Source organism: Lentzea waywayandensis, from assembly GCF_900115955.1.
GTDB classification, from domain to species: domain Bacteria; phylum Actinomycetota; class Actinomycetes; order Mycobacteriales; family Pseudonocardiaceae; genus Lentzea; species Lentzea waywayandensis.
Genome location: NZ_FOYL01000003.1, coordinates 56,259 through 113,233 on the forward strand (window position 1 = coordinate 56,259; position 56,975 = coordinate 113,233).

Sequence of the window (56,975 nt, forward strand, 5' to 3'; positions counted from 1 at the left end):
GCTGCTCACACTTCGGTCACACCCTCGAAAATCCACTGTGGACGAGCAGGTGAAGGAGCCCATGAACGTCGAGTACCGCGTCCTCGGGCCGTTGGAGGTGCTGCGCGACGGCGTGCGCGTGGCGGTTCCCGCTGGGCGTGGGCGGGTGCTGCTCGCGACGTTGTTGCTGCGGCCCAACCGGTTCGTGTCCGTTGACGAGTTGGTGGAACGGTTGTGGGACGGTGAGCCGCCCACGCTCGACCGCGCGCACAAGACGTTGCAGATGGTCGTGCGGCGGCTGCGGATGGCGTTGGGGGACGCCAACTGCGTGCGCACGGCCACCGGTGGCTACCTGGCCGAGGTCGACCCGGACCGGCTCGACCTGACGCGGTTCCGGCGGCTCGCCGCCGAGGGTGAGTTCGCGGCCGCGCTCGCGTACTGGCGTGGTGAGGTGGCGTCCAACGTCGCCTCACCGCACCTGCACCGCGAGGACGTGCCGCCGCTCGTCGAGGAACGGCTCGTGGTGCACGGCCGGCGCGTCGAGGCCGATCTGGCGCGCGGGCGCGGGGCCGGGCTGGTGGACGAGCTGCGGGAGCTGACCGGCGAGCACCCGCTGCGCGAGGGGTTCTGGGCGCAGCTGGTCCAGGCGTTGCACCAGGCGGGACGGCCTGGGGAGGCGCTCGCCGCGTACGAGCAGATCCGCGACCACCTCGACGACGAACTGGGGGTCGAGCCCGGCCAGCCGTTGCGCGACCTGCACGCGCGGCTGCTCGACCCGGCCTCGCGGGCCGGCGTGCCGCGGCAGCTGCCCGTCGGGGCCGCGCACTTCGCCGGTCGCGACGCCGAACTGGCCAGGCTGACCGAGGTCACCACGGACGGGGCGGCGGTGGTGATCACCGCGATCGACGGCACCGCGGGGATCGGCAAGACGGCGCTGGCCGTGCGGTGGGCCCGTTCGGTCGCGGACCGCTTCCCGGACGGGCAGCTGTACGTCGATCTGCGCGGCTTCGAGCCGTTCGCCGATCCCGCCGACCCGGCCGAGGTGCTGGCGGCCTTCCTCGGCGCGTTCGGGGTGTCCGGCGGCAGGGTTCCGGTGGACCTGCCCGAACGAGCGGCGCTCTACCGCAGCGTCGTCGCCGACCGCCGCGTGCTGGTGTTGCTCGACAACGCCCGCGACGTCGAACAGGTCCGTCCGCTGCTGCCCGCCGGCCGCGGCTGCCTGGTCGTGATCACGAGCCGCAACCGGTTCACCGGACTGGTCGTCCGCGAGGGCGCGGTCCCGGTGACGCTCGACCTGCTCGGCGAGGACGACGCCGTCGCACTGCTCACCGCCCGCCTCGGTGCCGGACGCGTGGCCGCCGAACCGGACGCCGTCGCGGACCTGGTCGCGTTCTGCGGCGGCCTGCCGCTCGCGCTCGCCGTCGCCGCCTCCAGAGCAGCCGACGATCCCGGCCTCACCCTGCGCTCGCTCGTCCGCGAACTCGCTGACTCGGACGGCCTGATGACCCACGTCGAGGCGGTCTTCGCCACGTCCTGCAGCCGTCTGGACGACGACACGGCCAGGCTCTTCCGGTTGCTCGGCCTGACGACGGGCCCGGACATCTCCCTGGATGCGGCCACCGCGCTCGACGGCCGCCGCCGCGCCGAGGTGCGCCGGTCGCTGCAAACGCTGGCGCGCATGCATCTGCTCACCGAACGCGCACCGGGCCGGTACACGTCCCACGACCTGCTGCGTGCGTACGCGCGCTCGCTCCAGGAGACGGACCCCGCGGCCGTCCGCCGGCTGCTGGAGTTCTACCTGCACTCGGTGGACAGCGCCGATCGGTTGTTGCGCCGCAGCCGGTCCGACATCGCGTTGTGCCCGCTGTCCGACGGTGTGCAGCCGGTGCTGTTCGAGGACTCGTCGGTGGCCGCCGCCTGGTGCGAGACCGAGCACGAGAACCTCCTCGCCGCCGTCAAGCTCGCCGGAGAGCACGGCCTGCATCAGCACGCCTGGCAGCTCGCGTCCGTCATGTTCGGCTACCTCTACCTGCGGCAGCGGCCTGCCGAGCGGATCGAGCTGTGCCGCGTCGCGCTCGCGGCCGCCCGCGCGAGCGGCGACAGGTACGCCGAGGGCGTCACCCTGCACTCGCTCGGCAACGCGCTCTCCGCACTGGGCGCCTTCGGCGACGCCGCCGGCCAGTACGCCGAGGCACTGCGGGTGCGCGAGGAGATCGGCCACCTGCACGGCATCGCGGTCACTCTCGACCAGTGGGCCATCAACCACGCGATGGGCGGCGACCTGACGGCGGCGAAGGTCCTGCACGAACGCGCGATCGAGAGGCGCAAGGAGCAGGGCTCACCGTCCGGCCTGGCCATCGCGCTGAACAACTACTCGATGACGTTGGTGAGCCTCAAGGAGTTCGACGCCGCGCTCACCGCGAACGACGAGGCCTACGCGGTCGTCACCGAGGCGGGCATGACCGACCTCGCGGCCTCCACTTTGGACACTCGCGGCCTGCTGCACCTGGAACGCGGCCACCTCGCCGAGGCCGTCGCGACGTTCCAGCGGGTGCTCGCACTGCCCGGCGACCAGTTGCCGGACGCCATCAAGACCGTGACGCTGGAGAACCTCGCCGACGCGCACGCCCGTGCCGGACGGTCGGAAGACGCCGTGGCCGCGTTGAAGGAGGCGTTGCTGCTGCGCGAGGACATGGGCAACGAGAAGGCGACGGAGAAGCTGCGGGCCCGGATCGCTGAACTCTCGTAGATGCCCGTCAACTGTCACACTCGTGCCGAGAGGAGTGCGTCTGGGGGGTGAACGTGAACGTCGAGTTCCGGGTGCTCGGTCCGCTCGAAGTGCTGGCCGACGGCGAACCGGTCCCCGTCCCGGCCGGTCGCGGCCGGGTGCTGCTGGCGACGTTGTTGTTGCGTCCCAACCGGTTCGTGTCGGTCGACGAGCTGGTCGACCGACTGTGGGACGGCGAGCCACCGACCGCTGACCGTGCACACAAGACGTTGCAGACGACGGTGCTGCGGCTGCGGCAGGCCCTCGGCGCGGCCAACCGGGTGCGCACCACCGCCGGCGGCTACCTCGTCGAGGTGACGCCGGAGGAGCTCGACCTGCTGCGGTTCCGCGAGTTCGTTCGCGCCGGCGACTTCGCGTCGGCGACGGAACTGTGGCGTGGGCCGGCGCTCGCGAACGTCGCATCGGACGTGGTGCACCGCGAGGACGTGCCGCGACTCGACGAGGAACACCTCGGCGCGCTGGAAGGCCGGATCGACGCTGACCTGGACCGAGGTCAGGCCGGCCAGTTGGTCGCCGAACTGAGCGCGTTGATCCGGCAACACCCGTTGCGGGAACGGTTCTGGGCGCAGCGGATGACGGCACTGGCCCGCTCCGGACGGCAGGCGGAGGCGCTGGAGAGCTACCGCGAGCTCACCGCGCTGCTGGCCGCCGAACTGGGCCTGGACCCGTCGCCGGAGCTGAGCCGGCTGCACGTCGCGCTGCTCAACGGCGAGGCGGAGGCGCCCGAGCGCAAGGTGATCTGCCAGCTGCCACCGGACACCGCGGGCTTCGTCGGCAGGGCCGAGATGTTCCGGCAGGTCGAGGAGAAGCTCGCCGCGCCCGGTCTGCCGGTGGTCGTCCTGACCGGTGCTCCCGGCGTCGGCAAGAGCGCGTTCACGATCAAGGCCGCGCACCGCCTGCGACAGCGGTTCCCCGACGGTCAGCTCTTCGTCCGGCTCAACGGTGCCGGTGGGACTCCCCGTGAGGCGGCCGAGGTGCTCGCCGAGCTGCTCGTCGCCCTGGGCGTGCCCGCCTCCGCGATACCGGACGGCGTGCAGGCGCGCAGTGCGACGTTCCGCGCCCAGCTCGCCGACCGCTCGATTCTGGTGGTGCTGGACGACGCGGCCGGAGCCGAGCAGGTCAGGCCGCTGCTGCCGGGAACGGCGGGATGCGCCGTGCTGATCAGCAGCAGGCAGCAGCTCGTCCAGGTCGAGGGCGCGCAGAGCCTCCGGTTGTCCCCTCTCGGCGCCGAGGACGGAATCGCATTGCTGTCGAGCGTTCTCGGCGCGGAACGGGCCGGCACCGACCGGACCGCGCTCAGTGCGATCGCCGGTGCGTGCGGTGGGCTTCCGCTCGCGCTGAGGGTCGCCGGGGCACGCCTCGCCGCCCGTGAGTCGCTGCCGCTGCGGTCGCTGGCCCGGCGGTTGTCCGACGAACGTCATCGCCTGGACGAGCTCACCATGGGCGACCTGGAGGTGCGCGCGACGTTCGGACCCAGCTACGAGGCGCTGCCGGCCGATGCCGCGACGGCGTTCCGCAGGCTCGGGCTGCTCGGCGCGACGGACGTGGCCTCGTGGACGGTGGGCGTGCTGGCCGGCGGTGACGGCGAGCGGCTCGTCGAACGGCTGGTGGAGGCGAACCTGCTGGACGAGGTCGGCCTGGACCTGACCGGCGAGCCCCGGTACCGCCTGCACGACCTGCTCGCGGTGTACGCGGCCGAACTGGTGCGCGCGGAGGACGACCAGGTGGTCGCGGCGGCCATGCGCGACTACGTCGGTCTTCTGCTGACCCTCGTGGACCTGGGCGTCGTGGACTGGACCGGAGGAGACGAGCTGCCGTTGCAGCCGTTCGCCGCGTCCACCGTGCTCGACCGCGCCGAGATGGAGCGGCTCGCCGGCGACGAGCGGTTCCTGCTGGCGGAGAAGGTCAACATCGACCTCGCGATCATGTTCTGCCTGCGGGAGAACTGGGTCCAGGACGCCGCCGGCCTCGCCGACCGCGCGTTCCACTTCCTCGACGTCTACTACTCCCACGACCGTGTCGTGCAGGTGCGCGAGCTTCTGCGGGAGGCGGCGTTCGCCGATGGTGACGAACTGGTCGCGTGGCGCTCGCACCTGGACCTGCTGTACCAACGGGCGACGCGTGGTGTCACCGAGGACCTTCTCGCCGAGTACTCGCGCTGTGCGGACGCGTTCGAGGCATTGGGGGCTCACGCGGAACTCGCCGCCGTGCTGGGCGCGTTGACCTACTTCACGATGGTGCACACAGGCCGGCCGCAGGTGGAACTCGCCGAACGCGCGGTGGTCGCGGCACGAGCGAGCGGTGTGTCGCGCATTTACGTCGGCAACCTGCGTGAGCTGGGCACCGTGCTCTCGTCCGAGGGTCGCTACCCGGAGTCCGTGCGGGCCCTGGGCGAGGCGCTGGCGATCAGCCGGGACGAAGGCGGGTCGAGCGACACCGCGCTGGTGCTCAGCCGGATCACGGCGAGCGCGCTCGCCCACGGTGATCTCGAGCGGGCGAGCGCGGCGGCCCACGAGGCGCTGGATCTGGCGACCGAGCTGGGCGACGTCCGCGGCGTCGCCTACTGCACGGTCCAGCGGTCCCAGGTCGACCTCGCCCTCGGTGACGCAGGGCTGGCGCTGACCGGTGCGGAGAAAGCGCTGTCGATCTTCGAACAACTCGGCGAACGACGCGGGGTTGTGCGCGCGCTGGCCTCGGTCGCCGAGGCGAACCTCGCGCTCGGACTGACGGACAAGGTGATCGAGGTAGCGGTCGCCGCTCTGGAGAACTACGCCGACGCGGGCGACGCCGGTGCCGAGGAACGACTGCGGGCCGCGCTGGCGCGGGCGCGGCGGAAGGCGTGACCGGTGCTGTTCGGCGGGCAGCGAGAGGCCCACTGGGCCGGCCGCCGAGCCGCGGACCCCGACCGGAGTGACGCGACCTTTGCCATCCGTGTCGTCCCGGTCAGTCGCATCGGGTAAGCATGTGCCCAGAAGAGGGGAAGGTGCATGAGCCTGCACGTCGCGGTCGACTTCGGCACGTCGAGCACCTGCGTCGCGATCTCCGTGCACGGCAGGGAGCCGCAGGTCGTCGTGTTCGACGGCCAGCCGCTGGTGCCGTCCGCCGTGTTCGCCGCCGCCGACGGGACGTTGTTCGTCGGTCAGGAGGCCGAGCGCCAGGCCGCGGTCGACCCCGCCCGCTACGAGCCGCACCCGAAGCGCCGCGTCGACGAGGGGGAGTTGCTGCTCGGCAGCACCGTGCTGCCCGTTGTGGACGTTGTGCGCGCGGTGCTGTCACGAGCTGTCGGGGAAGCGCGGCGCGTCGGTGGTGGAGCGCCTGTCGACCTTCTCGTCCTCACTCATCCCGCGGACTGGGGCACGGTCCGCACCCGCGTCCTGCTCCAGGCGGCGCGCGGACTCGGCCGCGAGTTGGTGCTGGTGCCCGAACCCGTCGCCGCCGCCGTCTTCCACTCCGCGAGCCACTCCATTCCGGACGGCGCCGCGCTCGCCGTGCTCGACCTGGGCGGTGGCACGGTCGACGCCAGCGTCGTGGCGCGCGCGGGCAAGAGCTTCCGGGTGCTGTCCGCCAAGGGCGACCCGAGCTTCGGCGGCGCAGACATCGACCAGGTGTTGCTGGAACACGTCGGCGGGCTGGTCGCGGCCAAGGATCCCGAGGCGTGGCGCCAGCTCGTCGAGGGCCGCGAGATGGCCGACCGGCGCAAGCGGCGGGTGCTGCGGCAGGACGTGCGGGGTGCCAAGGAGACGTTGTCCCGGCACGCCTACACCGACGTGCCGATGCCGCCGCCGTTCCCCGACGCGCACGTGACGCGGTCGGACCTGGAACAGCTGATCACCGCGCCGCTGAGCCGGGCGGCCGCGCTGGCCGCCGCCACCGTCCGCGACGCCGGTCTGCGGCCCCAGCAGCTCGCCGGGGTGTTCCTGGTCGGTGGATCGAGCCGGATCCCGCTCGTGGCGCGCATGGTGCACGACCAGATCCGCGTGGTGCCGACGAGCATCGACCAGCCGGAGACGGTGGTGGCCCGCGGCGCGCTGCGGGCGGTCAGTCTCGATCCGGAACGGACCGGCGGTGTCGCCCAGCAGGCTCAGGCGAAGGGTCCGTCGGGTGAGGTGACTCACAACCTCCGGGTCGGCGACGACGCCACCCGCAAGATCACCCGCCGGATCACGCCTCCGCCTCCCGGGCAGTACCCCGTCTCGTTCCCCGCCGCCTCGTCACCGCCGCCGAGGAAGAGCAAGGCACCGCTGTTCATCGCGATAGGTGTCGTGGTCGTGCTGGCGGCGGCCGGTGTCGGTGGCTACTTCTGGCTGAACCGGGACAAGACGCCGCAGCAGCCGAATCCGCCCGGCGATCAGATCGCGGTCTACGACTACAGCTTCAGCCGTCCGGACGGGTGGGAGCAGACCGGCGGCGCGGCCGGTGATCGCCAGGTGCTTTTGCAACCGATTGAGCGCAAGAATTCCAATAGCAAACAACCGGATGCGCGTATTGCTGTGCAGGAGCAAACACTCACGTATAACAGCGACCAGGACCGAGTTCGCGCGTTGAGTGAGTTGAAGGGCCTGTATCAGCAACGCAAGGACAATGGTGATGAGGTCGCCGACTTCGTCGACAACACCACATTTGCGGGGAAGTCTGTTGTTCACTATCGCGAAGTGGTCGAAGCGACCGGGGTCGAGTGGTACATCCAGTTCGCCGGCGACGTCCAGGTGAGCGTGGGCTGCCAGGCGACGGAGGCCACCAAGGCCCAGGTCCGCACCGCCTGCGAGAAGATCGTCAGCTCGCTCGTCATCAAGTAGCAGCCGCAACGTCAGGGAGTCGCCGATGTCCGCCACCGAGGTCCTCGCCCGGTTCCGCGCCGAGGTCGGAGCCGCGGTCACCCGTGCCGGTCGCGCGTCGGGAGAGATCGGTGAACGCAACGCCAAGCTGCGGGAACGCACGCGCGACCTCGCCGCGCAGGCGCGTGAGCGCAAGATCGAGCCCGGCGCTCAGGCCACCTCGGCCGACGTTCGTGAGGCCGCCGCGGGGTTCCGCGTGGATCGAGGTCTGGCCGTCGAGCAGGTGCCGGACGCCGCCGAAGCCACCGCGCCCGTTCCAGTTGAGACGGAACGGGTGACTCTCGGTTCTGCCGCCGTCGCCGGTCCGAGTGGTCAGCTTCCCCGTGCGAGTGACGATGACGAGGACTTTTCGCAGTCGCGAATCCTCTACTGACTCCCGGTTTCACCCGGAGCCGTTTACTAGCGCAACTACTTCGAAAGAAGTCGCGACAGGACGGAACCGACGTGGCAGGGTCCTCGTCGGAAGAGGCGTACGAACCAAGAAGTACGACCTGAAGTTCCTTGAAGGGGGATCTCCCAATGGCATTGGAAGTTACCGCAGCAGAGCTCGACGCCCTGGCCAAGCGCATCATCGATGTCGATGGTGAGACGCAGGGCACGCTCCGTCAGGTGCAGAACGCCGTCGACACCGTCTCCTCCAGCTGGAAGGGCGACGCTTCGACCGCCTTCGCGAACCTGATGACCCGGTTCCACGAGGACGCCCGCAAGCTGTCCGAGGCGCTGAACACCATCGCCGAGTCGATCGCGAGCTCCGCGGACGTCTACGCCCGCCAGGAAGAGGACAACAAGTCCTCCATCAGCGGCATCACCGGCCGCCTGAGCGGCTGATTCGCCGGACCGCTCGACTCGCAGTGCCGCAAGACCTTCAGACTTATCTAGAGCTCAAGGGGAGATGAAATGCTTCAGGTTACGTTCGCCGAAATCGCGCAGGCGTCCAGCACGATCAACAGCTCGGCGACCCAGATCGAGGGCCAGCTCGGCGACCTCAAGTCCGAGGTGCAGAAGACCCTGGCCGGCTACACCGGTGACGCCCGCGAGGCCTACGAGGCCGCGCAGCGCAAGTGGGACGAGGCCGCTGCCGACCTGCAGGCCGTGCTCGCCGCCATCGGTACCGCCGTCGGCCAGGCCGGCGAAGCCTACGAGGCCGCTGAGAAGCAGAACCTCGGCCGCTGGTAAGCCAGCACTGCCTGAGCAACACCTTCGCGAGCCCCGGAACCACGTGGTCCGGGGCTCGCGTATGTCCATGAAAGGGTGGCTTAGGAGGGGCCGTTTTGGTCCTCGAGCCACCCATCCGGTATCTTCTGACGTTGTTGTGCGGTAGCTGGCACCCCTATGTGCCGCGCCTGTCTCGGAACCACCGCTTGGTTCGTCCAAGATCGGTCTGGGGCAACCGCCGCAGTGACCCCAGACGCAAGTGACGACGAGGTAGATCCGTGCGCACGTACAGCCCGAAGCCCGGTGAGGTGACCCGCACCTGGCACGTGATCGACGCCCAGGACGTGGTGCTCGGCCGGCTCGCCACCCAGGCCGCGACGCTGCTGCGCGGCAAGCACAAGCCGACTTACGCACCTCACGTTGACACCGGTGACTTCGTTGTCATCATCAACGCTGACAAGGTCGCTCTGACCGGCGCGAAGCGTGACCAGGCGTTCCAGTACCGCCACTCCGGCTTCCCCGGTGGTCTGCGCAAGCAGTCCTTCGGCGAGGTCCTGGACACCCGTCCGGACCGCCTGGTGGAGAAGGCGATCAAGGGCATGCTGCCCAAGAACCGCCTGGGCCGCCAGATCGCGAACAAGCTGAAGGTCTACAGCGGGCCGAACCACCCGCACGTGGCGCAGCAGCCGCAGACCTTCGAGATCAAGAAGATCGCCCAGTGAGCGACGAGTACACCGAGGAAGTTCCTGTGACCACCCCTGAGAACGAGACCCCTGAGGTCGAGACCCCCGAGGTCGAGGCCGAGGTTGTCGAGGCCGAGGTCGTCGACGCTCCTGAGGCCGTTGAGGCTCCTGAGGCCGAGGCTGTCGAGGCCGTCGAGGCTGACGCCGACGAGGCCGAGGTCGAGGAGACCTCCGCGCCGGTGGTCGCGCCCTCGCTGAACGGCGCCGCGCACCTCGCGCAGACCGTCGGCCGCCGCAAGGAGGCCGTCGTTCGCGTCCGCCTCGTGCCCGGCACCGGCAAGTTCACGCTGAACGGCAAGTCTCTCGAGACCTACTTCCCGAACAAGGTGCACCAGCAGCTCATCAAGGAGCCGCTCGTCACCACGGAGAAGCCCGAGACCTTCGACGTGATCGGCAACCTGCACGGCGGCGGCATCACCGGCCAGGCCGGTGCGCTGCGTCTCGCCATCGCGCGTGCGCTGATCGCCATCGACGCCGAGGACCGCCCGGTCCTGAAGAAGGCCGGCTTCCTCACTCGTGACCCGCGGGTCAAGGAGCGCAAGAAGTACGGTCTGAAGAAGGCCCGCAAGGCGCCTCAGTACTCCAAGCGCTGACGGGTCAGTCGCTGGGCGTGCTGTGTCTGCTTCGGCAGACCACTGCTCGATCCCGGTGACTGCGGGGACACCCCGCACCCCGAGTGCGTTACAGCTGTACCTGCGGGAGCAGCAGTTCACTACGAACTGCTGCTCCCGCAGTGTTTTTCAAGGTCTTCCGGGTTTTCCGGGTCAGTCCCCGCCGCCTTGCAGTGTCCAATTCGGAGGTTCCATGGCTCGCCTGTTCGGCACCGACGGTGTTCGTGGTCTCGCCAACGCCGATCTCACCCCTGAACTCGCGATGTCCGTCGCTTCCGCGGCGGCGCGGGTGCTCGCCGAGCACGACCGCTCCCACCGCCCCATCGCCGTCGTCGGCCGCGATCCCAGGGCGAGCAGCGAGATGCTCGACGCCGCCGTCACCGCGGGCCTCACCTCGGCCGGTGCGGACGTCCTGCGCGTCGGCGCTCTGCCCACGCCCGCCGTCGCGTACCTGGTCGCCGCGCTCGGCGCCGACATCGGCGTGATGATCTCCGCGTCGCACAACGCGATGCCGGACAACGGGATCAAGCTCTTCGCCGCCGGTGGCCACAAGCTGCCCGACGCGGTCGAGGACGAGATCGAGCAGCACATGGGCGCCGGTTTCGACCGCCCCACCGGTGCCGCCATCGGGCGAGTGCGTGATGTTCCCGACGCCGAGACCCAGTACGTCGAGCACCTGCTCAAGGTCACACCGCACCGCCTGGACGGCCTCAAGGTCGTGGTGGACTGCGCGAACGGTGCCGCGTCGGTGGCCGCACCGGACGCCTACCGCCGCGCCGGGGCCGAGGTGATCGCGATCAACGCGAACCCGGACGGCCTCAACATCAACGCCGGCTGTGGTTCCACCCACATCGACGTCGTGGCCGCCGCGGTCCGCGAGCACGGTGCCGACCTCGGCATCGCGCACGACGGTGACGCCGACCGCTGCCTCGCCGTGGACGCCCAGGGCGAGCCGATCGACGGCGACCAGATCCTCGCGGTCCTCGCGATCGCCATGCGCGACGCCGGTGAGCTGTTCGAGGACACGCTCGTCGCCACCGTGATGAGCAACCTCGGCCTGCACATCGCCATGCGCGAGTCCAAGATCCGGCTGCGCACCACCGCCGTCGGCGACCGCTACGTGCTCCAGGACCTCAAGGCCGGCGGCTTCTCGCTCGGCGGCGAGCAGTCGGGCCACGTCGTGCTGCCCGCGCACGCCACCACCGGAGACGGCCTGCTCACCGCGCTGCGCCTGATGGCCCGCATGGCCGAGACCGGCAAGTCGCTCGCCGACCTCGCCTCGGTGATGCGCCGCCTGCCGCAGGTCCTGATCAACGTCAAGGTCGCCGACAAGGCGGCCGTCGCCAAGGCCTCCACGGTCAGCGAGGCCGTCGCCGAGGTCGAGGCCGAGCTCGGCGACACCGGCCGCGTGCTGCTGCGCCCGTCCGGCACCGAGCAGCTCGTGCGGGTGATGGTCGAGGCCACGAGCCACGAACAGGCCGAGTCGGCCGCGCAGCGACTGGCGGGTGTGGTTTCCTCGGTGCACTGAGGACAGATGGGGGCTGGGGATGACCGCGTTGATGCTGCTCGTACTCCTGGTGCTTCTGGGAGGTGTGGCAGCGGTCATCGCCGTCGTCGTCGTGACGACGAAGCGCAAACCCGCCCACCAGCCCCCGTTTCCGCCCGGTCACGGCCATCCCCAGCAGCCGTACCCACCGCAGGGATTTCCGCAGCAGGCCCCTCCCCAGCAAGGATTCCCCCAGCAGCAGCCGTACCCGTCCCACGGGTACCCGCAGCAGCCCCCGCCCGGCACACAGCCGCCCGCGCCCGGCGGCTGGTGACCAGGCGCCACCCGTTCAGTGGTGATCATCGGCGTCTTGCGCCGAATGGCTGTTTACTAAGGCAACCGACATCCTGGAGCTCCGGTCACCGCGTGATCCGAGCTGGCACTGTATGGCGGAACCCGATGAGGCCGAATTGCGTCAGATCGGGGACTAGGGGAGGCGAGCAGATGTCCGGGTTCGGCGTTCAGTCCGGCGATTTGACCAAGGCTGCGGGGACGTACGAGGCAGAGGGATCAGCCCTGATCCAGATGAAGGCCGCGGCCGTGCCGGGTGTGGGAGCCGGGCAGGTCGGCCGCAAGTTCCAGGGCGTCGCCGCCGAGTACAAGGCCTGCTTCGACCTCTTCGGCCAGGACTTGGAGAAGTTCGGCAAGGAGGCGACCGGCATCGCCACCCGCCTGAAGGACGTCGCCAAGACGTACGAGTCGAACGAGGCGCAGACCTCGAGCCAGTTCAAGGGGTAACGAGTCGTGGCGGATCAGACCGAGATCAAGAAGCTCCTCGACGACCCGAACGTCACGCCGGAGACCAAGAAGCAGCTCGTCCCCGCGCTCGCCGGTGCCGGCGCCTCGGACGAGGACGTCGAGCGGTATGCGAAGGCCAACGGAGTCGATGTTCCGAGCGATCCCGGCGTCGGCAGCTACCTGCTCGGCGCGGCGTTCGCCGTTCCTACCGCCGGCCTGAGCATGGGGGTGGTCGCCGGCAAGGAGATCGACCGCGCCCAGTGGGAGAAGAAGGGCGGCGACGCCGACAAGCTCGTCAACCAGGCCAAGGTGGAGCGCGAGCTCGGCGCCACCCAGAAGGTCCTGAACGAGCAGGGTGACGTTCCGAACAGCAACACGCTGCTCGACGCCGGCGCCCCCGGCCTGCGGTTCTTCGAGAAGTTCATCCCGATCTACCCCAAGGCCGCGCAGGCGTGCGGTCACGGTGGTGCCGCGCCGAACCTCGAAGGCGACATCTACCGCAAGTACGACGAGGTCCGCGACATCGACTTCGCGAAGTTCCGCGAAGACGCCCACAAGCTCACCGAGAACGTCAAGAAGGCGGACGCGCACGACAACGCGCTGGGTGCCGCCTGGAACGGGCTCGGTTCCTGGGAGGGCGCCGCCGCGAAGGCCGCGGGCGAGTACCGGACCAAGTTCGCCGGCGCCTCGAAGACGTTCGTGCAGCAGGCGGGCACGGCTCCCGGGGCGATCACCGCCGGCGTGACGAACATGCAGAAGCACGTCAAGGACTTCGCGCAGCAGATCCACGACCAGTACTCGGAGAAGTGCGGTGGTCTGACGGTCGAGGAGGCCGAGACCGCGATCCGTCAGGCGAACGGCGACATCTACGAGAACGACGCTGGCATCCTCGACGGACTCAGCGGCCTGCCCGGTTGGGTCGTAGGCGGTGTCGTGGGTGCTCTCACCGGCGGCATCCTGTCAGGCGTTCTCGCGGGCCTCGGCTGGGATTCCTGGGTCACGGGCCGGCGGGAATCCATCATCAACGAGGCCAAGCAGAAGCTGAAGGCGCTCTGCGAGGAGTTCGACGGCAAGAAGAAGGCGTTCGACGGCTACTGCCAGGCCGTGCAGGCCGGTGTCGACGCCGACTACAAGGCCATGTTCACGGGCTTGAAGAACGCGTTCAAGGACACGTTCGGCCCGATCGGCGACCCCCCGGCGTTCTCCGATCAGGGCGGCGGCCGCCAGAACGTCAACAACGGCGGCGGCGGTGGCGGTGGCAGCCCGAGCGGTGGCGGCGGTCCCAGCGGCGGCGGTGGCGGCGGTGGCACGCCGGAGATCCCGAAGCCGGAGAACCCGCTCGACAAGGACGGCGACGGCAAGCCCGACGTCCCCGGTGACACCGACGGCGACGGCAAGCCCGACGACCTCGACGGCGACGGCAAGCCCGACCAGCCCAAGCCCGAGGAAGAGCTCGAGACCGTCACGGTCACGGCCGGCGACAACACGATCAAGGTCACGGAGCCCGACTCGAACGGGCACGTGAAGATGACGATCGACACGCCGAAGGGCGAGCCGAAGACCTACGACCTGGACTTCAGCAAGAACCCCGAGGCAGCCAAGGCCCTGATGGGGCAGAACGGCACGCAGGCCATCACCAACATGGCCAACCAGCTCACCGGCTCGAACCCGACCGCGGCCGGCCAGACGCCGGGTGCGCAGACGCCGGCCGCCGGTGGCACGCCGGCACCCGGTGGCGGCGCGGCCCCGACGACGGGCCCGCTCGGTTCGGAGTCGAACCCGATCCCCGTCGAGGTCGGCGAGGACGGCAAGATCCACATCGAGCAGGACGGCGTCAACTTCACCGCCGAGGTCGACACCAAGACCGGCGAGATCAACCTGACCGCGGACAACGGCGACGGCACGCCCGACAAGATCGGCGTGGGCTTCGGCGAGGACGAGAACCCGGCCGCGCAGACGCCGGGCTCCGAGTCCGGTTCCGGCGGGGGCGGTTCCGACGGCGCCAGGCTCGAGGACGGCCTGCGCACGCCGGAGTCGGACTTCCCGCGGCCCGTCGAGGACGTCGTCACGACGCTGCCCGCCGAGGCCGACTTCCAACCGATGCCGGCACCCGCGGGTGAGCAGGTCTGGAGCCCGCCGGGGGAGACCGCGCCCAACGTGGCCGAGCGCTTCCAGGACTCGATGGCTCGCAGCTACATCGAGGACAACGGCATCATGCCGAGCGTCGGCGAGCCCAGGATCTCCGCGGAGAGCCCGCAGTTCGCCCAGGCCTCGGACGGCACGACGACGTCCGGTGTCTCGTTCACCGGTGGCGCGGGGGGCGGCGAGTCCGTGCTCGGCGGCTCGAACGCCGACAGCGCGTGGAGCAGCCCGAACTCGAGCGACAGCAGCGGAGGCTCGTTCAACACGAACCCCTCCGAGGCGGGTCAGGCGGGTTCCGCGAACCTGCCGTCCATGCAGGACGCCCACGGCCAGGCACCCAGCGGTGCGGCCTCCGGCGGAATGATGGGCGGCGGAATGATGGGTGGCGGCATGGCAGGCGCCGGAGCCGGCGGCCAGCAGGGCGGCGACTCCGAGCGCGGAGCCAGCCAGTGGCGCACCACGGGCACGTTGTTCGACGACGACAACAGCAACCCGTTGAGCGCCATGCAGACCACGCTGGGTGAAGACCGAGGAGAGGCCGCCAACCCATGGCGATGATCGGGGAAGTGGACCCGCGCGTTCAGGCGTTGTTCGACGAGAACATCGCCAAGACCCGCCGTGCCACCGCGGAGGTCTCGGCGGAGCTCAAGGCGAGCCAGGACAAGGTGGCCGCCGACATCGCGGCTCGCGAGGAAAAGCACAAGCAGGACGTCGCGGCCGCTCAGAAGAGCGCCGAGAACCTCGTCGAGCAGGGCGAACGGCAGCAGTCGCGCAAGCCGCAGTGGGACCGTCCCGAACGCGGCGCCGGTGAACTGGCGTTCGGCCCGGAGGACGACGACGGCTACGCGCCGCCGCAGCAGCAGGCACCGGTGGCCGCTCCGCCACCACCGCCGGTCGCGCCGCCGCCACCTGTGCATCGGCGTCGTCCGGCGCCCGTGGAGGACGATGACGACCTGAGCGGCCAGACCTGGCTCAGCTGACCTGATCTCCGGCCCCGCGTGCGATCCCGCACCGGGGCCGGAGTCGTCAGCGGCGAACCAGGGCTTCCCGCTGGAAGACGAGGTTCGCGTTCTTCAGGTCGCTGTCGAGCAGGTCGTCGTACGTCCGGTCGCCGGTCAGCACGCGGAGCAGGAACGCCGTCACGAACGCGCGTCCGAGCTTCTGCGATCCCCGCTCGGCGCTGCCGTCGAGCATGAGCTCGCTCCAGTGCCTGCCCTCGGTGAACCCGAGGTGCGAGGCCTTGGGCAGCAGCCGCAGTTGCACGGGGCCGCCCCAGGCCTGGGCGATCGCCTCGGCGTGGCCGACGGGCGGTGCGATGCGGTCCTCGCCCGCCGCGAGGTGCAGTCCGGGCGCGCGAACCTCCCGTGCCGCGTCCAGGGCGGAAGGCCGCGTCTCCGTTGCGGCCAAAGTCACAACGGCCCTGATGCGATCCGACCCCGACGTCGCCAGCACGGCCGCGCCGCCGCCCATCGAGTGCCCGGCGAGGGCCAGACGGGACGGGTCGACGCTGATCTCCCCGGTGCCGAGCCGCACGCCGGTGCAGATGTCCAAAGTGGTCAGCAGGTTCGCTGCCAGCACCCGCGACGACAGCAGCGGCCCGCGCTCCACGGCCGGTGCCGCGGCGACCACGCCCCACGACGCCAGGTGCCGCAAAAGGCCGTGGTAGCGGCGAACGGGCTGCATCCAGCCGTGTCCGAACGCGACGGCGGGCAGACCGAGGCCGGACTGGGGCGTGAAGATCACGCCCGGCAGGCCGACGAGCGCGAGGTCGCCGCGCAGCACGGGGTGCGGGCCAGGCCTGCTGAGCTGCTCAAGGGCCTGTTTCGCGGTCAGCGTGATCACGCGGCGAGCCATGCCGTGAACCGTAGTCGATCCTGTCGCGCGCACCACACCTGAGATTGGTCTACACCACATGGGCGCTTGACCTGCGCAAACGGGGTGCCCTCACTCATTAGGGTTAGCGGCGTGGTCTAGCTAGTCTGTTTTCCGTGTGCGGAATCGTGGGATACGTGGGTCACCAGTCGGCACTCGACGTGGTGCTGGACGGGCTGAGGCGCCTCGAGTACCGGGGCTACGACTCGGCGGGCGTCGCGGTCGTGACAGGCGACGACCTCGCCGTCGAACGCAAGGCCGGGCGGCTGCAGAACCTGGAGACGAGGCTCGACGAGGTGGGCCGCGACAACTTCGTGGGCACCGTCGGCATGGGCCACACCCGGTGGGCGACGCACGGCGCGCCGATCGACAAGAACTCGCACCCGCACCGCGACGCGACGAACCGCGTCGCCGTGGTGCACAACGGCATCATCGAGAACTTCCTCGCGCTGCGCGGTGAGCTCGAAGGTCTCGGCGTCGAGATGGCGTCCGACACCGACACCGAGACGGTCGCGCACCTCGTGGCGTTCGCCTACGCCGAGGGCGACACCAAGGGCGACCTGCCTGCCAGCGTGCGCAAGATCGTGAACCGCCTGGAGGGCGCGTTCACGCTCGTCTTCACGCACGCCGACGAGCCCGACACGGTCGTCGCCGCGCGCCGCAACTCCCCGCTGGTCGTCGGCGTCGGCGAGAACGAGTACTTCGTCGCGAGCGACGTCGCCGCGTTCATCGCGCACACCAAGGAAGCCGTCGAGCTGGGCCAGGACCAGATGGTCGTGCTGACCCGCTCCGGCTACGAGGTCACCGACTTCGCCGGCGAGCCCGCCGAGGCCAAGCCGTTCACGGTCAACTGGGACCTCAGCGCCGCCGAGAAGGGCGGCCACGAGTACTTCATGCTCAAGGAGATCGAGGAGCAGCCGGAGGCGCTGGCGAACACGCTGCGCGGCCACTTCGCGAACGGCCGGATCGTCCTCGACGAGCAGCGTCTGTCCGACCAGGACCTGCGCGACGTCGACAAGGTCTTCGTCATCGCCTGCGGTTCGGCCTACCACTCCGGTCTCGTCGCGAAGTACGCGATCGAGCACTGGACCCGCCTGCCCGTCGAGGTCGAGCTGGCCTCCGAGTTCCGCTACCGCGACCCGGTGCTCGACCGCGACACGCTCGTCGTCGCCGTGTCGCAGTCCGGCGAGACCGCGGACACGCTGGAGGCCGTGCGTCACGCCCGTGAGCAGAAGGCCCGTGTTCTGGCCGTCTGCAACACGAACGGCGCGCAGATCCCGCGTGAGTCCGACGCCGTCCTCTACACGCACGCCGGTCCGGAGATCGGTGTCGCTTCGACGAAGGCGTTCCTCGCCCAGATCGCCGCGAACTACCTGGTGGGCCTGGCCCTGGCGCAGGCTCGTGGCACCAAGTACCCGGACGAGGTCGCCCGCGAGTTCCACGAGCTGGAGGCCATGCCCGAGGCCGTGCGGCGCGTCCTCGGGACGGCCGACCAGGTTCGTGCGCTCGGCCGGGAGCTCGCCGACTCGAAGGCGGTGCTGTTCCTCGGCCGTCACGTCGGCTACCCGGTGGCCCTGGAGGGCGCGCTCAAGCTCAAGGAGCTCGCCTACATGCACGCCGAGGGCTTCGCGGCGGGCGAGCTCAAGCACGGCCCGATCGCGTTGATCGAGGAGGGCCTCCCGGTCGTCGTGGTCATGCCGTCGCCGAAGGGTCGCGCCGTCCTGCACTCGAAGCTGGTGTCGAACATCAGCGAGATCCAGGCCCGTGGCGCCCGCACGATCGTGATCGCCGAGGAGGGCGACGAGACCGTGCGCCCGTTCGCCGACCACCTGATCGAGATCCCGGCCGTCCCGACGCTGCTTCAGCCGCTCATCTCGACGGTGCCGCTGCAGATCCTCGCGGCCGAGATCGCGTCCGCCCGCGGCTACGACGTGGACAAGCCTCGCAACCTGGCGAAGTCCGTTACCGTCGAGTGAGTGAGAGGCGTCTGGCACACCGAACGCGTCAAGTCCGCTGAAGAGGAGCTCATGGCGGTCGTCCCGCCGGGCTCGCTGATGCGCAAGGCCGCGTTCGGTGTGGCCACCCACGCCCTCAGGCTTCTTTCCGGACGTCGTCGCGTCACGTTGCTCGTGGGTGCGGGCAACAACGGCGGCGACGCCCTGTGGGCCGGCTACTTCCTGCGCCGCAGGGGGATCGCCGTGTCCGCGGTGCTGCTCAACCCGGCCAAAGCGCACGTCGAAGGCCTGGCAGCGTTTCGGCGCGTGGGCGGGCGGATCGTCTCCGAGGTCGGCACTCCGGACCTGGTGATCGACGGCATCGTCGGCCTCTCCGCACGCGGTCCGCTGCGTCCCGAGGCGGCAGCGCTGGTCGAGACGGTCACGGCGCCGATCCTGGCGGTGGACCTGCCGTCCGGCATCGACCCGGACACCGGCGAGATCTCCGGACCGCACGTCCGCGCGCACACCACGGTCACGTTCGGCTGCCTGAAGCCGGTGCACGCGCTGGCCGACTGCGGCGAGGTGCACCTGGTCGACATCGGCCTCAGGCCGTCAGATCCCGACTTCGTGCTGCTGGACCGCGGGGACATCGCCTGGCCGGTGCCGGGCCCGTCCGACGACAAGTACACCCAGGGCGTCACGGGAGTGGCGGCCGGAAGCACGACCTATCCCGGCGCCGCGGTGCTTTCCACCGGCGCCGCCGTGCTCGCGACGTCCGGAATGGTCCGCTACGCCGGTCCGGCCGCCGACGCCATCCGCGCCCGCTGGCCCGAGACGATCTGCACCGGCTCGATCACCGACGCCGGTCGCGTCCAGGCCTGGGTCGTCGGCCCCGGCATGGGCACGGGCAGCTCGTCCGCCGACGTCCTGAGATTCGTCCTGGACGCCGGGGTGCCGGTGATCGCCGACGCGGACGCCATCACGCTGCTCGCCTCGACCCCGTCGCTCTGGGACGCCCGCGATCCGGACGCCGCCCTGGTGCTGACACCGCACGACCGCGAGTTCGAACGCCTGGCCGGTCCGGTGGGCCCGGATCGTGTCGCGGCGGCCCGCAAGGCCGCTCAGCGGTTCAACGCCGTGGTGCTGCTCAAGGGCCATCGAACGGTCGTGGCGGCGCCGGACGGACGGGCGCTGGTCAACTCGGCGACGTCGTCCTGGCCCGCGACGGCCGGATCGGGCGACGTGTTGTCGGGCATCATCGGCGCGCTGCTCGCGGGCGGGGTGGATCCGTTCCTGGCCGCGGGCTACGGGGCCTACCTGCACGTGCGGGCAGCCGAACTGGGCGCGGACGGCGCTCCGGTGCCCGCCTCGGGCCTGATGGCGGCCATTCCCAGCGCCATCAGGGCACTTCGCCGGGCATGAGCGCTCGCTCACACTTGTGAGCTGCGAAGTCATGGCACGATGAACAGGTTATGGCCCGTTCAGAAGTGGTAGTCGACCTCGGTGCGCTGCGGCACAACGTCGCGTTGCTCGCCGGCCTCGCTCCCGGCGCGGAGACGATGGCCGTCGTCAAGGCGGACGGCTACGGCCACGGCGCGGTGGAGGTCGCCCGCGCAGCCCTGGAAGCCGGCGCGACCTGGCTCGGTTCCTGTTCGACGCAGGAAGCTCTCGCCCTGCGGACCGCGGGCATCCAGGCACCGATCCTGGCCTGGCTCGACGCGCCGGACGAGGATCTCGCCGCCGGTCTCGCGGCCGACGTCGACATGTCCGTGGCGTCGATGTCGGACCTGCGCAGGGTCGAGGCCGCCGCCGAGGAGGCCGACGCCCGGCCGCGGATCCATCTCAAGATCGACACCGGCCTGAGCCGCAACGGCTGCCAGCCGCACGACTGGCCGGAGCTGGTCGAGGCCGCGAGCAGGCACGAGGTGGTGGCCGTCTGGTCGCATCTCGCGTCCGCGGACGAGATCGGCGACCCGTCCATCGACCTGCAGGCCAAGAGGTTCGACGACGCCTACGAGGTCGCCAAGAGCTTCGGCCTGACCCCGAAACGGCACATCGCGAACTCGGCGGCGTTGCTGACCAGGCCCGATCTGCACTTCGACATCGTCAGGCCCGGCATCGCGATGTACGGGCTGAACCCGGTGCCGACCGAGCACGACCTGAGGCCGGTCATGAGCTACCGGTCGCACGTGGCGCTCACGAAACGTATCCCCGCAGGTGAGTCCGTCTCCTACGGGATGACATGGACAGCGCGGACGGACACGACGCTGGCACTGGTGCCGGCGGGGTATGCGGACGGTGTCCCGAGGGCGCTCTCCGGCCGGATGGAGGTGCTCCTGGACGGGAGACGCCGCCCGGTGGTCGGCCGTGTCTGCATGGACCAGATCGTCGTGGACTGCGGGAACGACGAGATCGCGGAGGGTGCCGAGGTCGTCCTGTTCGGCGACGGGAGCCGGGGGGAGCCGACGGCGACGGAGTGGGCGGAGCTGACCGGGACGATCAACTACGAGATCGTCTGCGGGATGTACCGGCCTCGGGTGCGGAGGATCTACACGTGAAGCCGGTGTGGAAGGTCGTCGGGTGGGTCGGTGGCGCGGTCGGTGCCGTCGTCGCCGGTGCCGCCGTGGCGCAGACCGCGAAGGTCTCGCACGAGCGCAAGACCGCGTCCGACAGCCTCGCTGACGAGCCGCTCGGTGAACTGAGGCCCGATCGCGAGTCGACGGTGGCCGCCGAGGACGGTGTGCCGATCTCCGTCGAGGAGGTCGACCCGGCGGACGGCGGCGAGCCGGACATCACGGTCGTGCTGGTGCACGGGTTCGCGCTGGACCGCCGGTGCTTCCACTTCCAGCGCCGCGACCTCGCCGAGCTGCTCGACCCGCGCGTCCACCAGGTGCTCTACGACCAGCGCGGCCACGGCCGTTCCGGGAAGTCCTCCGCCGAGAACAGCACGATCGACCAGCTCGCGCTCGACCTCGACTCGGTGATCCGCTCGGTCGTGCCGGAGGGCCCGCTGGTGCTCGTCGGTCATTCGATGGGCGGCATGACGATCATGGCGCTGGCCGAGAAGCATCCGGAGCTCTTCGAGGAACGGGTGCGCGGCGTCGCGTTGATCGGCACGGCCGCCGGAGCCGTGGGCGGTGCGGGACTGCCGAAGTCCGTGCTGTCGCGGTACAACCCGGTGACGCTGGGCGTCGGCCGGCTCGCGGGCATTCAGCCCGGACTCGTCGAGTGGGTCCGCAAGGGCACGAAGACGCTGACGTGGAGCGGCATCCGCGCGCTGGCGTTCGGTGACCGCAAGGTCGCACCGTCCCTTGTGGACCTGATGGAGAAGATGATCAACGGGACCACGGTGAAGGTGCTCACCGAGTTCCTGGAGACCCTCGGCACGCACGACCGCTACAAGGCGCTCGCCGGGTTGCGGCACTGCGAGGTGCTGATCCTGAGCGGTGACGCGGACAAGCTGACGCCGTTCTCGCACGCCGAGCGGATGGCCGAGGAGATGCCGCACGCCACCCTGGTCCGGGCCCCCGGTGCCGGGCACATGGTGATGATGGAGCAGGCTGATCTGGTCAACGACCACCTGGTCGCGCTCGTCGAACGCTGCGCGACCGATCGCGGAGAGAGTCGGAAGAAGTGGTGGCGCCGAGCGTGAAGACCGTCGAACTGCCCCTGGTGGAGGACACCGAGGAGTTCGGCCGCAAGCTGGGTGAAGTGGTGCGGGCGGGCGACCTGCTGCTGCTCGCCGGGCCGTTGGGAGCGGGGAAGACGGCGCTGGTGCGCGGCCTCGCGCGCGGCCTCGGCGTGCAGGGCCGGGTGTCCTCGCCGACGTTCGTCGTCGCCCGCGTCCACGAGCCCGCCGAGGACGGGCGTGGCGTGCGGCTGGTGCACGTCGACGCGTACCGGCTCGGGGGTCACCTGGACGAGCTGGACGATCTCGATCTGGACACCGACCTGGTCGACGCCGTGGTCGCCGTCGAGTGGGGCGAGGGCGTCGCGGAACGCCTGAACGAAGATCATCTGCTGATCCGGCTCGAACGCGGAATCGACGACGTTCGCACAGCTCAGCTGATCCCGCACGGCGAGTGGAGCTCACGTCCCCTGCCTGTGTGACGTTTTCTGACGCATGGGGTGACGTCCATTAAGGACAGAGCGTGACGGGCCGATGAACCCCGCATGATCAAGAAGACGCTCTTCGCAACCGCAGTCATCGGTGGCGCCCTGCTGGCCGCCGCTGCTCCCGCTTCCGCCGGCGAGCACGACCGCTCCGGCGGCATCAGCGTTGCCGACAACCTCTGCGCCGCGCCGTGGCAGTGGAACGGCCCGTTCTCGCTGCTGCACGAGGGCCACGCCCCCGGCTACGCCGCGTGCAACGACAACCACGCCGCCGGTGGTCACGGCATCAGCGTGCTGAACAACGCCTGCGTCGCGCCGTGGCAGTGGAACGGCCCGCTCGAGATCTTCACGGTCGACCACTCGCCGTCCTACGTCGCCTGCAACGGCAACACGTCCGGCCGCTAGTCCGGAGCGTCACGGGGGATGGCCGGACGAGCCCGCCGGCCATCCCCTGCGACCGTCCTTTCAGGACAACTCTCGTTTGAGGACCTTGCCCATCTCGTTGCGCGGCAAGGCCTGCAGATAGCGCACCACACGCGGCCTCTTGTGCGGCGACAACAACTTCGCGACATGGTCGCGCAGGGCTGATGGTTCCGGCGCTTCGCCCGCTGGAACCACCCACGCCACGATCCGCTCGCCCAGGTCGTCGTCCGGCTCGCCCGTCACCGCCACCTCGGCCACCGACGGATGCTCGAGCAGCACGTTCTCGATCTCGCCCGCGCCGATCTTGTAGCCACCGCTCTTGATCAGGTCCGTGGCCTGCCGCCCGACGATGCGGATGTACCCGTCGGGATCGCGTACCGCCATGTCGCCGGTCCTGAACCACCCGTCCCGGAACGCCGCCTCCGTCGCGTCCGGACGGTTCAGGTACTCCAGGAACAGGTTCGGCCCGCGCACCTCGATCTCGCCGATCGCGCCGTCGCCCACGTCGTGGCCCTGCTCGTCCACCACCTGGACGTCGACGCCGTCCACCGGCAGCCCGACCGCGCCCGGCCGGCGATCACCGTCGAACCGCACGCTGACGTTCATCAGCGTCTCGCTCATCCCGTACCGCTCGACGATCCCCTGTCCGGTGGCCTTCGCGATCCGCTCGTGGTCGCTCGCGGGCAGCGCGGCACTCCCGGAGACCAGCAGGCGGGCCGTGCGGAACTGATCGGCCAAGGCGGCGTCGTTCTCGACGGCCTCCGCGATCCGGTGGTACATCGTCGGGACGCCGAACATCATCGTGGCGCCGGTCGCCAGCTCGTGGCCGATGGCCTCCGGCGAGAACTTCACGTGCCGCACCGCACCGCCGATCCGCAGCGGGCCGAGGACGCCGATGCCAAGTCCGTGCACGTGGAACAGCGGCAGCCCGTGCACCAGCACGTCGCCGCTCGTCCACTGCCAGGCCTGGGCGAGCGCGTCGATGTTCGAGGTCAGCGACCGGCGGGGCAGCACCACGCCCTTGGGTGGCCCGGTCGTGCCCGAGGTGTAGATGACCAGCGCGGGAGTCTCCGGACCCGGCTCGTCGAACGTGCCCGGTTCGCCGAACACGATCGGTTCGTCGCGCAGGATCAGATCCGGCTTGCTGTCGCCGAGGATGTGCTCCAGCTCGCGTTCGCCGAGCTTGGGGTTGAGCGGCACGATCGCCACGCCCGCTTTGAGTCCCGCCACGACCGAGACGCACGTTTCCAGCGTGGAAGTCGCCCAGACGGCGACACGGATGTTGCCTTTGAGGCGTTCCGCCAGAGTGCCCGCGGCCTGGTGCAGCTCGGCATAGGTCAGGGACTTCTCACCGAAGCGCAGGGCCTCGCGGTCACTCGGTTCAGCGAACATGGATCCAGGGTCGTACCCATCCCTTGAGGACGCATCGGAAGTGTGGTCTGCCACACGTACTACTCTGGACAATCGTGCTAGTGCTCGCCGTCGACACGGCCACCCCCGCAGTCACCGCCGGTGTGGTCGAACTCGCGCCCGACTCCCCGCCGCGCCTGCTCGCGAAGCGGGTGACGCTCAACGCCAAGGCGCACGGCGAGCTGCTCACCCCGCACATCACCGACGCGCTCGCGGAGGCCGGCAGGACGTTCGCCGATCTCGACGCCATCGTCGTCGGCGCGGGCCCTGGGCCCTTCACCGGTCTGCGGGTCGGTCTCGCCACCGCCGCCGCGCTCGGCCAGGCGCTCAATCGCCCGGTCTACCCGGTCGCGACCCCGGACGCCATCGCCAAGGACGCTGCAAGCGGCCACCCGCTGCTCGTCGCGACGGACGCGCGGCGCAAGGAGGTCTACTGGGCCGCCTACGACGCCGCCGGTCGCCGCACGGACGGCCCGCACGTCGAGCGCCCGCAGGACCTCGCCGAGAAGCTGCCGGCCCTGGGCGTGCGCCAGGCGACCGGTGAGGGTGCCGAGATCTACGCCGACGTCCTCGGCTTGGAGCTGCTCCAAGCGAAGCACCCGAGTCCGGAGGGACTGGTCGCCGCCGCGGCCGCCGAGGTGCTCGCCAAGGCCCGCCCGGCCGCGCTCACCCCGCTCTACCTGCGCCGTCCCGACGCCGTCGAGCCCACCGGGCGCAAGCGGGTGACCAGGGCATGACCACCGGCACCGTCACGTTCGCGCCTCTGCGGCACACCGACGTGCCCAGGTGCCACGAGATCGAGCTGGCGTTGTTCCCCGGCGACGACCCGTGGAGCGAGAACGCGTTCCACAGCGAGCTCGACAACGGCAACTACTACATCGGCGCGTACGCCGACGACGAGCTGATCGGGTACGCCGGGCTCGCCGTCAGCCAGTACGAGGCCAGCGTGCACACGATCGCCGTGATCGGGCACTGGCAGGGCAGGGGCGTCGGCAAGACGCTGCTGAAGGACCTGCTGGCCCGCGTCGACGAGATCAACGTGCCGGTCTACCTGGAAGTCCGCACGGACAACGAGCCGGCGATCGCCCTGTACAAGGCACACGGCTTCGACCAACTCGGCCTGCGCCGCCGCTACTACCAGCCGTCGGGTGCCGACGCGTACACGATGGGAAGGCCCGCACAAAGTGTCTGATCGTTTGATTCTGGGCATCGAGAGCTCGTGCGACGAGACGGGCTTCGGCATCGTCCGCCTCGGACCGGACGGCTCGCTCGAACTGCTCGCCGACGAGGTCGCCTCGAGCGTGGAGGAGCACGCCCGCTTCGGCGGCGTCGTGCCGGAGGTCGCCTCGCGCGCCCACCTCGAGGCGCTGGTCCCGACCATGCGCAGGGCCCTCGACACCGCGAAGGTCGAGCTCTCCCAGATCCACTCCATCGCCGTCACCGCCGGACCGGGTCTGGCCGGCGCGCTGCTGGTTGGCGTGTCCGCCGCGAAGGCGTACGCGGCCGCACTCGGCAAGCCGCTCTACGGCGTCAACCACCTCGCGGGCCACGTCGCCGCGGACACGTTGCAGCACGGCCCGTTGCCGCAGCGCTGCCTCGCGCTGCTGGTCTCCGGCGGCCACTCGCAGCTGCTGCTGATCGAGGGCGGCCTGGCGAACTCGATCACCGAGATCGGGTCCACCGTGGACGACGCGGCCGGCGAGGCGTACGACAAGGTCGCGCGGCTGCTCGACCTGCCGTACCCCGGCGGCCCGCCCATCGACAAGCTCGCCAAGCAGGGCAACGGTTGCGCGATCGCGTTCCCGCGCGGCCTCACCGGCCCGCGCGACGCGAAGTACGACTTCTCGTTCTCCGGCCTGAAGACCTCGGTCGCCCGCTGGGTCGAACGCGCCGAGCGGGCCGGCGAGGAGATCCCGCTGGCCGACGTCGCCGCGTCGTTCCAGGAGGCCGTCGCGGACGTGCTGACCGCCAAGGCGATCCGCGCCGCGAAGGACCTGGACGTCGGCACGCTGGTGATCTCCGGCGGCGTCGCGGCGAACTCGCGGCTGAGCGGGCTCGCCGCCGAACGCTGCGCCGAGGCGGGCATCGAACTGCGCGTGCCGCGCCCACGGCTGTGCACCGACAATGGCGCGATGATCGCGGCGCTCGGCGCCCACCTCGTCGCGGCGGGCGCCAAGCCGTCCCCGATGGACATCTCGACCACGCCGGGCCTTCCGGTCAGCACGGTCCAGATTCTCTAGACGTTCTGAAGCTCGTGGAGGACCGGAGTCCCGGACTCCGCTAGGCCTTGTGGAGTCCGGGACTCCGGTCCTCGATCACGAACGACGCCTTCGTGGTCACCGGAGCTCCGGGCGTGCGCACGTAGTCGAGCCCGCGGAAGTCCGCCCGCACCTCACGCGCGGTGAACTTCGTCCGCACGTACCCGCGCCGGTTGTTGAAGTACTTCACGTGCGGGTTCTCGGCCAGGATCGCCGGCGTCTCCGGCCGGGTTTCCGAACCGTCACCGCCGGACGTGATCGACGTCGACACCAGCTCCGTCGCGACCGTGCGCGAAGTCGGGTCGTTCCAACGTTCCTTGACGTCGGCCGCCCACGCCGCGTGCACGTCACCGGTCAGCACGACGGTGTTGCGCGTGTGGCAGAACCCTGCGGCCACACGGTCGCGGTTCGCGGCGTAGCCGTCCCACGCGTCCATGTTGTTGGTCTCGCCGACGCCGGGCGTGAAGTCGAGCTGTGAGAAGAACACCTGCTGCCCCAGCACGTCCCAACGCGCGTGCGAGCGCTTCAGCCCGTCCAGCAGCCACTTCTCCTGCGCGGCACCGGTGATCGTGCGCGTCGGCTCCAACCGTTCCGGACAAGCCTTCAAGCCGTCACCACACGCCTGGTCGTCGCGGTACTGCCGGGTGTCGAGCAGGTGGAAGTTCGCGAGCCCGCCCCACTGCAACCGCCGGTAGAGCTGCAGGTCGATCCCGGAAGGCTTGGACCGGATCGGCATGTTCTCGTAGTAGGCCTGGAACGCCGCCGCCCGCCGCGCCAGGAAGTTCGGTTGCGGGATCTGCGGCTTCTCGTAGACCTCGTCCGCCCAGTTGTTGTCGATCTCGTGGTCGTCCCACACGACCGCCCACGGCGCCACGGCGTGCGCTTCCTGGAGGTCGAGGTCGGTCTTGTACTGCGCGTGCCGCTGCCGGTAGTTGGCCAGCGTCTCGGTCTCCGGGCCCTCGTGGTCGCGCGGGTTGCCGCCCGGCGCCACGTACGCGCCCTTCGTGTACTCGTACTGGTAGTCGCCGAGGTGCAGCACCAGGTCGGGCTGGTCCTCGGCCAGGCGCCGGTACGCGGTGAAGTAGCCGTGCTCGAACTGCGAGCAGGAGGCGAACGCCATCGTGAGCCCGCTGCCCAACGCCCATGGTGCCAACGCCGTGCGCGTGCGGCCCGTACGAGAGAGATGGCCCTCGGCGGCGAAGCGGTAGAAGTACTCGCGGCCAGGCAGAAGCCCACGCACGTCCACGTGCACGCTGTGGCCTTCCTCAGGCCGTGCGTAGGTCTTGCCGCGACGGATGACGCGCCGGAACCGCTCGTCCAGTGCGATCTCCCACTTCACCTCGACGGCGCGGGACGGCATGCCGCCCGCCCCGTCCTCCGCGAGAGGGGTGGGTGCCAGGCGGGTCCACAGGACCACGCTGTCGAAGGTCGGGTCGCCGGAGGCGACTCCCAAGGTGAACGGGTCGGCCAGCCGGTCCGACCCCGCGCCGACGGTGGTGAGCGCAAGTCCCCCGATGAGGAGTGCGCGCCGGGTCACTCGAGTCATGGTCAGACCCTCACGCACCAGGGTGGATACCAGGTGAACGCTTCCCTAAAGCCTGTGAAGCCCTGGGACGCGGTCTTCCACGGCGAACGAGGCCTTGGTGTGGACGGGCGAACCCGGCCTCGTCACGTAGTCCAGCCCGCGGAAGTCCGTGCGCAGCTCATCGGGCGTGAACCGCGTCAACGTGTAACCGCGCCGGTTGTTGAAGTACTTCACGTGCGGGTTCTCGCGCAGCCACAGCGGCGTCTCGTCGTACTCCTCCGACCCGTCGCCACCGGCCGTGATCGAGGTGGTGACCAGTTCGGTCGCCAACGTCTTCGACGACGGGTCGTCCCACCGCTGTTTCACCTCCGCGCCCCACGCCGCGTGCACGTCCCCGGTCAGCACGACCGGGTTCCGCACGTCGGCAAGCCCAGCCACGACGCGGTCCCGGTCGGCGGCGTAGCCGTCCCACGCGTCCAGCAGGAACTTGTCGACCTCGCCGGGGATGTAGTCGTACTGCGAGAAGAACACCTGCTGCCCGAGCACGTCCCAGCGCGCCCGCGAGCCGCGGAAGCCGTTGAACAGCCACTCCTCCTGCGCGGCGCCGAGCATCGTGCGTTCCGGCTCCAGCCGTTCGGGACAGAGCTGGAGCCCGTCCCCGCAGGCCTGGTCGGTCCGGTACTGGCGGGTGTCGAGCATGTGGAACGTCGCGAGCGCGCCCCAGCCGATCCGCCGATACAGCCTTGATGACCTGCGCAAAGGCATGTTCTCGTAGTAGGCCTGGATGGCCGCGGCCCGCCGCGCGGGGAAGTTCGGCTGCGGCTTGTCCGGCAGCAGTCCCGCCCAGTTGTTGTCGATCTCGTGGTCGTCCCAGATCACCGCCCACGGCGCCACGGCGTGCGCTTCCTGGAGGTCGGGGTCGGTCTTGTACTGCGCCTGCCGACGCCGGTAGCCGGCGAGCGTCACGGTGGTCGGGCCCTCGACCTGCCGGACGTTGCCGCTCGGAGCGACGTGGATGCCGCTCTCGTACTCGTAGGTGTAGTCGCCGAGGTGCAGCACGAGGTCGGGCTCGTCCTCCGCGAGTCTTCGGTAGGCGGTGAAGTAGCCGTGCTCGTACTGCGCGCACGACGCGAAGGCCATCGTCAGCGGTACCTGCAACGAGCCAGGAGGAGGTGTCGTGCGCGTACGGCCTGTCCGCGAGAGATGGCTGAGGGCCCTGAAGCGGTAGAAGTACTCGCGGCCGGGCTCCAGTCCGACGAGCTCCACGTGGACGCTGTGGGCCTCCTCAGGTCGAGCCGTGGTGGAGCCGCGCTGAACAATTCGGGTGAATCGTTCGTCGTCGGCGACCTGCCAATCCACCTCGATCGGGCGCGCCGGCATGCCTCCCAGGCCGTCCTCGGCGAGCGGTTCGACCGCCAGCCGCGTCCACAGGACCACTCCGTCGGGTGCCGGGTCGCCCGAGGCCACACCGAGTGTGAAAGGGTCGCCCGGCCGGGCCGAAGCGGCGACCGAGAACGCTGTGACTCCTGCCACGCCTGCGAGCAGCAGCGTTCGGCGCGTCAACGTGGACATGCCCTGAATACGGCTCCCGGATGGTGATCGGTTCGGGGGTCTCGTTGAAGGCTTGGCACTCTCGTGGGTAGAGTGCCAATTGCACGGCACCAGTACCGCCCCGACCCCCGCGACGGCGGGGTGGCAGGAGCCGTTAAACAAACGAACCTGCCAACGACCCGTGGAGGTCATCCCGGTGAGCGTGAACATCAAGCCGCTTGAGGACAAGATCGTCGTCCAGGCCTCCGAGGCTGAGACGACGACCGCCTCCGGCCTCGTGATCCCGGACACCGCGAAGGAGAAGCCCCAGGAGGGCAAGGTCCTCGCGGTGGGCCCCGGCCGCATCGACGACAAGGGCAACCGCGTCCCGCTGGACGTCGCTGTCGGCGACGTCGTCATCTACTCGAAGTACGGCGGCACCGAGGTCAAGTACAACGGCGAGGAGTACTTGATCCTCTCCGCCCGCGACGTGCTGGCCGTCGTCAACTAGGACGCTCGGCTGTCATGCCTGACGCCCCGGCGCCCCATCCGGGGTGTCCGGGGCGTTTCGCTACTCAGAGAGGCTTCAGTCAATGCCCAAGCAGATCAGCTTCGACGAGGACGCTCGTCGGGCGCTTGAGCGCGGCGTCAACAAGCTCGCCGACACGGTCAAGGTCACCCTTGGCCCGCGTGGGCGGCACGTCGTGCTCGACAAGAAGTTCGGTGGCCCCACGGTCACCAACGACGGTGTGACCATCGCTCGCGAGATCGAGCTGGACGACCCGTTCGAGAACCTGGGCGCGCAGCTCGCGAAGTCGGTCGCCACCAAGACCAACGACGTCGCGGGTGACGGCACCACCACCGCCACCGTGCTGGCACAGGCGCTGGTCAAGGAAGGCCTGCGCAACATCGCCGCGGGTGCGAACCCGACCGCGCTCGGCCGTGGTATCCAGGCCGCCTCCGACGCCGTCGTGGACGCGCTCAAGGCCAAGGCCACCCCGGTCAAGGGCCGCGAGAACATCGCGCAGGTCGGCACCGTCTCCTCGCGTGACGAGTCCATCGGCGCCCTGCTCGGCGAGGCCATCGAGCGCGTCGGCGAGGACGGTGTCATCACCGTCGAGGAGTCGTCCACGCTCGCGACCGAGCTGGTCATCACCGAGGGTGTGCAGTTCGACAAGGGCTACGTGTCGACGCACTTCTCGACCGACCTCGAGGCGCAGGAGGCCGTCTACGAAGACGTCCGCATCCTGCTGCACCGCGAGAAGATCTCGGCGCTGGCCGACGTCCTCCCGATCCTCGAGAAGGTCGCGGAGTCCGGCAAGCCGCTCCTGATCGTCGCCGAGGACGTCGAGGGCGAGGCCCTGTCCACGCTGGTGGTCAACGCCGTCCGCAAGACCCTGAAGGTCGTCGCCGTGAAGGCGCCGTTCTTCGGTGACCGCCGCAAGGCGTTCCTGGACGACCTCGCGGTCGTCACCGGCGGCGAGGTGATCTCCTCGGAGATCGGCCTCAAGCTGTCCGAGACCACGCTCGACCAGCTGGGCTCCGCCCGCCGCGTCGTCGTGACCAAGGACGACACCACGATCGTGGACGGCGGCGGCACCAAGGTCGACATCGCCGGCCGCGCGGAGCAGCTGCGCCGCGAGATCGAGGCCACGGACTCCGACTGGGACCGCGAGAAGCTCCAGGAGCGCCTCGCGAAGCTCTCCGGCGGCATCGCCGTGATCAAGGTCGGCGCCGCCACCGAGACCGAGCTCAAGGAGCGCAAGCACCGCATCGAGGACGCGGTCGCCGCTACCAAGGCCGCGGTCGAGGAGGGCATCGTCCCCGGCGGTGGCTCCGCTCTCGTGCACGGCGCCAAGGTGCTCGACGGTGGCCTCGGCCTCTCGGGTGACGAGGCCACGGGTGTCGCGCTCGTCGCGAAGGCCCTGTCCGCGCCGCTGTTCTGGATCGCCGCGAACGCCGGCCTCGAAGGCGCCGTCGTGGTGAACAAGGTCCGCGAGGGCGAGTGGGGCTTCGGCATCAACGCCGCCAAGCTGGAGTTCGGTGACCTGCTCGAGCAGGGCATCATCGACCCGGTCAAGGTCACGCGTTCCGCCGTGGCGAACGCCGCCTCCATCGCGCGCATGGTGCTCACGACCGAGAGCGCCATCGTCGAGAAGAAGGCGGACGAGGCTCCTGCCGCCGGTGGCCACGGCCACGGGCACGGGCACGGCCACTGATCCACCGAGTTCTTCGAACTCAAATAAAACCGGGGCGGTGCCATTTCGTTTGGCACCGCCCCGGTTTTATCGTCTACACAATTGCCAATTGTCGCTTTCGTGCCTTGATGATGTGGTCGCGCTCCGATTCCGAGAGCCCGCCCCAGATTCCATACGGTTCCTGCACCGCGAGCGCGTGCCTGCGACACATCTCCAACACCGGGCAGGCGAGGCAGACGGCCTTGGCGCGAGCTTCCCGGCGAGATCTCGCCGGGCCCCGTTCACCGTCGGGGTGGAAGAAGAACGCGCTGTCCATGCCCCGGCACGAACCGCGCATCTGCCAGTCCCACAGGTCTGCGTTGGGACCGGGGAGCCTTCGGGTGTCCGCCATCGAGACCGCCTCCGTGACGACTGCTCCATTCGGCTTAACGATGATCCACCGTAGAACCGCGTCAAAACTTGTTCAAGAGGCTGAAGACCCTTATCAACTGATGGGTGACGGCACGCGTGTTCGATCACTCACCGCCCGGAGTTGCCGCCCGGATGAGGTGAACGGAACATGGCTCTCGTGATGACACCGCCGGAGCACACCTCTGCCGGGAGTCACACGAGTGAGCCCCTTCTCTCAGTGGCCGCGGTGGCCAGGCGACTCGGCGTGGCACCCGCCACCCTGCGCACCTGGGACCGCCGCTACGGACTGGGTCCGACCGGCCACACCGTGGGGCGGCACCGGAAATACGGGCCTCCCGATGTGGCCCGGCTCGAATTGATGCAACGCGCTCTTCTGCGTGGCGCGTCGTCCGCGGAAGCCGCCCGTTTCGCGCTCGACTCGAAATCGTCGATGACACACGGAGTGGTTCCCGTAGCACCATCGGGTGGACGTGGACTGAAATTGCCCGGTGCGTCTCGATTGGCGCGCGGACTCGGCCGGGCGGCGGTCGCGATGGACTCCATCGCCGTCCAGGAAATGCTCGCCGACTCGCTGGCGTCCGACGGCGTGATCACGACCTGGAACGAGGTCGTGCGGCCGGTGCTGACGGCCGTCGCCGCGCGGTGGCAGCTCTCCGGGGCCGGCGTCGAGGTCGAGCACCTGTTGAACGAGTGCGTGCTCGCCGCGTTCGTGCGCGCGACACCGCTCGTCACTGCCGGGCGCAACCATCGGCCCGTGCTGCTGGCGTGCATGCCGGAGGAGAGACACAACCTGCCCCTCTACCCGTTGGCCGCGGAACTGGCACACCGAGGCGTCGTCGTCCGGCAGCTCGGGGCGGCGTTGCCCATGGACGCGTTGGCCGCCGCCGTACGCCGCACCGCGCCCTCCGCGGTGGTGCTGTGGGCGCAGTTGCCGCGCTACGCCGATCCGGGGGTGATCACCGCTCTGCCGCGCACCCGGCAACAGGTGAGGTTGTTCGTGGGCGGGCCGGGGTGGCGGCGGGGCGTGGTGACGGCTCCGGCGGAGCGGGTCGAGGACCTCGCCGCCGCGGCGGACGCGGTGGAGTCGGCCGTCACCTGAGGCCTCGCGCGCGCCGCCGAGCGTGCGTGAACCTGCTCGTTGCCCGGCTAGCCGCTTCCGCCTGCCGCTTCCGCCTGCCGCCGCCCTGCCTGCCGCTTCCGCGCCTGCCGCCTCCGCACCTGCCTGCGCCTCCGCGCCTGCCGCCGCACTGCTTGCCGCCGCCCTGCCTACCGCCTCCGCCGCCCCCTGCCGCCTCCACCGCCTACCGCCCCCGCACCTACCGCCCCCGCACCTACCGCCCCCGCCGCTCCGCCCACCACCCTCGCCGCTCTTGCCCGCCGCCCCCACGGCCCTCCCATCACGGCAGACTCCCAGCCGTGACCGAAGAGGAGCTGCGCCGAGCCGCGTTCGGCGACTCACCTGACCGCGACGTCTGGTCCGCACTGGCGTCCCCCACCTCCCGGGCCCGGTGGCTCGCCGCCGTCGTTCTGGGCGGCCAGGGGCACTACGCGGCGGCGGCCACCGCGTTGGATGCGCTCCGTCACGACCCCGACCCGGTGATCGCGTCCCTCTCCCTCTCGACTCGCGCGTCGCACCACCGTCAGCTAGGTGCCCACCACCTGGCCCGTGCCCTCGACGGCGAGGCGCTCGCGCGCGTGCAGCCCGCAGGCCGTGGCGACCCGGACGGGATCGATGCCGCGGGTGCCCGGACGGACGCGATGCTCGGTCTCGCGGCCGATTCGCTGGGTGCTCAACGCCTGGGAGAGGCCCGCAGGTTGCTCGCACGAGTTGAGACGCACTCGTGGAGGAGTGAGGTCCGCCGGGGCTGGGTAACCGCAGAGATTGAGCTGGCGTCCGGTCGCGCGGAGGCCGCCGTGGCTCCTGCCGAGGCGGCGTACGGCGTAGCGACGAGCAGAAAGGCGCTCCGGCACGAGCTCAAGTCGGCACTCGTTCTGGGCACCTCGTTGGTCGTGTGGGGGACACCCGACGGCCTGAACCGCGGGGTTGAACTGGTCGAGTGTGAGCTAAATCACAGCGCCGCGAAGGGACTTCATCCGTTGATCTGGCCGAGCGCTCTTGTCCTGGTGGGCCATGCCCCCACGGTGGGCGCAGTCGCCATCGACCGGGCGACGGAGGCCCTGAGCTGCGTGTTACGCAGAGCTGATGCCGTCAGCCGACAGGTCGCCCTTGATTCCCCGTGGGTGCCGACCGGGCTGCTCCGTTCCGGGGAACCCCCGAACGCAGACCCTCAGACGAACTTCTTGACGGATTAAGCACCGGATCGTGTCAAGGTTGGGTCGCCAGCGTCCGATAGGGGAGATGGAACGTCACTCGGCTGCAGGAAAGGAGTCCCCGTGACCACGGTCCTTATTTGCGACGACCGGCGCAGTGTGCGGGAGGGTCTCACCCGCGTGATGTCGGCTGTCCCCGGGGTTAGCCGCATCGACTGCGTAGCGCACGGTGACGAGTTGTTGGCTCGCTTTTCAAGGCAGCCGGTCGACGTCGTGCTGGTGGGAACTCAGCGCGCTGTCCCGACCGGGGTTGAAGCTACCCGTCGGCTCGTCTCCGCGAATCCGCAGGCAAACGTCATCGTCTTCGGAGCCCCCGACGACGCCGGAAGCATCGCCGCGGCGATCGCCGGCGGTGCTCGTGGCTACCTGAGGTGGGACGCGTCGCGTCCCGAGCTTGTGGCGGCCCTCGCGCACACGCTCGCCAGCACCTCGGTGCCGGCGCCTCGTCAGCCCTCCGACCCCGGCGTGCAGCTCACGGAGCGTGAGCTTCAGGTGCTGCGTGGCATGAGTCAGGGCAAGAGCAACGGCCAGATCGGCCGCGAGCTCTACCTGTCGGAGGACACGGTGAAGACGCACGCCCGTCGTCTCTTCCGCAAGCTCGGTGTCCGTGACCGCGCTCAGGCGGTCGCGCACGGCTTCCGGCGAGGCCTCGTTCAGTAGTCGCTCTCGCCGCACCGGCCCCGCGTCCTCATATGCCGCATGTGGGGAAGCGGGGCCGGTGGCGTGAGAGGGCTCACTCGTACGAGCGGTGATCTTTCCGGTCGCGCAATTAGCCCAGCCCGGTGACAATGTCGCCGGGCTGTCAGCCGTTCGGGCGTGTCTGCTGTTCACACGGGGTGTCCATACCCCACCTATGAACAGATGGCTTGAAGACCGGTACGGTGAAGGCGCTGCAACGAGTCGCTGTGAGTGACTCGTGCTGCTTCATGTCGGTACGCCAACAAGTAACACCAGGGCTGTTGTCTGCGATGACCAACTTGGGGGACGGACTGGACGCCGAAGTGGGCGCGGCCGTCGACGGCGACCGCCAGGCGATCGAACGCCTGCTGGCCTCCATTCGTCCTCTTGTGGTGCGGTACTGCCGCGCCAGAGTTGGAAGGCAGGAGCGAAGCTTCGCTTCGGCGGACGATGTGGCCCAGGAGGTGTGTCTCGCGGTGCTCACGGCATTGCCCAGCTACCGCGACCAAGGTCGGCCCTTCCTCGCGTTCGTGTACGGGATCGCGGCGCACAAGGTTGCCGACGCGCATCGGTCTGCCGCCAGGAACCGCTCCGAGCCCGTTCCTGAAGTCCCTGACGCGCCGGAGACCGAAGCTGGTCCGGAGCAGCGGGCGATGCAGGGCGAACTCTCCGACCGGATGGCCGTACTACTGCGCGTCCTGCCGGAGAAGCAGCGGGAGATCCTGCTGTTGAGGGTGGTGGTCGGGCTGTCCGCCGAGGAAACTGCCGAGGCGGTTGGTTCGACTCCGGGTGCGGTTCGGGTGGCGCAACACCGTGCGCTGGCTCGACTGCGCAAGTCGCTGGCAGCGGAGGAGGTGGTCTGAGTGGCCGACGAACACGGGAAGGACGACGAGGTAGTGCGCGGACAGGACGATAGAGCCCCGCACGAACCCGTCGCAGATGATCTTTCGGCTGTACAGGCCGATGACAGGCTGCTGGACGCGCTGGGGTCGGCGACACCGGGCGCGGCCGGCAATCTGGTCGACGACGAGCTGAACGCGTTGCTGCTCGCATGGCGCAACGAGGTGGAGACTGAGCCGTTCGGCGAGCTCGTCGACACCGACACCGCCATCGCCACGATCCAGGCCGCGCGTCCGCAGCCGGTGAGCAAGCACCGTTTCCTGATCCCGCTGGCGAGTGCCGCGGCGGTCCTGGCCATCGCCTTCACCGGCGTGAGCCTCGTCGCCCGCGACGCCCAGCCCGGCGACGCGCTCTGGGGCCTCACGCGAGTGCTGTACTCCGAGCACGCGAAGTCGATCGAGGCCGCGGCCATCATCAACACCGACCTCGAGTCGGCCCGCCTCGCCCTGCGTGAGGGCAAGGTCAACGAGGCCAGGGAGAAGCTGGACAAGATCGAGGCCAGCCTCGGCTCGGTCTCCACGGACGACGGCAAGGCGCAGCTCGAGGAGAAGCACAAGGAGCTCGAGAAGGAGCTCGACACCAACACCTCGACCACGCCGCCGACCTCGACGACTCCGAAGCCGCCGAAGCCGACCAAGTCGTCGGATCCGACGACGCCGTCCTCCACCCCGTCGACCGAGCCGTCCACCACCCAGCCGTCCACGCCGTCCTCGTCGGAGACTCCGGCGCCGCCGACGTCGAACGGCGGGGAGAACCCGCCGCCGCCTCCGCCGCCGGACCCCGGTACCGGAGTGGATCCCGGGTCCACCGGCACCACCGGTCAGACCGTCGGCGAGACGACCGGCTCCAACTGAGACGCACTGTGAACGGCCCCTGATCCTTCGAGGTCAGGGGCCGTTCACATGCTCAGGCGTTCACACGTCAGGTGGAATGTGACCGGTCTCGCGGTCAGCGGGCCGACTCGGTGGCCGTGACGCCGTCCGCGTATCCCCGGCAGTACTCCCAGCTGACGTAGGCGCCGGGGTTCGGGTCGAAGGCGGGCTCGTGCGGGCGCATGCGCCCGTCGGCGAGGAGTTGTTCGAGTGAGGCTCGCAACAGTGCCCAGTCGTGATAGTGCGGTTCCTCGCACTCGCCGCAGTCCACGACGATGCCGCGCACGCCTCTGTGTTCGAGCAGCGCTTGGTAGACGGCGAGGTCGCTCAGGTCGCTGACCAGCTCTGTTCGCTCGTCGTCGTCCATCGGGGGATGGTCGTGGTGCGGTTCGCCCAGAGAGAGTGCGGGGTCTTCTGGGTCACCCGCGAAGGGGTCTGGTGGCAACGCGTCGTGCGGCACGACCCCGCACGGTACCCGCCGTACCCCCTCGGTCGTCCAGATACCATGGGTCGCACCGCCTCCGCCTGCGGAAACTGGACACGCAGGACCCCAAAAGGGCAGGCAGAGCGCAGACCGCACGACGGAAGGCATGTCACCCGCTATGACCAGCGAGCTCAACGCTGATGGAGTCCCGCAGAAGTTCGCCATGCTGGGACTGACCTTCGACGACGTGCTCCTGCTGCCTGCCGAGTCCGACGTCGTTCCGAGTGGCGTCGACACGAGCACCAGGATCTCGCGCAACATCACCCTCAGGATCCCGCTGGCCAGCGCCGCGATGGACACGGTCACCGAGGGCCGGATGGCGATCTCGATGGCACGTCAGGGCGGCATCGGCGTGCTGCACCGCAACCTGAGCATCGAGGACCAGGCCCGGCAGGCCGAGACCGTGAAGCGGTCCGAGGCCGGCATGGTCACCGACCCGGTCACCTGTTCGCCCGACGACACGCTGGCCGAGGTCGACGCGCTGTGTGCGCGCTACCGCATCTCCGGCGTGCCGGTCACGGACTCGAACAACAAGCTCGTGGGCATCATCACGAACCGCGACATGCGCTTCGAGCTCGACCACACCAAGCGCGTGGTCGAGGTCATGACCAAGGGCCCGCTGGTCACCGCGCAGGTCGGGGTGTCGGCCGAGGCCGCGCTCGGGCTGCTGCGCCGGCACAAGGTCGAGAAGCTGCCGATCGTCGACGGCGACGGCAAGCTCCAGGGCCTGATCACGGTCAAGGACTTCGTCAAGACCGAGCAGTACCCGATGGCCACCAAGGACCCGGACGGTCGCCTGCTGTGCGCCGCCGCCGTCGGTGTGGGCGAGGACTCGTTCGTCCGCGCGATGACGCTCGCCGAGGCCGGCGTCGACGTGCTGATGGTCGACACGGCGCACGGGCACTCGCGCGGCGTGCTGGAGATGGTCGCGCGCATCAAGAAGGAGCTCGGCGACTCGGCCGACGTCGTCGGCGGCAACGTCGCGACGCGGGCCGGTGCCCAGGCTCTGGTGGACGCGGGCGCGGACGGCGTGAAGGTCGGTGTCGGTCCCGGCTCGATCTGCACCACGCGCGTCGTGGCCGGTGTCGGTGTGCCGCAGATCTCCGCGATCTACGAGGCGTCGCTCGCCTGCACCCCGGCCGGCGTGCCGGTGATCGGTGACGGCGGCATCCAGTACTCCGGCGACATCGCCAAGGCCATCGCGGCCGGCGCGTCCGCCGTGATGCTCGGATCGCTGCTCGCGGGCACCCAGGAGGCGCCCGGCGACCTGATCCTCGTCAACGGCAAGCAGTTCAAGACTTACCGCGGCATGGGCTCGCTGGCCGCGATGCAGTCCCGTGGCGAGAACAAGTCGTTCTCGAAGGACCGCTACTTCCAGGACGACGTGCTCAACGAGGACAAGCTCGTTCCCGAGGGCATCGAGGGCCGCACGCCGTTCCGCGGCCCGTTGTCGCAGGTCGTGCACCAGCTCAACGGCGGTCTGCGCGCGGCGATGGGCTACACGGGTTCCCACACGATCGCCGAGCTGCAGAACCAGCAGCTCGTGCGCATCACGGCGGCGGGCCTGAAGGAAAGCCACCCGCACGACATCACGATGACCGTCGAGGCCCCGAACTACACCACCCGTTAGAGTCCTTCGGGCAGTTCAAAGAGCTTTGGAAGGGAACAACAGGTGCGCGATCTGGTCGAGATCGGCATGGGCCGGACCGCGAGGCGGGCCTACGAGCTGGACGACATCGAGATCATCCCGTCGCGTCGGACGAGGTCGTCGAAGGACGTCTCCACGACGTGGCAGATCGATGCCTACCGCTTCGACATCCCGCTGATCACCCACCCGACCGACGCCATCGTGTCGCCGGGCACGGCGGTCGCGGTCGGCGAGCTCGGTGGCCTCGGTGTGCTCAACGCCGAGGGCCTCTGGGCCCGCCACGGCGACGTGGACGAGGCGCTGTTCCGCCTGGTCCAGGCGACCGAGGACAGCGACGACCCGGCGGCGGCCGTGAAGGTCCTTCAGGAGCTGCACGCCGCCCCGTTGCGGATGGACCTGATCGCCGAGGCGGTCAAGCAGATCCGCGAGTCGGGCGTCACGGTCGCGGTCCGAGTCAGCCCGCAGCGCGCTGCCGAGCTGACCCCGGACCTGCTGGCCGCGGGCGTCGAGATCCTGGTCGTGCAGGGCACGATCATCTCGGCCGAGCACGTGTCGCGTGACGGCGAGCCGCTGAACCTCAAGTCGTTCATCGCGGACCTCGACATCCCGGTGATCGCCGGCGGTGTCGGCGACTACCGCACGGCCATGCACCTGATGCGCACGGGCGCGGCGGGCGTGATCGTCGGCTACGGCTACACGCCCGGCGTCACCACCACCGACTCGGTGCTGGGCATCGGCGTGCCGATGGCCACCGCGATCGCCGACGCCGCGGCCGCGCGCCGCGACTACCTCGACGAGACCGGCGGCCGCTACGTGCACGTCATCGCCGACGGTGGCGTCACGACCTCGGGCGACGTGGCGAAGTCCATCGCCTGCGGTGCCGACGCCGTGATGCTCGGCGAGCCGCTGGCCGCCGCGACCGAGGCACCGGGCCAGGGCCTGTACTGGACGGCGTCGTCCGCGCACCCGTCCGTGCCGCGCAGCCTCGTCGCCGAGGCGGTGGACCAGGAGCTCGACCTGCGCAAGCTGCTGTTCGGCCCGTCGGCCGACCCGCGCGGCGTGACGAACCTGTTCGGCGCTTTGAAGAGGGCCATGGCCAAGACCGGCTACTCCGACCTCAAGGAGTTCCAGAAGGTCGGCCTGACCATCCGCGGCTGAGATCGACTCCAGAAGGGCGCGTTCCGGACGGGACGCGCCCTTCTGCTTTGCTGGGCGCCGTGCCGCTAGTCGAGATCACCTACGCACCCCACGTCCCCCACGCAGTGCTCAAGGAACTGGCGGCGATGCTCCCGCACGCCGTGTCGCTGGCGGTCGAGTGCCCAGAAGAGCCCTACGACGGCGACCTCCAGCCAGGAGACGTGGAACTGCGCTTCCGCCCGCACGGCCCGTTCGACGTCAGCGGCATGGACATCGTTGTCGAGGTCCGCTCGAAGTGGTTCGAGAGCCGCGCCACCAACCGCCAGGACCGCGTCGACGACCTCTGCAAAGCCGTCGTGGACGCTTGCGGCCTCGCTGACGTGGGCGTTTACCTGAGCCTGCCGATCGCGGCATGGGCGCAGAGCTGATCTTGCAACCGAACGACTACCCCGCGCGTCCTCTTGAGCGTGGAACTGGATGCCTTGTTCGGCGACGGCAAGAACAGTGATGTGGACACGATCGACCCGGACGCCGAGGTCCAAGAGATCGAGATCGAGGAAGTGCCAGAGGAGGACGAAGGTGTCGGAGGCATCGGCTGGAAGATGCTGACCCTGTTCGTCTGCGGTGGACTGGTGATCACGGCGTTGGCCGTGGCGTTCATGGTGTGGGTGATCGAGGGCCTGGTCCTCTGAGTCGACGGGTGCGCCTGCCCGCGCACCCTCGACCGCCTGTCTAGGTTTTCTGTATGGACGCCCTCAACGAGGCTCGCGAGCTGACCGTCACGGAGGCCACCGAACGCGGCGTCGCCGGTCTGATCGCCGACGTCGAGAAGGATGGTCTGGTGGTCATCACCCGGCATGGCCGTCGAGTCGCCGCTGTCGTTCCGATGAGTCCCCTGATCGAGCTCGACGAGGTGGCAGCAGATCTGAGGAGTCTGGCGCTCGCGCTGGTGAGGTCGGCGGCCGACTCCGGGCGGCGCACTTCCTTCGACGACGTGCTGGCGGCGTTCGGACACACCCGTGAGTCGCTGGCGGGGGTGAAGGAGGACGACTCGCTCGACGACTGAAGTAGTGATTCAACTCCTGTTCGACGACCCGGAGCCTGGGTGGTCGCTTGGCCGTGGGCTGTCCGGCTCCGGAAGCAGGAGTGTCAATCGTCAGCGGATCGTCTACCGGATAGCCGCGAGAGCCGGTGCCGGACTGGCTGGCGCAGCGTCTCGTGCACACGGCCGGGATCCCTCTGGAGCAGGTCGCGGCGTTGACTCTGGAGCAGGCGGTGGACCTCTGGACCGACTTCATGAGCGCGCCTCGTCCTTCTGAACCGATCGGGGACTAGGCGTTACCGGAAGTAACGCCTACTCTCCGGTTCATGGGTGAACTCGCCGGTAACTTCGATGTCGTCATCGTCGGCTCCGGGTTCGGCGGAAGCGTGGCCGCGCTCCGCCTGACCGAGAAGGGCTACCGCGTCGCCGTCCTGGAGGCGGGGCGCCGGTTCGCCGACGACGAGTTCGCCAAGACCAGCTGGAATCTCCGCAAGTACCTGTGGGCGCCGCAGCTCAAGTGCTTCGGCATTCAGCGCATCCACCTGCTGCGCAACGTCATGGTGCTCGCCGGCGCGGGTGTCGGGGGCGGAAGTCTCGTCTACGCCAACACGCTGTATCGGCCGCTCAAGCCGTTCTACGAAGACCGGCAGTGGGCGCACATCACCGACTGGCAGGACGAGCTGGAGCCGTTCTACGACCAGGCGAGCCGGATGCTGGGTGTGGTCACGAACCCCACGACGACCCCGAGTGACGTCGTCATGCAGAAGGTCGCGAAGGACATGGGGGTCGAGGACAGCTACCACGCGACGCCCGTCGGCGTGTTCTTCGGCGAGCCCGGCAAGAAGGCGGCAGACCCCTACTTCGGTGGTGCCGGACCGGAACGCACGGGTTGCACCGAGTGCGGCAGTTGCATGTCGGGCTGCCGGGTCGGTGCGAAGAACACCCTGGTCAAGAACTACCTCTACCTCGCGGAGAAGCTCGGCGCGAAGGTGTTCCCGCTGACCACGGTCACGCAGCTCAAGGAGAACAACGGCACCTGGACGATCGACACCAGGATGACCGGCGGGAAGGCCAAGGCCACCTTCACCGCCGACCAGGTCGTGATCGCCGCCGGCACGTGGGGCACCCAGCAGCTGCTGCACAAGGCGAAGGCCACGACGCTGCCGAAGATCTCGGCCAAGCTCGGCGAGCTCACCCGCACCAACTCCGAGTCGATCATCGGGGCCGCGCGCTACACGGTCGACCCGGACACCGACTTCACGCAGGGCGTCGCGATCACGAGCTCCATCCACCCCGACGAGATCACGCACATCGAACCCGTCCGGTACGGCAAGGGCAGCAACGCCATGGGCATGCTGCAGACCCTCGCCACGGACGGCGCGCTGAGCACGCCGCGGTGGCTGCAGTTCATCAAGCAGGCGGTCAGGCATCCGCTCCGGCTCCTCAGGTTGCTCAGCGTGCACCGGTGGAGTGAGCGGACCGTGATCCTGCTGGTCATGCAGAGTCTCGACAACTCCATCACCACGTTCCTCAAGCGCGGCAAGCTCACCAGCAAGCAGGGGCACGGCGAGCCGAACCCGGCGTTCATCCCGGCCGGTCACGAGGCGAACCTGCTGGCCGCCAAGCACATCGACGGCATGGCCGGCGGCACGTGGGGCGAGCTGTTCAACATCCCGCTGACCGCGCACTTCATCGGCGGCTGCGCGATCGCGAGCGACGAGGAGCAGGGCGTGATCGACCCGTACCACCGGGTCTTCAACTACCCCGAACTGTCCGTTGTGGACGGTGCGGCGATCAGTGCGAACCTCGGCGTGAACCCGAGCCTCACGATCACCGCGCAGGCCGAGCGGGCGTTCTCGCTGTGGCCGAACAAGGGCGAGCAGGACCAGCGGCCGGAGCAGAGCCTGCCCTACCGCAGGATCAACCCGACGAAGCCGAAGAACCCGGCGGTTCCCGATCAAGCTCCAGCCGCTTTGCGGTTGCCGATCGTGAAGGCGTCCTGACACGGTGGTGGCATGGCCAAAAAGCCTTTTGCCTCCAGCGCCGACCTCGCCCCCAAGGACGAGGTGTTCGTCGAACTCGCCGAGGGCGTCTACACCCTGACCGCCGAAGGCGACCCCAACGTCGCGGCCATCGAGGCCGAGGACTTCCTGATCTGCTTCGAGGCCCGCGCCACACCCGCGGCCGCGCGGCGGTGGCTCGCGCAGCTGCGCAAGCACACCAAGAAGCCGGTCCGGTACCTCGTGCTCAGCCACTACCACGCCGTGCGCACGCTCGGGGCCAGCGCGTTCGACGCCCAGGAGATCGTCGCGCACGAGATGACGCGGGTCCTGATCGCCGAACGCGGGCAGCAGGACTGGGAGAGCGAGTTCGGCCGCATGCCGAGGCTCTTCGAATCGCCGGAGGAGATCCCCGGCCTGACGTGGCCGACGCTCACGTTCTCCGACCGAATGACGATCCCGCTCGGCGACGAGCGCGGTGACCTGGTGCTCCAGTTCCTCGGGCGCGGGCACACGGCCGGCGACATCGTGGCGTGGCTGCCGCAGCAACGCATCCTGTTCGCCGGCGACCTGGTCGAGTCGCAGGCCGCGCTCTACACCGGTGACGCCTTCCACGACGAGTGGGCGACGTCCACTTTGGACGAGATCGCGGACCTGGGCGCCGAGATCCTGGTCGGCGGGCGCGGCAAGGTCGCCCGGGACCGCTACGAGGTCGAGGCCGCCATCAACCAGAGCAGGCACTTCCTCAACGAACTGCGCCGCACGGTCGGCGGGGTCCACGCCGAGGGCGGCACGCTCAAGCAGGCCTTCGAACTGGCGCACAAGACCCTCGTGGACCGCTACGGGCGCTGGCCGATCTTCGAGCACTGCCTGCCGTTCGACGTGAAGCGCTACTGGGACGAGTGCGACGGCAGGGACTGGCCGGAGATCTGGACCGCCGAACGCGACCGCGCCGTCTGGGACGCCCTGCAGTGACGGTCCTGGTGGTGGGCGCCGGACCGGTCGGCCTCGCCGCCGCGCTGTTCCTCGCGCGAGCCGGCGTACCGAGCATCGTCCTGGAGAAGGAGCCGAGGCGCTCGCAGACCGGCAGTCGTTCGATCTGCGTCCAGCGCGACGTGCTGGAGATCCTCGAACGCGTCGGCGTCGGGCAGGCCGTCGCCGACGCGGGCGTCACCTGGTACACCGGCCGCACCTACCACCGCGACCGCGAGGTCCTGACCCTGACCTTCCCGCAGGCCAAGGGTTTCCCGCCGTTCGTGAACACCCCGCAGACCGTCGTCGAGCAGCTGCTGGAGGAACGCGTCCGCGCCGAGTCCCTCATCGAACTCCGCTACGGGCATGCACTCGAAAGCCTCACCCATCACGACGAGGGAGTGTCCACACAGGACGGAATCAGGGCGACTCACTGCATCGCGGCGGACGGCGTGCACTCGACCGTCAGACAGCTCCTGAACATCCCGTTCGAGGGCTTCTCGTTCGACGACAGGTTCATCATCGCCGACGTCCGCGTCGACCTGGACTTCGAGACGCCCGAACGCCGTTTCTACTTCGACCCGCCCTGGAATCCGGGCCGGCAGGTCCTGCTGCACCCGCAACCGAAGGGCGTCTGGCGGATCGACTGGCAGGTCGCCGAGGACGTCCAGCTCACCGACGACCACGTCCGCGCGATCGTCGGCGACCGGCCGTACGAGATCGTCTGGCAGTCCACCTACCGCTTCCACCAGCGCCGAGCCGCGCGGTTCCGCGATCGGAGAGTCCTGCTCGCCGGCGACGCCGCGCACGTGATGAGCCCGTTCGGCGCTCGCGGCCTGAACTCGGGGATCTGCGACGCCGACAACGCGGCCTGGAAGATCGCCGCCGACCGCAGGGGCGAGGCGGGCCCGCGCCTCCTCGACTCCTACGACCTGGAACGCGGTGCCGCCGCCGACGAGAACCTCCGCATCACCGGCGACACCATGCGTTTCCTCGTGCCGGGCACTCCCGAAGAACGAGCCCACCGGCAGCGCGCGCTCGAAACCGGCGAGGGCATCGACTCCGGCAAGCTCTTCACCCCGTTCGCCTACGACAACGGCGGCGTGCTGATCGAAGGCTCCCGCACGGCGGGCCCTGGCTTCACGGTCCGGGACGGCCTGCTGATCCGGCCGGACGGCCACGTCGCCGGACACGACGACGAGGGAGCAAGGCGCCGTGCGCTCGGTTGGTGACCGGCAGCGGTTGCCGCAGAACACCCTTTACGCGCACCAGAAACCGGCCGCGACGGTGAGGTGCGTGCGCGTGGAGGACGTCCAAGAGTGCCTGGAACTCGCGGTACGCGAACGCGTTCCGGTCGCCGCGCGCAGTGGTGGCCACAGCTACGCGGGCTACTCGACGCCGCACAACGGCCTGGTCATCGACCTCGCCGGGATGTCGGACGTGCGAGTCGAAGGCAACCAGGCGCGGATCGGTGGCGGCGCGCGGATGCACGACATCTACGAGGCGCTCGGCGCGGCCGGTCAGGCGCTGCCCGCGGGCACGTGCCGCTCGGTCGGCATCGGCGGGCTCGTGCTGGGAGGCGGCATCAGCGTGGTCTCCCGCGGGTACGGGCTGACCTGCGACCACCTGACCGAGGCGCGGATCGTCACCCCGGACGGCGTCCTGCGCACGGCCTCGGCGCACGAGGAACCCGACCTGTTCTGGGCGCTGAAAGGCGGTTGTGGCGGCAACTTCGGCGTCGTCACGGAGTTCACGTTCCGCACCGACCCGGCGCCGGACCTGGCCGTGTTCAGCCTCGGTTACCCCGAGGGTTCGGCGGCGGACGTGACCGACGCCTGGCAGGAGTGGATGGCGGACGCGCCGGACGAGCTGTGGTCGAGCCTGCGCGTCGACTCCGGCCCGAAGTCGGTGCCCGGCGTCGTGGGCACGTACGAGGGCTCCGCGAAGGACCTGCACCGGCTGCTGGACCGGATGCCGTCCGCCGTGCGCGAGGTCGGGGAGATGACCTACCTGGAGGCGATGCGGCACTACTCCGGCCCTGAGGAGTCGGGCCGGCCGTACGTCGCGTCGTCCCGGATGCTGAACCAGCACGTGTCAGGCGCCAGCGTCGCGGCGTTGATGGACGGGCAGCCGCCCGTCGCGATCCTGTTCGACTCGTTCGGCGGCGCGGTCGAACGGATCGCGCCCGATGCCACCGCGTTCCCGCATCGCGACGCCACCGCTAGCGCCCAGATCCTCGTCGATCTCGGCGACCTGACAGAGGCGCGGGCACGGGCACTGCTCGCCGGCGTCCGCGACGGGCTCGGCGCGGGCACCACCGGGTACGTGAACTACATCGACCCGGAGATGCCCGACTGGCCGACCGCCTACTACGGCCGCAACCTCGCACGACTCAAGGAAGTCGCGAACAGGTACGACCCTGATCGCGTGCTGGCGTTCCCACAGGGGCTATAGCTGGATGCCCGTCAGCACGGTCACGCGTTCCTCGGTGAAGTCCTCCATGGCCGACCGGACGCCCTCTCGCCCGGTGCCCGACCCCTTCACACCGCCGTAGGGCATCTGGTCCGCGCGGTAGGACGGCACGTCCCCGATGATCACGCCGCCGACCTCGAGTTCGGCCGCGGCCTCGAACGCCACCTGCACGTCGCGCGTGAACACCCCGGCCTGCAGCCCGTACTTGGAGTCGTTGGCCTGCGCGAACGCGTCCTCGACGCCGTCCGCGACGGACACCACGAGCACCGGTCCGAAGATCTCCTCGGTCCAGACCTTGGCCGTCTTCGGCACGTCCGCGAGCACCGTCGGCTCGACCGTCGACCCGGTCCGCTTGCCGCCGAGCAGCACCCGTGCGCCGACGTCGGTGGCCATGTTGACCCACTCTTCGACGCGCCGTGCGTTGTCCTCGTCGATCAACGGACCGACCTCGACCTCGGGGTCGTGCGGGTCGCCGGTCTTCAGCGCGGCAACGGCTTCCACGAGCTTCGGCACGAACTCGTCGGCCTTCGAGCGGTCCACGATCACCCGTTGCACGGCGATGCACGACTGCCCGGCCTGGTAGTTGCCGAACGTCGCGACGCGCCGCGCCGCGTGGTCCAGGTCCGTCCAATCAGGACAGATGATCGCGGCCGCGTTGGAACCCAGCTCCATCACGACGTGCTTGCGCGGCGCGGCTTCCATCAACGACCAGCCGACCTTCGTGGACCCCGTGAACGAGATCACCGGCAGTCGCTCGTCGCGCACCAGGACGTCCATGTCCTTGCCACGCACGGGAAGGATCGAGAACACGCCCTCCGGCAGCCCGGTCTCGGCCAGGATCTCACCCAGCAGCAACGCGGAGAGCGGTGTGGCCGAAGCGGGCTTCACGATCACCGGCGCACCCACCGCGAGCGCCGGCGCGACCTTGTGCGCCACCAGGTTCAGCGGGAAGTTGAACGGCGCCACGGCCAGCACCGGTCCGCGCGGCACGTGCCGGACGATCGCCATCCGCCCCACGCCACCGGCCTCGGTGTCGAGCCGCTGCAACCCACCGGTGAACCGGCGCGCCTCCTCGGCGGCGAAGCGGAACGTGTTGACCGCGCGCGAGACCTCGATCTCGGCCCACTTCAGCGGTTTGCCGTTCTCGGCGGTGATCGTCTCGGCGATCTCCTCCGCGCGTTCGGCCAGCGTCCGCGACACCTGAAGCAGCGCCTCGGCGCGCACGTGCGCGGGTGTTCGCCGGAACTCCTTCGCGACGGCCGCGGCCGCCGCCACCGCGCGTTCCACCTGATCTCTGCCCGGTACGGCGACCGAGGCGACCTCGGTGCCGTCGAACGGATGGAGAACCTCTAACGCCTGCTCGCCCTGCTCCGGGCGGCCGGCGACCCAGCACGGCCTGGGTTGCGGTGTGAACGCGTCCATAGGATCACGTTAAGCCCTATTGGCCTGCACGTACCGACACACACCAAACCGACGAGTCCCAAGTAGTAGTCGACATGCCCTTCGGCCCGCTGGAGCACGAACGCCGGATGCTCCCGGATCGTTTGGATCATGTCGTCCAACCGGATCAGCACGTGCTCGCGGTCGTACTCGATCCCGTACGCCTCGCAGAACAGCCGCGTGCGCCGTTCGCGGTCGTCCGGCAGCGCCAGCACGAACTGGATGATCGCCCAGCTGACGTCCCACCAGCGCGGACCCGGATGCGCGCCGTCCCAGTCGAACACGCCGGTCGGCCGCCCGTCCGCGAACACGATGTTGTACGGCGCGAAATCACCGTGCAGCACCACCTCGACGGGTTCGCGGGCGGCGAACTGCCACCCGTTCAGCTCGCCGACGAGAGGGGCTGTGGCGTCGTGCAGCCGCCGCAGCAGCACAGCCGACTCGATCAACGTCGCATCGCTCGAAGGGGGCACGTGGCCAACGTCACCGGGCAGGTAGCTGAGCAGCTCGTGCTCCGCGTCGAGCCCGAGCGGGACCGGCGCGATCCCCAGCGGTGCCAAGCGCCGCAACAAATCGTGCACCCGCGGCGCCCACGGCCCAGCCGGCCGGCGCACCGCGTCACCCACCCTGAACACCTGGTTCAGCCCGCCACCGGTCAGCAGTTCACCGTCCACGCATGAGATCCTTGGCGACGTGTCCGACACCAGCAACCGCCCTGTTCTCGTCGTCGACTTCGGCGCCCAGTACGCGCAGCTGATCGCCCGCCGCGTCCGCGAGGCCCAGGTCTACTCCGAGGTGGTCCCGCACACCGCGACCGTGAGCGAGATCCTCGACAAGAACCCGCTGGCCATCGTTCTGTCCGGTGGCCCGTCGAGCGTGTACGAGGAGAACGCCCCGCAGGTCGACCCGAAGCTGTTCGAGACCGGCGTCCCGGTCTTCGGCATCTGCTACGGCTTCCAGGCCATGGCACGCGCACTTGGTGGCGCGGTTGAGCAGACGGGCACCCGCGAGTACGGCCGCACGGACCTGAGCGTGCCCACCGAGGGCGGCGCGCTGCACCAGGAGCTTCCCGCGAACCACCCGGTGTGGATGAGCCACGGCGACGCCGTCACGAAGGCGCCCGAGGGCTTCACCGTCACCGCGACCAGCGAGGGCGCGCCGGTGGCCGCGTTCGAGAACAGGGAGCGCCGGTTCGCCGGGGTGCAGTACCACCCGGAGGTGCACCACTCGCCGCACGGCCAGGAGGTGCTGCGCCGGTTCCTGCACGAGATCGCGGGCATCCGTCCGCAGTGGACGACGTCGTCCATCGTGGACGAGCAGGTCACCCGGATCCGCGAGCAGATCGGTGACGGCAAGGCGATCTGCGGCCTGTCCGGCGGCGTCGACTCCGCCGTCGCGGCCGCTCTGGTCCAGCGCGCCATCGGCGACCGCCTCACGTGCGTCTTCGTCGACCACGGCCTGCTGCGCTCCGGCGAGCGCGCCCAGGTCGAGCGCGACTACGTGGCCGCCACGGGCATCCGCCTGGTGACGGTCGACGCGCGCGAGCGGTTCCTCAACGCCCTGGCCGGCGTCACGGACCCGGAGGAGAAGCGCAAGATCATCGGCCGCGAGTTCATCCGCGTGTTCGAGCAGGCCGAGCGCGACCTCAAGGCCGAGGGCGACTACAAGTTCCTCGTCCAGGGCACGCTCTACCCGGACGTCGTCGAGTCCGGCGGCGGCGCGGGCACCGCGAACATCAAGTCGCACCACAACGTCGGCGGCCTGCCGGACGACCTCCAGTTCGAGCTGGTCGAACCGCTGCGCGCGCTGTTCAAGGACGAGGTTCGCCGCGTTGGCACCGAGCTCGGCCTGCCCGAGACGATCGTGCAGCGCCAGCCGTTCCCCGGCCCCGGCCTCGGCATCCGGATCATCGGCGAGGTCACCCAGGACCGCCTCGACACGCTGCGCCAGGCCGACGCCATCGCCCGCGAGGAACTGACCTTGGCGGGCCTCGACCGGCAGATCTGGCAGTGCCCGGTCGTGCTGCTCGCGGACGTCCGCAGCGTCGGCGTGCAGGGCGACGGCCGCACCTACGGCCACCCGATCGTGCTGCGCCCGGTGTCTTCCGAGGACGCGATGACCGCGGACTGGACCCGCCTGCCGTACGAGGTGCTGGAGCGGATCTCGACCCGGATCACCAACGAGGTGGCCGAGGTCAACCGCGTGGTGCTGGACGTGACGTCCAAGCCGCCGGGCACCATCGAGTGGGAGTAGAGACGTGAAAGGGCCCCGGTCACCGGGGCCCTTTCTGCATCAGCGCTGCTGGTGCCGCAGGAAGCTGGAGTCGACGGTCACCGGGCCGGTCAGGCGCCAGGCTCCTCGCTCGAAGGCCAGGTTGCCTGTGACCGTGAACGGCAACCTGTTCCTGTGAGCGAAGATCGCCCAGTCGTAGTCCTCGCCGCCCAGAAGGATGTGGATCTTCCGCGTCCGTCCTCGCACTTCGGCACTCAAGATGATCGTCGTCTCTTCCTGGTCGTCGCCGCCGGAGTCTTCTCGGGTGAGCGACCGAACCTGACCGACCACGGTCTCCGTACGCGGCGGCTCTTCACGCCGAACCAGGCGTTCGCGAACACGTGACAGCCCGACCATGGCGTCACGGTTGATCACGATGCGCGAGGCGGCAACCTTCGGCCGGGGTTCGCTGGCGGCCCAGTCGAAGGACAGGTCCAGCTCGCGCAACGAGTCCGACTCCGTCAGGTCTTGGAGCGACTCCACGAGGTTCGCGCTGAGGCCGCGCTCAGCGGCGCGTTCGACGGCAAGAGCGTCCCAGTTCAGCGACAGGTCTCTGGCCGCGTGCAAGCCTGTGGCCAGCGTTTCCATCACGCGACGCGGGAACGGGGTCGTATGAGAGCCGTCGTCGTGATCAGGCAGCGGATCTCCAAGCCGCGTGACGACGGTGAACACGAAACTGCCACGCTTCGTGTGCCCGAGGCGTATGTCCTCGTCGAGGAAGTCGGTCACCGTGCTGGAGCGGCTTCCGCGGTGGGAATGCGTCGGATCGTCAGCCGAGGTCGCGGCCGCCTTCATCATCTTGAGCAGGCCGTCCAGTGCCGTCTCCGCCTGTTTGAACGGAAGGGTGCCGTCGACCATGGCCTGGTCGAAGCGGACGAAGAACAGATCGGCACGGGTGGCGGTGATCTTCTCGGCCAGGCGTTCGGGATCCCAGTCGTACACGGTGGCCAGAGCGCGCAGAGTGTCCCGGAAACGCTGGGCGAAGTCGACGAAGTCCGTGGCCAGCGGAAGCATGACCCGTGCCTCGTCGTTCAGGCGCCAGATCTGCCGTACGTCGGGAACCTGTGTTTCAAGCTGCCAGTCGTTGGCGGCGAGGTACTGCTGAACGGCCAACGGGTGAAGGCTGTCGGCGAGTTCGCGGTAGTCGTCGACTGATGGGCTGCTCACCAGACACCTCCTTCGCCGACCCTTTGCATGATGCTCTGCAAGCTCACTACATCGAAGAGGTTAGTTCTCGGTAGATGCACTGTCTTGCTGGTAGCGCCGTCACTGATGTCACCCAGAAGCCTGGCGTGTTCCCAGTACATGCGACTGGAGGAGAGGAGACCCTCCTCGCTCAGCTGCACCAGCGGCTCATCGTCGCGAGGGATCACAAGAACACCGAGAAACGCCTCGTTGTACCGCTTGCCGTGGGTCAGCTTCAGGAACGGATCACGCTCCATCTTCCACGAGAAGTGCGCGTCCCGGAGCCGGTCGTGCTGGGTGGTGCACTTGAGCTGAAGTTCGAACTGCGGGCAGTAGTACGTCTCGTACTCGGTCGATGAGGCGATCGTGATGTCCACGCCGTCGTAGTCCGTCTCGTGCGACTTGATCGAGCAGCCGGCCGCGGCAGCGATCATCCTCACGAACGCCAGGCTGAACTGCTCCTGGCGGGCGGACATCGGCAGACCTCCATCGAGCGAAGTCACCGGTTCCGGATCGTCGCCTCTGGCCATGCGCTCCCTCCTCGTAGCGGCGGACCGGGAGCACAGTAGGAGCCGCCGAGACGGGCAAAAGGGGGATCCGTCCGGCGGCCACCCGAAAGAAGGAAAGGCCCCGGTCAGCTGACCGGGGCCCTTTCTCATTCGTGGGTCTTGCGTCTGAACGAGTTCGTCAGCAGCACCAGCCCGACCACGATGGCCGTCCCTCCCAGTGCCCACCTGAAGTCGAACCAGAACGACCCGTTGGTCAGCACGTAGGCCGCCATCAGCCCGCCGCCGATCCCGAAGACCAGCGTCACCGGGTCGATCCGCCTGCGCATCACCTGCTCAGTCACGGAGCACCTTCACCTCTCCGACGCTGGCCTGCACGTCGAGCTCGATCTTGAGGCCGCCCTCGCCGTTCTCGCCGAGGTCCTTGCCGCTGACGTCCACGCTGCTGCCCTCTGCCCGCTTGCCCAGGCAGTCGAGCTCGCCGATGGACGACGCCTCGCACTTGTACGTCACGTCCGCGTTCTTGGGCACGTGCACCCTCACCTCGCCGAGCTCGACCTCGATCGCGGTCTTCACCGAACCGGAGTCGGGCAGGTCGCGGAGATCGAGCTGCACGCTGCCCACGCTCGTCTCGTACCGGTCACGCACGTCGGACACGGACTTGGGCTTCTCGTTGTAGCTGCTCAGGTTGGACGGGCTGCCGTCGAAGTCGATCGCCGTCATGCCGAAGCCCACCACGGACAGCGGGATCATCAGCCAGATCAGGCCGCGGCCGCCGCCGGTGAACGAGCCGACCAGCAGGCCCGCCGCCAGCACCGCGAGCACCAGGCCGATGACGTGCGGCACGGTGAACCACGGTGCCCAGGCCCCGGCGATCGCGGAACCGGCGACCACCAGCGTCGCCACGCCCAGGGTCATCAGGCCGATGCGCGGTCCACGAGGCGGCCTGGGGGCCGGCGGCTGCGGTTTCGGCGTCGGTTCGGGCAGGTCCCACGCGAACGGCGCGGCCCCCAGCGGGTCCCAGGCCGGTGCCCCCGGCACCGGTGGTGTCACGGGCGTCGAGTCGTCGAGCGTCGTTGCCGGCTGCAGGTGCCCACGGTTCTTCTGCAGCAGGTAGACGCACGCGACCGCCGCGGCCAGCGTCACCGCGACCTGGAACCCGCCGTTCCCGACCGTGAAGGCGAGGGCGGGGAACATCAGGAAGCCCAGCAGCACCGTCTGCGCCTGGGACATCGAGCTGTGGCCCTTGTTGATCAACGACTCCAGCGGCGAGACCTCGTCGCCCTCCTCGGGCAGCAGCAGCCAGCCCGCGAGGTACAGCGGAACGCCCACACCGCCCGACAACGCGAGTGCGACGAACGCGATCCGGACGATCACCGGGTCGATCTGGAAGCGCAGGGCGATCCCGGTGGCCACGCCGCCGGCTTTGCGTCCTGCACGGGGCCGCACCGGACGGTGGGCCCAGAACTCTCTGAGCGTGTCCGCCACGCCCTGCATCGCCTTCTCAGTCCCGCTCACGATGACAAGGTTGCGCTGTCACGCCTGGAACCACATCAGGGACCAGCCCTGATTCACGGAACCGGGGTCATCCCTGATGAACAACCCGCCGGGACGTGTGACGATCGGATGGTGAGTGCACGCATTGAGCCGATGCGCCGTCGACGCACCGGCCGGGTGGTCGCGGGCGTCGCGAGCGGACTGGCCGACCATCTCGGCGCACCTGTCTTCTGGGTGCGCGCGATCTTCGCCGTGTTCGCCGCGTTCAGCGGGGTCGGGATCATCGCCTACGCGTTGCTCTGGATGTTCGTGCCGCAGTCCGCGGTCGCGGAGCCGGAGACCGACAAGGACCGCAAGGAGTGGCAGCAGGCCGTCGGCCTCGCCGCTCTCGGTGTCGGCGTCGCGGTCTTCACCGGCCTGATCGGCGGGACCTGGAGCGGGTGGATCACCGGTCCGATCGCCGTGGCACTCGTGGGCGCCGCGGTCGTGTGGCGCGAGGCGGACGAGGCACAGCGACGCCGCTGGAAGGACGGGGCGTTCGCGCAGGGGAAGACGGGGATCGTGCGGACGGTCGCGGGAGGCGCGCTGGTCGTGGCGGGGGTCGCCGCGTTCCTCGTGGTGAACGACACCGTCCAGAACCTCTCGACCGTCATCCTGTCCGTGCTGGCCACGTTGATCGGCGTCGCGGTGCTGACCGTGCCGCTGTGGATGCGGCTGGTCCGCGACCTCGACTCGGAACGCCGTGCGCGCATCCGCACCGAGGAACGCGCCGAGATCGCCGCCCACCTGCACGACTCCGTGCTGCAAACGCTTGCCCTGATCCAGAAGCAGTCCGAGTCGTCGCGCGAGGTCAAGCGCCTGGCCCGCAGCCAGGAACGCGAGCTGCGCAGCTGGCTCTACGGCCGTGAGGTGGGCGAGCAGCCGCACTCCATGAGCGTCGCGATCGCCCAGGTGTGCGCGGAGGTGGAGGACGACTTCGCCATCGCCGTCTCGCAGGTCGTGGTGGGCGACTGCGAGTTGGAGGACGGGATGTTCGCACTGGTCCAGGCGTCGAAGGAGGCGATGGTCAACTCGGCCAAGCACGCGGGGGTGGCCGAGGTCAGCGTCTACGCCGAGGTCGAGCCGGAGAAGGTCACGGTGTTCGTGCGCGACCGGGGCAAGGGTTTCGACCCCGACGCGGTCCCGGACGACCGGCATGGCCTCGCGGGCAGCATCAGGGGGAGAATGACGAGGCACGGCGGGGAGGTGCGACTGCGCACGGCTCCGGGAGAGGGGACCGAGGTGCAGCTCGAGATGCCGAGGAAGACGGAGGCCAGGACATGAGCGTCAGGGTGTTCCTGGTGGACGACCACGCGTTGTTCCGTGCCGGGGTCAAGGCGGAGCTCGACACCATCACCGACGAGGTGGACGTGGTCGGCGAGGCCGGCAGCGTCGGCGAGGCGGTGGCGGGGATCGCGCACCACAAGCCGGACGTCGTGCTGCTGGACGTGCACATGCCCGACGGCGGCGGCGCCGAGGTGTTGCGGCAGATCCGCACCAAGATCCCCGAGGTCACGTTCCTCGCCCTGTCGGTCTCCGACGCGGCCGAGGACGTCATCAACGTCATCCGCGCCGGTGCGCGCGGCTACGTGACCAAGACGATCTCCAGTCAGGAGCTGGTCAGGGCCGTCGTGCGGGTGTCGGAGGGCGACGCGGTGTTCTCGCCGCGGCTGGCCGGGTTCGTGCTGGACGCGTTCGCCGACCGGCCTGGTGCCGCGCCGATCAGCGACCCCGAGCTCGACCTGCTGACGCCGCGCGAACGCGACGTCCTGCGGCTGCTGGCGCGCGGTTACGCTTACAAGGAGATCGCGTCCGAGCTGTTCATCAGCGTGAAAACGGTGGAGACGCACGTGTCGAGCGTCCTGCGGAAGACCCAGCTCTCCAACCGGTACGAGCTCTCCCGCTGGGCCACTGATCGCAGACTGGTCTGAGGGGACTTTGATCAAAAAGGTCGCCCGCGGTGCCACCGAGGTGCTGGCGCCGTGGGTCTGGGTGATTTTGCTGCCGTTCGGCGTTGCCGCCGCGACGGAGAACGTCTGGATGACGCTGCTGTGGGGGGTTGTGGTCGCCGTGACGGCGTCCGTCATCCCGATGGCGGTCATCGTGCGTGGCGCCCGCAAGGGCAAGTGGGACGGCCACCACGTCACGAACCGCGAGGGAAGGCTTGTTCCGCTGGTCACGGCCGGAGCGTCGCTGGCGGCCGGCACGGTGATCATGGTCCTGGGCGACGCGCCCCGGAACATGCTGGCGCTGGCGGGCAGCATGTTCGCCTCGCTGGTCGTCAGCATGGCGATCACGTTCGGCATGAAGTGGAAGATCTCGCTGCACGCCGCCGTGGCGTGGGCCGCGGTGGTGACGCTGGCGATCGTCTACGGGCCGTGGTGGCTGCTTCTCGCGTTGCCGGCCGCCCTGGTGGCGTGGTCCCGCGTCGAGCTGGGCGATCACACGACGGCGCAGGTGCTGGCCGGGTCGGTGATGGGCGTGGTCGTGGGTGGCGGCAGCTTCTGGCTGCTCAGCTGACCCGCTTGGTGCTGACGATCTTCATCTGGTTGTCGACCGCGGCGACCTCGATGTCGTAGACACCGTTCTCGGTGACCCCGTTCCTGGTCGTCGCGAGGCCGATGTTGACCACCCAGTTCCGGCCCTCCGACCGCACCGTCCCCGGTCCCGCGATGGTGACGCTCGAGTAGGTGCTCCAGCGATTCAGGTAGTCCGCCTGCGGTTCGGCGGCCTGGCCGTAGAGGTTCCGCCACGCCGTTTCCGCGTTCGCCGGCAGCAGGCGGTAGTGGTCCTGCACGAAGCCGTTCGCCTGGTCCGCGGAGAAGTAGACCGGCTGCTGCTGGGTGAAGTCCGCCTGGTTGACCGGGGTGACGCCGTTGCCGGTGCCGCCCCAGTACGCGGCGGCCGCGCCGCCACCGATCGCCAGCACCGCGATGACCGCGAGGATCACCAGGATGCGGCGGTTCGGCGCTTTGAGCCTGGGTTGCGGCTGCGGGATCTGCAGCGGCTGCGAGGGTTGCGGCTCGGAGGCCAGCAGTTCGGCGGCCTCCTGCATGCTCGGCCGCTCCTCCGGGTCCTGCGAGAGCAACCGCAGGAGCAACGGGGTGAGCTCGCCCGCGTTCTTGGGATCGCGGAGCTGGCCGCTGGCGGCGCGGTAGAGGAGACCGAAGCTGTTGTCGCTGGGCCCGAAGACCGACTCGCCCTCGATGGCCGTGTAGATCGTGGCGCCGAGCGAGAACACGTCGGACGCCTCGCCGGGCTGCTCGCCGCGCGCCACCTCGGGTGCG

The 56,975-nt window shown here is 69.6% G+C and carries 56 protein-coding genes (1 of these 56 only partly in view); 43 read left to right on the top strand and 13 right to left on the bottom strand.

Annotated features, from left to right (window positions below; genetic code table 11):
* The first annotated feature begins 49 nt into the window (after positions 1–49).
* The 13 genes from BM417_RS10880 to BM417_RS10940 all read left to right on the top strand — a co-directional run bounded on the left by BM417_RS10880 (position 50) and on the right by BM417_RS10940 (position 15,517).
* Complete coding sequence (locus BM417_RS10880; RefSeq protein WP_143138600.1) at positions 50–2,728, top strand: AfsR/SARP family transcriptional regulator; 2,679 nt, start codon at positions 50–52, stop codon at positions 2,726–2,728.
* A 47-nt stretch (positions 2,729–2,775) separates the two neighbouring features.
* Positions 2,776–5,610, top strand: a complete 2,835-nt coding sequence (locus BM417_RS10885) for an AfsR/SARP family transcriptional regulator (protein ID WP_093591238.1) — start codon at positions 2,776–2,778, stop codon at positions 5,608–5,610.
* Positions 5,611–5,754: 144 nt separating this feature from the next.
* Positions 5,755–7,563, top strand: coding sequence for a type VII secretion-associated protein (locus tag BM417_RS10890; protein WP_093591241.1), 1,809 nt, complete (start codon positions 5,755–5,757; stop codon positions 7,561–7,563).
* A gap of 25 nt (positions 7,564–7,588) precedes the next feature.
* Complete coding sequence (locus BM417_RS10895; RefSeq protein WP_093591244.1) at positions 7,589–7,975, top strand: hypothetical protein; 387 nt, start codon at positions 7,589–7,591, stop codon at positions 7,973–7,975.
* 146 nt (positions 7,976–8,121) lie between these two features.
* Positions 8,122–8,430 (top strand): WXG100 family type VII secretion target, encoded by a 309-nt coding sequence (locus BM417_RS10900; RefSeq protein WP_093591247.1) that lies wholly within the window; start codon positions 8,122–8,124, stop codon positions 8,428–8,430.
* 69 nt (positions 8,431–8,499) lie between these two features.
* Entirely contained in the window at positions 8,500–8,778 is a 279-nt protein-coding gene (locus tag BM417_RS10905; protein WP_093591250.1) for a WXG100 family type VII secretion target, read from the top strand.
* A 257-nt stretch (positions 8,779–9,035) separates the two neighbouring features.
* Entirely contained in the window at positions 9,036–9,479 is a 444-nt protein-coding gene (gene rplM, locus BM417_RS10910) for a 50S ribosomal protein L13 (RefSeq protein WP_093591253.1), read from the top strand.
* Between the two features lie 26 nt (positions 9,480–9,505).
* Positions 9,506–10,093: a 30S ribosomal protein S9 gene (gene rpsI, locus BM417_RS10915; RefSeq protein WP_245821843.1), complete on the top strand. Its 588-nt coding sequence runs from the start codon at positions 9,506–9,508 to the stop codon at positions 10,091–10,093.
* 211 nt (positions 10,094–10,304) lie between these two features.
* Positions 10,305–11,639 carry a phosphoglucosamine mutase gene (gene glmM / locus BM417_RS10920; RefSeq protein ID WP_093591256.1) on the top strand — a complete coding sequence of 445 codons (1,335 nt, stop codon included), beginning with the start codon at positions 10,305–10,307 and terminating at the stop codon, positions 11,637–11,639.
* A 19-nt stretch (positions 11,640–11,658) separates the two neighbouring features.
* Positions 11,659–11,931: a hypothetical protein gene (locus BM417_RS10925; RefSeq protein ID WP_093591258.1), complete on the top strand. Its 273-nt coding sequence runs from the start codon at positions 11,659–11,661 to the stop codon at positions 11,929–11,931.
* A 170-nt stretch (positions 11,932–12,101) separates the two neighbouring features.
* Entirely contained in the window at positions 12,102–12,395 is a 294-nt protein-coding gene (locus BM417_RS10930) for a hypothetical protein (protein WP_093591261.1), read from the top strand.
* A 6-nt stretch (positions 12,396–12,401) separates the two neighbouring features.
* Positions 12,402–15,095 carry a hypothetical protein gene (locus BM417_RS46705; RefSeq protein WP_143138601.1) on the top strand — a complete coding sequence of 898 codons (2,694 nt, stop codon included), beginning with the start codon at positions 12,402–12,404 and terminating at the stop codon, positions 15,093–15,095.
* Entirely contained in the window at positions 15,086–15,517 is a 432-nt protein-coding gene (locus tag BM417_RS10940) for a hypothetical protein (protein ID WP_093591264.1), read from the top strand. The genes BM417_RS46705 and BM417_RS10940 overlap by 10 nt, the downstream gene beginning before the upstream one ends.
* Positions 15,518–15,563: 46 nt before the next feature.
* Here the strand turns inward: BM417_RS10940 and BM417_RS10945 are convergent, their stop codons facing one another.
* Positions 15,564–16,391, bottom strand: a complete 828-nt coding sequence (locus BM417_RS10945; protein WP_093591267.1) for a dienelactone hydrolase family protein — start codon at positions 16,389–16,391, stop codon at positions 15,564–15,566.
* A gap of 134 nt (positions 16,392–16,525) precedes the next feature.
* On the opposite strand from BM417_RS10945, the gene glmS reads away from it, so the two are divergent.
* From glmS to BM417_RS10975, 6 genes are all read left to right on the top strand, one after another.
* On the top strand, positions 16,526–18,385 hold the full coding sequence (gene glmS, locus BM417_RS10950) for a glutamine--fructose-6-phosphate transaminase (isomerizing) (protein ID WP_093591269.1): 1,860 nt from the start codon (positions 16,526–16,528) through the stop codon (positions 18,383–18,385).
* The gene (locus BM417_RS10955) at positions 18,386–19,768 is read left to right on the top strand and encodes an NAD(P)H-hydrate dehydratase (protein WP_093591272.1); all 1,383 of its coding nucleotides are present in this window, start codon (positions 18,386–18,388) and stop codon (positions 19,766–19,768) included. It abuts the gene before it with no gap.
* Positions 19,769–19,818: 50 nt separating this feature from the next.
* Positions 19,819–20,904, top strand: coding sequence for an alanine racemase (alr, locus tag BM417_RS10960; protein WP_093591275.1), 1,086 nt, complete (start codon positions 19,819–19,821; stop codon positions 20,902–20,904).
* A complete protein-coding gene (locus tag BM417_RS10965) occupies positions 20,901–21,998 on the top strand; it encodes an alpha/beta fold hydrolase (RefSeq protein ID WP_177320379.1) in 1,098 nt (365 codons plus the stop codon). The genes alr and BM417_RS10965 overlap by 4 nt, the downstream gene beginning before the upstream one ends.
* Positions 21,995–22,456, top strand: a complete 462-nt coding sequence (gene tsaE / locus BM417_RS10970) for a tRNA (adenosine(37)-N6)-threonylcarbamoyltransferase complex ATPase subunit type 1 TsaE (RefSeq protein ID WP_245821844.1) — start codon at positions 21,995–21,997, stop codon at positions 22,454–22,456. Before BM417_RS10965 ends, tsaE begins: the two co-directional genes overlap by 4 nt.
* Positions 22,457–22,519: 63 nt before the next feature.
* A complete protein-coding gene (locus BM417_RS10975) occupies positions 22,520–22,864 on the top strand; it encodes a hypothetical protein (RefSeq protein ID WP_093591284.1) in 345 nt (114 codons plus the stop codon).
* A gap of 60 nt (positions 22,865–22,924) precedes the next feature.
* On the opposite strand, the gene BM417_RS10980 is transcribed toward BM417_RS10975, so the two are convergent.
* The gene (locus BM417_RS10980; protein WP_093591287.1) at positions 22,925–24,274 is read right to left on the bottom strand and encodes an acyl-CoA synthetase; all 1,350 of its coding nucleotides are present in this window, start codon (positions 24,272–24,274) and stop codon (positions 22,925–22,927) included.
* A 74-nt stretch (positions 24,275–24,348) separates the two neighbouring features.
* On the opposite strand from BM417_RS10980, the gene tsaB reads away from it, so the two are divergent.
* Genes tsaB through tsaD form a run of 3 tightly spaced genes read left to right on the top strand, consistent with a single transcriptional unit; the run spans position 24,349 to position 26,532 of the window.
* Complete coding sequence (tsaB, locus tag BM417_RS10985; protein WP_093591290.1) at positions 24,349–25,029, top strand: tRNA (adenosine(37)-N6)-threonylcarbamoyltransferase complex dimerization subunit type 1 TsaB; 681 nt, start codon at positions 24,349–24,351, stop codon at positions 25,027–25,029.
* The gene (gene rimI, locus BM417_RS10990; RefSeq protein WP_093591293.1) at positions 25,026–25,484 is read left to right on the top strand and encodes a ribosomal protein S18-alanine N-acetyltransferase; all 459 of its coding nucleotides are present in this window, start codon (positions 25,026–25,028) and stop codon (positions 25,482–25,484) included. Before tsaB ends, rimI begins: the two co-directional genes overlap by 4 nt.
* Positions 25,477–26,532, top strand: coding sequence for a tRNA (adenosine(37)-N6)-threonylcarbamoyltransferase complex transferase subunit TsaD (gene tsaD, locus BM417_RS10995; RefSeq protein WP_093591296.1), 1,056 nt, complete (start codon positions 25,477–25,479; stop codon positions 26,530–26,532). Before rimI ends, tsaD begins: the two co-directional genes overlap by 8 nt.
* Before the next feature lie 40 nt (positions 26,533–26,572).
* Here tsaD and BM417_RS11000 read toward each other — a convergent pair whose 3' ends face one another.
* Positions 26,573–28,096, bottom strand: a complete 1,524-nt coding sequence (locus BM417_RS11000; protein WP_093591299.1) for an alkaline phosphatase D family protein — start codon at positions 28,094–28,096, stop codon at positions 26,573–26,575.
* Between the two features lie 45 nt (positions 28,097–28,141).
* Positions 28,142–29,647 (bottom strand): alkaline phosphatase D family protein, encoded by a 1,506-nt coding sequence (locus tag BM417_RS11005; RefSeq protein WP_093591302.1) that lies wholly within the window; start codon positions 29,645–29,647, stop codon positions 28,142–28,144.
* A gap of 175 nt (positions 29,648–29,822) precedes the next feature.
* Between BM417_RS11005 and groES the strand changes: the two genes are divergently transcribed.
* Both groES and groL read left to right on the top strand, forming a co-directional pair.
* On the top strand, positions 29,823–30,116 hold the full coding sequence (groES, locus tag BM417_RS11010; RefSeq protein ID WP_030478362.1) for a co-chaperone GroES: 294 nt from the start codon (positions 29,823–29,825) through the stop codon (positions 30,114–30,116).
* Positions 30,117–30,198: 82 nt separating this feature from the next.
* Positions 30,199–31,824, top strand: coding sequence for a chaperonin GroEL (groL, locus tag BM417_RS11015; RefSeq protein WP_093591305.1), 1,626 nt, complete (start codon positions 30,199–30,201; stop codon positions 31,822–31,824).
* 73 nt (positions 31,825–31,897) lie between these two features.
* Here the strand turns inward: groL and BM417_RS11020 are convergent, their stop codons facing one another.
* A complete protein-coding gene (locus BM417_RS11020) occupies positions 31,898–32,194 on the bottom strand; it encodes a WhiB family transcriptional regulator (RefSeq protein WP_086663892.1) in 297 nt (98 codons plus the stop codon).
* A gap of 180 nt (positions 32,195–32,374) precedes the next feature.
* Between BM417_RS11020 and BM417_RS50275 the strand changes: the two genes are divergently transcribed.
* The 5 genes from BM417_RS50275 (at position 32,375) to BM417_RS11050 (ending at position 36,977) form a co-directional block, all read left to right on the top strand.
* Entirely contained in the window at positions 32,375–33,313 is a 939-nt protein-coding gene (locus BM417_RS50275) for a MerR family transcriptional regulator (protein ID WP_177320446.1), read from the top strand.
* A 317-nt stretch (positions 33,314–33,630) separates the two neighbouring features.
* Entirely contained in the window at positions 33,631–34,527 is an 897-nt protein-coding gene (locus BM417_RS11035; RefSeq protein ID WP_093591311.1) for a hypothetical protein, read from the top strand.
* Positions 34,528–34,608: 81 nt separating this feature from the next.
* Positions 34,609–35,205 carry a response regulator transcription factor gene (locus tag BM417_RS11040; RefSeq protein ID WP_030471988.1) on the top strand — a complete coding sequence of 199 codons (597 nt, stop codon included), beginning with the start codon at positions 34,609–34,611 and terminating at the stop codon, positions 35,203–35,205.
* A gap of 308 nt (positions 35,206–35,513) precedes the next feature.
* On the top strand, positions 35,514–36,086 hold the full coding sequence (locus BM417_RS11045; protein ID WP_030471987.1) for a sigma-70 family RNA polymerase sigma factor: 573 nt from the start codon (positions 35,514–35,516) through the stop codon (positions 36,084–36,086).
* Positions 36,087–36,977, top strand: coding sequence for an anti-sigma-D factor RsdA (locus BM417_RS11050; RefSeq protein ID WP_093591314.1), 891 nt, complete (start codon positions 36,087–36,089; stop codon positions 36,975–36,977).
* Positions 36,978–37,071: 94 nt separating this feature from the next.
* Here BM417_RS11050 and BM417_RS11055 read toward each other — a convergent pair whose 3' ends face one another.
* Positions 37,072–37,455, bottom strand: a complete 384-nt coding sequence (locus tag BM417_RS11055; RefSeq protein WP_245821845.1) for a DUF5319 domain-containing protein — start codon at positions 37,453–37,455, stop codon at positions 37,072–37,074.
* Between the two features lie 142 nt (positions 37,456–37,597).
* On the opposite strand from BM417_RS11055, the gene guaB reads away from it, so the two are divergent.
* From guaB to BM417_RS11100, 10 genes are all read left to right on the top strand, one after another.
* Positions 37,598–39,109 carry an IMP dehydrogenase gene (gene guaB / locus BM417_RS11060; RefSeq protein ID WP_093591317.1) on the top strand — a complete coding sequence of 504 codons (1,512 nt, stop codon included), beginning with the start codon at positions 37,598–37,600 and terminating at the stop codon, positions 39,107–39,109.
* Between the two features lie 42 nt (positions 39,110–39,151).
* Entirely contained in the window at positions 39,152–40,285 is a 1,134-nt protein-coding gene (locus BM417_RS11065) for a GuaB3 family IMP dehydrogenase-related protein (RefSeq protein WP_093591320.1), read from the top strand.
* A 59-nt stretch (positions 40,286–40,344) separates the two neighbouring features.
* Positions 40,345–40,692, top strand: a complete 348-nt coding sequence (locus BM417_RS11070; RefSeq protein WP_093593495.1) for a hypothetical protein — start codon at positions 40,345–40,347, stop codon at positions 40,690–40,692.
* A 39-nt stretch (positions 40,693–40,731) separates the two neighbouring features.
* Positions 40,732–40,956: a hypothetical protein gene (locus BM417_RS11075; RefSeq protein ID WP_143138602.1), complete on the top strand. Its 225-nt coding sequence runs from the start codon at positions 40,732–40,734 to the stop codon at positions 40,954–40,956.
* A gap of 53 nt (positions 40,957–41,009) precedes the next feature.
* Entirely contained in the window at positions 41,010–41,330 is a 321-nt protein-coding gene (locus BM417_RS11080) for a type II toxin-antitoxin system prevent-host-death family antitoxin (protein WP_093591326.1), read from the top strand.
* Positions 41,331–41,455: 125 nt separating this feature from the next.
* Positions 41,456–41,599, top strand: coding sequence for a hypothetical protein (locus BM417_RS47670; protein ID WP_177320381.1), 144 nt, complete (start codon positions 41,456–41,458; stop codon positions 41,597–41,599).
* Between the two features lie 33 nt (positions 41,600–41,632).
* Positions 41,633–43,309 carry a GMC family oxidoreductase gene (locus BM417_RS11085; RefSeq protein ID WP_093591329.1) on the top strand — a complete coding sequence of 559 codons (1,677 nt, stop codon included), beginning with the start codon at positions 41,633–41,635 and terminating at the stop codon, positions 43,307–43,309.
* A 12-nt stretch (positions 43,310–43,321) separates the two neighbouring features.
* The gene (locus tag BM417_RS11090) at positions 43,322–44,281 is read left to right on the top strand and encodes an MBL fold metallo-hydrolase (RefSeq protein ID WP_093591332.1); all 960 of its coding nucleotides are present in this window, start codon (positions 43,322–43,324) and stop codon (positions 44,279–44,281) included.
* Positions 44,278–45,510 carry an FAD-dependent monooxygenase gene (locus BM417_RS11095; RefSeq protein WP_245821846.1) on the top strand — a complete coding sequence of 411 codons (1,233 nt, stop codon included), beginning with the start codon at positions 44,278–44,280 and terminating at the stop codon, positions 45,508–45,510. The genes BM417_RS11090 and BM417_RS11095 overlap by 4 nt, the downstream gene beginning before the upstream one ends.
* Positions 45,494–46,732 (top strand): FAD-binding oxidoreductase, encoded by a 1,239-nt coding sequence (locus BM417_RS11100; protein WP_093591335.1) that lies wholly within the window; start codon positions 45,494–45,496, stop codon positions 46,730–46,732. Before BM417_RS11095 ends, BM417_RS11100 begins: the two co-directional genes overlap by 17 nt.
* Here the strand turns inward: BM417_RS11100 and BM417_RS11105 are convergent.
* Positions 46,727–48,172, bottom strand: coding sequence for an aldehyde dehydrogenase family protein (locus BM417_RS11105; RefSeq protein ID WP_093591338.1), 1,446 nt, complete (start codon positions 48,170–48,172; stop codon positions 46,727–46,729). The genes BM417_RS11100 and BM417_RS11105 overlap by 6 nt on opposite strands.
* Positions 48,100–48,864, bottom strand: a complete 765-nt coding sequence (locus tag BM417_RS11110; RefSeq protein WP_143138603.1) for a phosphotransferase family protein — start codon at positions 48,862–48,864, stop codon at positions 48,100–48,102. Before BM417_RS11110 ends, BM417_RS11105 begins: the two co-directional genes overlap by 73 nt.
* Before the next feature lie 19 nt (positions 48,865–48,883).
* Here BM417_RS11110 and guaA point away from each other — a divergent pair, with 19 nt between their 5' ends.
* Complete coding sequence (gene guaA / locus BM417_RS11115; protein ID WP_093591343.1) at positions 48,884–50,443, top strand: glutamine-hydrolyzing GMP synthase; 1,560 nt, start codon at positions 48,884–48,886, stop codon at positions 50,441–50,443.
* Positions 50,444–50,482: 39 nt separating this feature from the next.
* On the opposite strand, the gene BM417_RS11120 is transcribed toward guaA, so the two are convergent.
* The 4 genes from BM417_RS11120 to BM417_RS11135 form a co-directional block, all read right to left on the bottom strand.
* Positions 50,483–51,628 carry a hypothetical protein gene (locus tag BM417_RS11120; RefSeq protein WP_093591346.1) on the bottom strand — a complete coding sequence of 382 codons (1,146 nt, stop codon included), beginning with the start codon at positions 51,626–51,628 and terminating at the stop codon, positions 50,483–50,485.
* On the bottom strand, positions 51,625–52,122 hold the full coding sequence (locus BM417_RS11125) for a DUF4365 domain-containing protein (RefSeq protein WP_218164447.1): 498 nt from the start codon (positions 52,120–52,122) through the stop codon (positions 51,625–51,627). Before BM417_RS11125 ends, BM417_RS11120 begins: the two co-directional genes overlap by 4 nt.
* A gap of 179 nt (positions 52,123–52,301) precedes the next feature.
* Positions 52,302–52,496: a hypothetical protein gene (locus BM417_RS11130; RefSeq protein WP_245821847.1), complete on the bottom strand. Its 195-nt coding sequence runs from the start codon at positions 52,494–52,496 to the stop codon at positions 52,302–52,304.
* A complete protein-coding gene (locus tag BM417_RS11135; RefSeq protein ID WP_245821848.1) occupies positions 52,489–53,670 on the bottom strand; it encodes a PspC domain-containing protein in 1,182 nt (393 codons plus the stop codon). Before BM417_RS11135 ends, BM417_RS11130 begins: the two co-directional genes overlap by 8 nt.
* Before the next feature lie 108 nt (positions 53,671–53,778).
* On the opposite strand from BM417_RS11135, the gene BM417_RS11140 reads away from it, so the two are divergent.
* The 3 genes from BM417_RS11140 to BM417_RS11150 are packed head-to-tail and all read left to right on the top strand — an operon-like array spanning position 53,779 to position 56,208.
* Positions 53,779–54,972: an ATP-binding protein gene (locus BM417_RS11140; RefSeq protein WP_093591355.1), complete on the top strand. Its 1,194-nt coding sequence runs from the start codon at positions 53,779–53,781 to the stop codon at positions 54,970–54,972.
* Positions 54,969–55,619 carry a response regulator gene (locus BM417_RS11145; RefSeq protein ID WP_090067146.1) on the top strand — a complete coding sequence of 217 codons (651 nt, stop codon included), beginning with the start codon at positions 54,969–54,971 and terminating at the stop codon, positions 55,617–55,619. The genes BM417_RS11140 and BM417_RS11145 overlap by 4 nt, the downstream gene beginning before the upstream one ends.
* 7 nt (positions 55,620–55,626) lie before the next feature.
* Positions 55,627–56,208 carry a phosphatase PAP2 family protein gene (locus BM417_RS11150; protein ID WP_322788952.1) on the top strand — a complete coding sequence of 194 codons (582 nt, stop codon included), beginning with the start codon at positions 55,627–55,629 and terminating at the stop codon, positions 56,206–56,208.
* Here BM417_RS11150 and BM417_RS48615 read toward each other — a convergent pair.
* Positions 56,201–56,975 carry the 3' portion of a serine/threonine-protein kinase gene (locus BM417_RS48615; RefSeq protein ID WP_245821849.1) on the bottom strand. It continues 506 nt past the right edge of the window, so 775 of the gene's 1,281 nt are visible here — the last part of the coding sequence; the start codon falls outside the window, past its right edge; the stop codon is at positions 56,201–56,203. The two genes, BM417_RS11150 and BM417_RS48615, sit on opposite strands and share 8 nt — an antisense overlap.

Excerpts from the sequence above, each read along its gene's own strand:
- BM417_RS10890 (WP_093591241.1), top strand. The coding sequence starts at position 5,755 with ATGAGCCTGCACGTCGCGGTCGACTTCGGCACGTCGAGCACCTGCGTC.
- BM417_RS10895 (WP_093591244.1), top strand. The coding sequence starts at position 7,589 with ATGTCCGCCACCGAGGTCCTCGCCCGGTTCCGCGCCGAGGTCGGAGCC.
- BM417_RS10900 (WP_093591247.1), top strand. The coding sequence starts at position 8,122 with ATGGCATTGGAAGTTACCGCAGCAGAGCTCGACGCCCTGGCCAAGCGC.
- BM417_RS10905 (WP_093591250.1), top strand. The coding sequence starts at position 8,500 with ATGCTTCAGGTTACGTTCGCCGAAATCGCGCAGGCGTCCAGCACGATC.
- glmM (WP_093591256.1), top strand. The coding sequence starts at position 10,305 with ATGGCTCGCCTGTTCGGCACCGACGGTGTTCGTGGTCTCGCCAACGCC.
- BM417_RS10925 (WP_093591258.1), top strand. The coding sequence starts at position 11,659 with ATGACCGCGTTGATGCTGCTCGTACTCCTGGTGCTTCTGGGAGGTGTG.
- BM417_RS10930 (WP_093591261.1), top strand. The coding sequence starts at position 12,102 with ATGTCCGGGTTCGGCGTTCAGTCCGGCGATTTGACCAAGGCTGCGGGG.
- BM417_RS10940 (WP_093591264.1), top strand. The coding sequence starts at position 15,086 with ATGGCGATGATCGGGGAAGTGGACCCGCGCGTTCAGGCGTTGTTCGAC.
- BM417_RS10945 (WP_093591267.1), bottom strand. The coding sequence starts at position 16,391 with ATGGCTCGCCGCGTGATCACGCTGACCGCGAAACAGGCCCTTGAGCAG.
- alr (WP_093591275.1), top strand. The coding sequence starts at position 19,819 with ATGGCCCGTTCAGAAGTGGTAGTCGACCTCGGTGCGCTGCGGCACAAC.
- BM417_RS10975 (WP_093591284.1), top strand. The coding sequence starts at position 22,520 with ATGATCAAGAAGACGCTCTTCGCAACCGCAGTCATCGGTGGCGCCCTG.
- BM417_RS10980 (WP_093591287.1), bottom strand. The coding sequence starts at position 24,274 with ATGTTCGCTGAACCGAGTGACCGCGAGGCCCTGCGCTTCGGTGAGAAG.
- rimI (WP_093591293.1), top strand. The coding sequence starts at position 25,026 with ATGACCACCGGCACCGTCACGTTCGCGCCTCTGCGGCACACCGACGTG.
- BM417_RS11000 (WP_093591299.1), bottom strand. The coding sequence starts at position 28,096 with ATGACTCGAGTGACCCGGCGCGCACTCCTCATCGGGGGACTTGCGCTC.
- BM417_RS11005 (WP_093591302.1), bottom strand. The coding sequence starts at position 29,647 with ATGTCCACGTTGACGCGCCGAACGCTGCTGCTCGCAGGCGTGGCAGGA.
- groL (WP_093591305.1), top strand. The coding sequence starts at position 30,199 with ATGCCCAAGCAGATCAGCTTCGACGAGGACGCTCGTCGGGCGCTTGAG.
- BM417_RS11020 (WP_086663892.1), bottom strand. The coding sequence starts at position 32,194 with ATGGCGGACACCCGAAGGCTCCCCGGTCCCAACGCAGACCTGTGGGAC.
- BM417_RS50275 (WP_177320446.1), top strand. The coding sequence starts at position 32,375 with ATGACACCGCCGGAGCACACCTCTGCCGGGAGTCACACGAGTGAGCCC.
- BM417_RS11045 (WP_030471987.1), top strand. The coding sequence starts at position 35,514 with ATGACCAACTTGGGGGACGGACTGGACGCCGAAGTGGGCGCGGCCGTC.
- guaB (WP_093591317.1), top strand. The coding sequence starts at position 37,598 with ATGACCAGCGAGCTCAACGCTGATGGAGTCCCGCAGAAGTTCGCCATG.
- BM417_RS11080 (WP_093591326.1), top strand. The coding sequence starts at position 41,010 with ATGGACGCCCTCAACGAGGCTCGCGAGCTGACCGTCACGGAGGCCACC.
- BM417_RS11085 (WP_093591329.1), top strand. The coding sequence starts at position 41,633 with ATGGGTGAACTCGCCGGTAACTTCGATGTCGTCATCGTCGGCTCCGGG.
- BM417_RS11090 (WP_093591332.1), top strand. The coding sequence starts at position 43,322 with ATGGCCAAAAAGCCTTTTGCCTCCAGCGCCGACCTCGCCCCCAAGGAC.
- BM417_RS11105 (WP_093591338.1), bottom strand. The coding sequence starts at position 48,172 with ATGGACGCGTTCACACCGCAACCCAGGCCGTGCTGGGTCGCCGGCCGC.
- BM417_RS11125 (WP_218164447.1), bottom strand. The coding sequence starts at position 52,122 with ATGTCCGCCCGCCAGGAGCAGTTCAGCCTGGCGTTCGTGAGGATGATC.
- BM417_RS11140 (WP_093591355.1), top strand. The coding sequence starts at position 53,779 with ATGGTGAGTGCACGCATTGAGCCGATGCGCCGTCGACGCACCGGCCGG.
- BM417_RS11145 (WP_090067146.1), top strand. The coding sequence starts at position 54,969 with ATGAGCGTCAGGGTGTTCCTGGTGGACGACCACGCGTTGTTCCGTGCC.